Annotated in this window: 50 protein-coding genes (2 of these 50 running past the window's edge); 21 read left to right on the forward strand and 29 right to left on the reverse strand. The window is 32.8% G+C overall.

Features of this window, described 5'->3' with window-relative positions:
* Together C1X07_RS13015 and C1X07_RS13020 are read right to left on the reverse strand one after the other, a co-directional pair.
* Positions 1-658, reverse strand: partial view of a SusC/RagA family TonB-linked outer membrane protein gene (locus C1X07_RS13015; protein WP_164914160.1) — the 5' portion only. It extends 3,041 nt beyond the left edge of the window; only the first 658 of its 3,699 coding nucleotides appear in the window; it begins with the start codon at positions 656-658; its stop codon lies off the left edge, out of view.
* A gap of 123 nt (positions 659-781) precedes the next feature.
* A complete protein-coding gene (locus C1X07_RS13020) occupies positions 782-1,951 on the reverse strand; it encodes a FecR family protein (protein WP_103070465.1) in 1,170 nt (389 codons plus the stop codon).
* 161 nt (positions 1,952-2,112) lie between these two features.
* On the opposite strand from C1X07_RS13020, the gene C1X07_RS13025 reads away from it, so the two are divergent.
* Positions 2,113-2,619: an RNA polymerase sigma factor gene (locus tag C1X07_RS13025; protein ID WP_394335670.1), complete on the forward strand. Its 507-nt coding sequence runs from the start codon at positions 2,113-2,115 to the stop codon at positions 2,617-2,619.
* A gap of 39 nt (positions 2,620-2,658) precedes the next feature.
* Here C1X07_RS13025 and C1X07_RS13030 read toward each other — a convergent pair whose 3' ends face one another.
* Together C1X07_RS13030 and C1X07_RS13035 are read right to left on the reverse strand one after the other, a co-directional pair.
* Entirely contained in the window at positions 2,659-3,813 is a 1,155-nt protein-coding gene (locus C1X07_RS13030; RefSeq protein WP_103070467.1) for an MFS transporter, read from the reverse strand.
* Positions 3,814-3,817: 4 nt separating this feature from the next.
* The gene (locus tag C1X07_RS13035) at positions 3,818-4,600 is read right to left on the reverse strand and encodes a sugar-binding protein (RefSeq protein ID WP_103070468.1); all 783 of its coding nucleotides are present in this window, start codon (positions 4,598-4,600) and stop codon (positions 3,818-3,820) included.
* 325 nt (positions 4,601-4,925) lie between these two features.
* On the opposite strand from C1X07_RS13035, the gene C1X07_RS13040 reads away from it, so the two are divergent.
* The 4 genes from C1X07_RS13040 (at position 4,926) to C1X07_RS13055 (ending at position 7,326) form a co-directional block, all read left to right on the forward strand.
* Complete coding sequence (locus C1X07_RS13040) at positions 4,926-5,390, forward strand: OsmC family protein (RefSeq protein ID WP_103070469.1); 465 nt, start codon at positions 4,926-4,928, stop codon at positions 5,388-5,390.
* 12 nt (positions 5,391-5,402) lie between these two features.
* Positions 5,403-5,798 carry an amino acid-binding ACT domain-containing protein gene (locus C1X07_RS13045; protein WP_103070470.1) on the forward strand — a complete coding sequence of 132 codons (396 nt, stop codon included), beginning with the start codon at positions 5,403-5,405 and terminating at the stop codon, positions 5,796-5,798.
* Between the two features lie 8 nt (positions 5,799-5,806).
* Complete coding sequence (locus C1X07_RS13050; protein ID WP_103070471.1) at positions 5,807-6,277, forward strand: DinB family protein; 471 nt, start codon at positions 5,807-5,809, stop codon at positions 6,275-6,277.
* A 359-nt stretch (positions 6,278-6,636) separates the two neighbouring features.
* Positions 6,637-7,326: an ArsR/SmtB family transcription factor gene (locus tag C1X07_RS13055; protein ID WP_103070472.1), complete on the forward strand. Its 690-nt coding sequence runs from the start codon at positions 6,637-6,639 to the stop codon at positions 7,324-7,326.
* A 185-nt stretch (positions 7,327-7,511) separates the two neighbouring features.
* Here C1X07_RS13055 and C1X07_RS13060 read toward each other — a convergent pair whose 3' ends face one another.
* The 13 genes from C1X07_RS13060 to C1X07_RS13120 all read right to left on the reverse strand — a co-directional run bounded on the left by C1X07_RS13060 (position 7,512) and on the right by C1X07_RS13120 (position 24,280).
* The gene (locus tag C1X07_RS13060) at positions 7,512-9,323 is read right to left on the reverse strand and encodes an acyl-CoA dehydrogenase family protein (RefSeq protein WP_103070473.1); all 1,812 of its coding nucleotides are present in this window, start codon (positions 9,321-9,323) and stop codon (positions 7,512-7,514) included.
* Positions 9,324-9,394: 71 nt separating this feature from the next.
* Positions 9,395-10,585: an acetyl-CoA C-acyltransferase gene (locus tag C1X07_RS13065; protein WP_103070474.1), complete on the reverse strand. Its 1,191-nt coding sequence runs from the start codon at positions 10,583-10,585 to the stop codon at positions 9,395-9,397.
* Between the two features lie 151 nt (positions 10,586-10,736).
* Positions 10,737-10,973 (reverse strand): four helix bundle protein, encoded by a 237-nt coding sequence (locus C1X07_RS13070; RefSeq protein WP_317046083.1) that lies wholly within the window; start codon positions 10,971-10,973, stop codon positions 10,737-10,739.
* Positions 10,974-11,008: 35 nt separating this feature from the next.
* Positions 11,009-13,414: a 3-hydroxyacyl-CoA dehydrogenase/enoyl-CoA hydratase family protein gene (locus C1X07_RS13075; RefSeq protein ID WP_103070475.1), complete on the reverse strand. Its 2,406-nt coding sequence runs from the start codon at positions 13,412-13,414 to the stop codon at positions 11,009-11,011.
* 17 nt (positions 13,415-13,431) lie between these two features.
* Positions 13,432-13,887 (reverse strand): MarR family winged helix-turn-helix transcriptional regulator, encoded by a 456-nt coding sequence (locus C1X07_RS13080; RefSeq protein ID WP_103070476.1) that lies wholly within the window; start codon positions 13,885-13,887, stop codon positions 13,432-13,434.
* Positions 13,888-14,080: 193 nt separating this feature from the next.
* Positions 14,081-15,853 (reverse strand): AMP-dependent synthetase/ligase, encoded by a 1,773-nt coding sequence (locus tag C1X07_RS13085; protein WP_103070477.1) that lies wholly within the window; start codon positions 15,851-15,853, stop codon positions 14,081-14,083.
* A gap of 380 nt (positions 15,854-16,233) precedes the next feature.
* Positions 16,234-16,791 (reverse strand): isochorismatase family protein, encoded by a 558-nt coding sequence (locus tag C1X07_RS13090; protein ID WP_103070478.1) that lies wholly within the window; start codon positions 16,789-16,791, stop codon positions 16,234-16,236.
* Positions 16,792-20,463, reverse strand: a complete 3,672-nt coding sequence (gene purL, locus C1X07_RS13095; protein ID WP_103070479.1) for a phosphoribosylformylglycinamidine synthase — start codon at positions 20,461-20,463, stop codon at positions 16,792-16,794.
* Between the two features lie 228 nt (positions 20,464-20,691).
* Complete coding sequence (locus tag C1X07_RS13100; protein ID WP_103070480.1) at positions 20,692-21,141, reverse strand: hypothetical protein; 450 nt, start codon at positions 21,139-21,141, stop codon at positions 20,692-20,694.
* 2 nt (positions 21,142-21,143) lie between these two features.
* Positions 21,144-21,494, reverse strand: a complete 351-nt coding sequence (locus C1X07_RS13105) for a hypothetical protein (protein ID WP_103070481.1) — start codon at positions 21,492-21,494, stop codon at positions 21,144-21,146.
* A gap of 162 nt (positions 21,495-21,656) precedes the next feature.
* On the reverse strand, positions 21,657-22,124 hold the full coding sequence (locus tag C1X07_RS13110) for a DUF805 domain-containing protein (protein WP_103070482.1): 468 nt from the start codon (positions 22,122-22,124) through the stop codon (positions 21,657-21,659).
* A gap of 76 nt (positions 22,125-22,200) precedes the next feature.
* Positions 22,201-22,644, reverse strand: coding sequence for a hypothetical protein (locus tag C1X07_RS13115; RefSeq protein ID WP_103070483.1), 444 nt, complete (start codon positions 22,642-22,644; stop codon positions 22,201-22,203).
* Positions 22,645-23,065: 421 nt separating this feature from the next.
* Positions 23,066-24,280, reverse strand: coding sequence for an RsmB/NOP family class I SAM-dependent RNA methyltransferase (locus C1X07_RS13120; RefSeq protein WP_103070484.1), 1,215 nt, complete (start codon positions 24,278-24,280; stop codon positions 23,066-23,068).
* 76 nt (positions 24,281-24,356) lie between these two features.
* Here C1X07_RS13120 and C1X07_RS13125 point away from each other — a divergent pair, with 76 nt between their 5' ends.
* Positions 24,357-25,421 carry a WD40/YVTN/BNR-like repeat-containing protein gene (locus C1X07_RS13125; protein ID WP_103070485.1) on the forward strand — a complete coding sequence of 355 codons (1,065 nt, stop codon included), beginning with the start codon at positions 24,357-24,359 and terminating at the stop codon, positions 25,419-25,421.
* A 43-nt stretch (positions 25,422-25,464) separates the two neighbouring features.
* Here C1X07_RS13125 and C1X07_RS13130 read toward each other — a convergent pair whose 3' ends face one another.
* The 7 genes from C1X07_RS13130 to C1X07_RS13160 form a co-directional block, all read right to left on the reverse strand.
* Positions 25,465-25,911, reverse strand: coding sequence for a hypothetical protein (locus C1X07_RS13130; protein WP_128755277.1), 447 nt, complete (start codon positions 25,909-25,911; stop codon positions 25,465-25,467).
* Positions 25,912-25,920: 9 nt separating this feature from the next.
* A complete protein-coding gene (locus tag C1X07_RS13135; protein ID WP_103070487.1) occupies positions 25,921-26,454 on the reverse strand; it encodes a hypothetical protein in 534 nt (177 codons plus the stop codon).
* A gap of 31 nt (positions 26,455-26,485) precedes the next feature.
* The gene (locus C1X07_RS13140; protein ID WP_103070488.1) at positions 26,486-27,034 is read right to left on the reverse strand and encodes an RNA polymerase sigma factor; all 549 of its coding nucleotides are present in this window, start codon (positions 27,032-27,034) and stop codon (positions 26,486-26,488) included.
* Between the two features lie 1,209 nt (positions 27,035-28,243).
* Positions 28,244-30,070, reverse strand: coding sequence for an ABC transporter ATP-binding protein (locus C1X07_RS13145; RefSeq protein ID WP_103070489.1), 1,827 nt, complete (start codon positions 30,068-30,070; stop codon positions 28,244-28,246).
* A gap of 31 nt (positions 30,071-30,101) precedes the next feature.
* Positions 30,102-31,832 carry a phospho-sugar mutase gene (locus C1X07_RS13150; RefSeq protein ID WP_103070490.1) on the reverse strand — a complete coding sequence of 577 codons (1,731 nt, stop codon included), beginning with the start codon at positions 31,830-31,832 and terminating at the stop codon, positions 30,102-30,104.
* A gap of 102 nt (positions 31,833-31,934) precedes the next feature.
* Positions 31,935-32,882 carry a glycosyltransferase family 2 protein gene (locus tag C1X07_RS13155; protein WP_103070491.1) on the reverse strand — a complete coding sequence of 316 codons (948 nt, stop codon included), beginning with the start codon at positions 32,880-32,882 and terminating at the stop codon, positions 31,935-31,937.
* A gap of 3 nt (positions 32,883-32,885) precedes the next feature.
* A complete protein-coding gene (locus tag C1X07_RS13160; protein WP_103070492.1) occupies positions 32,886-33,410 on the reverse strand; it encodes a DUF4199 domain-containing protein in 525 nt (174 codons plus the stop codon).
* A 176-nt stretch (positions 33,411-33,586) separates the two neighbouring features.
* Here C1X07_RS13160 and C1X07_RS13165 point away from each other — a divergent pair, with 176 nt between their 5' ends.
* On the forward strand, positions 33,587-33,838 hold the full coding sequence (locus tag C1X07_RS13165) for a type B 50S ribosomal protein L31 (RefSeq protein WP_025741669.1): 252 nt from the start codon (positions 33,587-33,589) through the stop codon (positions 33,836-33,838).
* A gap of 183 nt (positions 33,839-34,021) precedes the next feature.
* A complete protein-coding gene (locus tag C1X07_RS13170) occupies positions 34,022-35,203 on the forward strand; it encodes a GlmU family protein (protein ID WP_103070493.1) in 1,182 nt (393 codons plus the stop codon).
* 85 nt (positions 35,204-35,288) lie between these two features.
* On the opposite strand, the gene C1X07_RS13175 is transcribed toward C1X07_RS13170, so the two are convergent.
* Entirely contained in the window at positions 35,289-36,875 is a 1,587-nt protein-coding gene (locus tag C1X07_RS13175) for an ABC transporter substrate-binding protein (RefSeq protein ID WP_317046084.1), read from the reverse strand.
* Positions 36,876-37,049: 174 nt separating this feature from the next.
* On the opposite strand from C1X07_RS13175, the gene mtaB reads away from it, so the two are divergent.
* Positions 37,050-38,378 (forward strand): tRNA (N(6)-L-threonylcarbamoyladenosine(37)-C(2))-methylthiotransferase MtaB, encoded by a 1,329-nt coding sequence (gene mtaB, locus C1X07_RS13180; protein WP_103070494.1) that lies wholly within the window; start codon positions 37,050-37,052, stop codon positions 38,376-38,378.
* A 69-nt stretch (positions 38,379-38,447) separates the two neighbouring features.
* Here mtaB and C1X07_RS13185 read toward each other — a convergent pair whose 3' ends face one another.
* Entirely contained in the window at positions 38,448-38,759 is a 312-nt protein-coding gene (locus C1X07_RS13185) for an N-acetyltransferase (protein ID WP_103070495.1), read from the reverse strand.
* A gap of 187 nt (positions 38,760-38,946) precedes the next feature.
* Here C1X07_RS13185 and C1X07_RS13190 point away from each other — a divergent pair, with 187 nt between their 5' ends.
* The 3 genes from C1X07_RS13190 (at position 38,947) to C1X07_RS13200 (ending at position 41,196) form a co-directional block, all read left to right on the forward strand.
* Positions 38,947-39,708: an alpha/beta fold hydrolase gene (locus C1X07_RS13190; protein WP_317046085.1), complete on the forward strand. Its 762-nt coding sequence runs from the start codon at positions 38,947-38,949 to the stop codon at positions 39,706-39,708.
* A gap of 73 nt (positions 39,709-39,781) precedes the next feature.
* Entirely contained in the window at positions 39,782-40,729 is a 948-nt protein-coding gene (locus C1X07_RS13195; protein ID WP_103070496.1) for a lytic transglycosylase domain-containing protein, read from the forward strand.
* Between the two features lie 98 nt (positions 40,730-40,827).
* Positions 40,828-41,196 (forward strand): sulfite exporter TauE/SafE family protein, encoded by a 369-nt coding sequence (locus tag C1X07_RS13200; RefSeq protein WP_103070497.1) that lies wholly within the window; start codon positions 40,828-40,830, stop codon positions 41,194-41,196.
* A 9-nt stretch (positions 41,197-41,205) separates the two neighbouring features.
* Here C1X07_RS13200 and C1X07_RS13205 read toward each other — a convergent pair whose 3' ends face one another.
* The 3 genes from C1X07_RS13205 to C1X07_RS13215 form a co-directional block, all read right to left on the reverse strand.
* The gene (locus tag C1X07_RS13205) at positions 41,206-42,015 is read right to left on the reverse strand and encodes a TlpA family protein disulfide reductase (RefSeq protein ID WP_103070498.1); all 810 of its coding nucleotides are present in this window, start codon (positions 42,013-42,015) and stop codon (positions 41,206-41,208) included.
* Positions 42,016-42,152: 137 nt separating this feature from the next.
* Complete coding sequence (locus tag C1X07_RS13210; protein WP_103070499.1) at positions 42,153-42,668, reverse strand: hypothetical protein; 516 nt, start codon at positions 42,666-42,668, stop codon at positions 42,153-42,155.
* An 8-nt stretch (positions 42,669-42,676) separates the two neighbouring features.
* Positions 42,677-43,561, reverse strand: coding sequence for a DUF6263 family protein (locus C1X07_RS13215; RefSeq protein WP_103070500.1), 885 nt, complete (start codon positions 43,559-43,561; stop codon positions 42,677-42,679).
* A gap of 176 nt (positions 43,562-43,737) precedes the next feature.
* On the opposite strand from C1X07_RS13215, the gene rpmH reads away from it, so the two are divergent.
* From rpmH to C1X07_RS13260, 9 genes are all read left to right on the forward strand, one after another.
* Positions 43,738-43,896 (forward strand): 50S ribosomal protein L34, encoded by a 159-nt coding sequence (rpmH, locus tag C1X07_RS13220; RefSeq protein ID WP_081414554.1) that lies wholly within the window; start codon positions 43,738-43,740, stop codon positions 43,894-43,896.
* A gap of 97 nt (positions 43,897-43,993) precedes the next feature.
* Positions 43,994-46,846, forward strand: a complete 2,853-nt coding sequence (carB, locus tag C1X07_RS13225; protein ID WP_103070501.1) for a carbamoyl-phosphate synthase large subunit — start codon at positions 43,994-43,996, stop codon at positions 46,844-46,846.
* Between the two features lie 408 nt (positions 46,847-47,254).
* Positions 47,255-47,578, forward strand: a complete 324-nt coding sequence (locus C1X07_RS13230; protein WP_103070502.1) for a hypothetical protein — start codon at positions 47,255-47,257, stop codon at positions 47,576-47,578.
* A gap of 306 nt (positions 47,579-47,884) precedes the next feature.
* Positions 47,885-48,442, forward strand: coding sequence for an RNA polymerase sigma factor (locus C1X07_RS13235; RefSeq protein WP_103070503.1), 558 nt, complete (start codon positions 47,885-47,887; stop codon positions 48,440-48,442).
* Positions 48,443-48,613: 171 nt separating this feature from the next.
* A complete protein-coding gene (locus C1X07_RS13240) occupies positions 48,614-49,621 on the forward strand; it encodes a FecR family protein (protein WP_103070504.1) in 1,008 nt (335 codons plus the stop codon).
* A gap of 136 nt (positions 49,622-49,757) precedes the next feature.
* Complete coding sequence (locus C1X07_RS13245) at positions 49,758-53,240, forward strand: SusC/RagA family TonB-linked outer membrane protein (protein WP_103070505.1); 3,483 nt, start codon at positions 49,758-49,760, stop codon at positions 53,238-53,240.
* 16 nt (positions 53,241-53,256) lie between these two features.
* Entirely contained in the window at positions 53,257-54,681 is a 1,425-nt protein-coding gene (locus C1X07_RS13250) for a SusD/RagB family nutrient-binding outer membrane lipoprotein (protein ID WP_103070506.1), read from the forward strand.
* A gap of 11 nt (positions 54,682-54,692) precedes the next feature.
* On the forward strand, positions 54,693-55,226 hold the full coding sequence (locus tag C1X07_RS13255; protein WP_128755278.1) for a hypothetical protein: 534 nt from the start codon (positions 54,693-54,695) through the stop codon (positions 55,224-55,226).
* Positions 55,227-55,795: 569 nt separating this feature from the next.
* Positions 55,796-57,671, forward strand: partial view of a VCBS repeat-containing protein gene (locus C1X07_RS13260; protein WP_103070508.1) — the 5' portion only. The gene runs 1,463 nt beyond the window's last position; the window shows 1,876 of its 3,339 coding nt (coding positions 1-1,876); it begins with the start codon at positions 55,796-55,798; its stop codon lies beyond the right edge, outside the window.

The following is a 57,671-nucleotide window of genomic DNA, read 5'->3' on the forward strand; positions in this document are numbered from 1 at the left end:
GGGATTCTACAGATTCTATAAGTGTAAATGTGTAATTCTTTTTATTCTTGTCTGTAACGGTGACAGTTTGAGTTTGGAAACCTAGGTTTTCAATTTTTAGGACGTCTGAGACAGAAACGCGCATACTAAAGTTTCCATCAAAATCAGTAACTACACCTGTTGTAGTACCTTGAATAGAAACGGTTGCTCCAGGAATCGGAAGACCATTTTTATCAACTACCTGTCCGCTTATTTCAAAGCCTTTTTGTGGCATTATTAGCGCTTGCGGTTTGATTTTTACCGGTCCCTTAGAATCAATAGACCTTTTAATCAATACAATTTGCTTATCAACTATTTTATAAGAAATATTTGTATTCTTAAAAATTCTATCTAATATATATTCTACCCTCTTGTTAGAAACTTTAAGAGAAACTTTTCTTTTAGTGTTAACCTCAGATCCCTTAAAAAATACTTTAAATTCTGTTTTTTGTTGTATTAAATCAAATACCCTCTCGATTGAATTATTTTTTACATCCAAAGAAATTTTGGTGTTTTGAGAATAGGTATTTGCATTTATTCTAAATAGAGACAATATAATAAGTAGTATTGTTAGCCTCATTTTCAAATTAAATATTAATTTTGCCACACCATTTGTGTGGTTCTGTTTAATTTTTTTCATACTTTTAATATGATTTAATGATTGAACCATTGTTAAATTACGCTTAATCTAAATCGGGAGATGTTGCAGCATTTCTCGATTTTTGTTTTTTATAGTTATTATGTAACCATATTTGATGACTATTTAGGGGTTAATAATTATTTCATTTTCTTTGATATTGAAATTAAAGAATGTGTTACTCTTAAAGGTTTTTAACACATCTTCGATATCTTCAATATCAAATCGACCAGTAAATTTTTCTTTTTTGATTTTTTGATAGTTAACAGTTATCTTTTTATCATAAGCTCTTTCAAGTTTTTTTATGATGTTTTCAAAACTCTCATTCTTAAATAATAAGACTCCATCAACCCATGCGATATAATTTTCTGTTTTAACATCAGAGATACTTAAGCTTCGATCAGATCTAGATAGACTGGCTTTTTGATTCGGAACAAGTATTTGATCGGTATCCTTATTAAAACGTTCCTTTGCTTTAGAAACACCTACACTACCTTCTACAAGAACAACTTCAGAAAAACTATCATTGCCATAAGAAGAAACGTTAAATTTTGTTCCTAAAACTTCGGTTCTAATGCCATTTGTAGATACTATAAAAGGATCTTTTTCGTTTCGAGCTACTTCAAAATATGCCTCACCAGATAATTCTACCTCACGAAGACGACCAGGAATAAATTGAGCAGGAAACTTTAGAGTAGAACCTGCATTGACATGAACAGTTGTTCCATCAGATAGAACTAGTTGAAATTTTTTGCCATAAGGAACTTTTAAAGTATTAATACTTAACTTAGCTTGAGAAGCATTGCTTTCATCATTTTTGTAAACTATTTTACTTTTTTCCTGAAAACCTAATACAATTCCGTCTTCATTTTTAATCTCTTTGAATAACTCATTATCTTTTATAGTTTCAAAACTTCCATTATCCTGCTGTAGAGTTATTTCATTAATGGGTTGATCAGTTTCAAAAATATCCCTGTTGTAATATAGTGTAGCACTAATTAATAGACCAACAAAGATAGCTGCATATTTTAGATAATTATTGATTCTATTTTTGCGGGTTTTACTAAGAGATTTTGTATTTTGTATTTTCTTATGAAGTAATGATAATGCTTTTTGAGAATCAAAATCATTTTTGTTCAATTGGATGTAATGATCAGCAACAATATATTTCTTGAATTCGTTTAGATTTTTTTCATCTTTTAACGATTCTTTGAACTCGTTGAGTTCATGCTCGGACATCTCGTTATTCAAGTATTTATGTATTTGATTTATATCCAAACCGTTGTTTTTTTTCATGCGAATTATTGGCTTATTTATAGGTAAGACTTAAAAAAAATGGAAAACCCTTACTTTGGGTACTGTTTTTTTTATTATTTATGTAAAGTTTTTGTTAATTATCTTATGATAGGGTTTAAAAATGAGTTAAAAAAAGGATTGCTATAAAGAACGAAACCCAAATAGAGGAACTAAAAAAAGGGAATGAATTTGTATATAGGCATTTATATGAAATGCACTATAACGAGCTGTGTTCGTATATCTTTAGCTTATCCAGAAATAAACAACAAGCAGAAGATATTGTTCAGAATGTAATGCTTAAAATCTGGAAGAATAGAGAGCGATTAAAAATCAATACTTCTATTAAAAGTTATTTGTATAAATCTTGCTATTATGAGCTTGTTGATACTTATAAAAAGAATAAAAAAGAGTTAAATTATATAGAACAGATACAAAAAGAGGCATTAGATATCTTTATGGAAGAAGATAACGATTTTATAAAAAAACAAATAAAACGTATTCAGATAGAAATTGATAAGCTTCCTCCCAAATGCAAAGAAGTTTTTATCTTAAATAAGATTCAAGGGTTAAAATATAGAGAAGTTGCAGAACAATTGGATATCTCTGTTAAAACGGTCGAAGCTCAGATGTCAAAAGCTATGGTAAGAATTAAAGATGCACTTGATTAACTTGCTTCTTAAAGGATCTAGTAAAAGCATTCTTCAAATTTATTTTCTTAATGCATATAATCCCAGAATAGGACCTATTGATAGAAACACGTATAATAAAGTGTTGTCTAATACTTCTGATAAGAAAGATAATAACTGAATACTAATAATTGTTATCGAAAATCCAACACAATTAATAATAGTGAGCCCCGTACCTCTAAGTTCTGGAGGAGCAGCCGCGGCAGCCATTGTCGAAAATTGGGGAGAATCTGAAATTACTAACATACCCCAAATACCCAAGGCTATTAAAAACCACTCTGGTGGTAATTGAAAAAGAAAAGGCGAGATAATACAAAACACTCCTGAGATTAACAACGAGTTATATGCTACTTTTCTACTACCTGTTTTTAATGATATCAGTCCTCCAAGAATACAAGAAATAGCACCAACACCAATAATAATAAAAGACCAGAAGGATATCTGAAGCTGAACAAAATGCTGATTTGCATATGTTTTGAGAATAACAGGGACAAAACCCCAAAAAGCATATAACTCCCACATATGACCAAAGTAACCAAAAGCAGCTTTCTTAAAACCCGGAATATTAAATAATTGAGTGACAATCCCAAGCTGAAGTTTATCTACTAATTTTCTATAAGGACCATCTGGTACCAAGAACCACATGGCTAACCCACCAATAAAAGCAAAAATAGAAGTGCTTATAATTACCGCTTTATAGTCACTGCTCCATGAAAATTCATTGATTAAATGTGGAAAAGCTGTTCCAAGAACCAAAGCGCCAACCAAAAAACCCAGTGCGCTTCCTAAACCGTCTTTATAATAATCCGAAGCTATTTTCATTCCAATAGGATAGATCCCCGCTAGAAAAAAACCGGTACCAAATCGTGCGGTAAGTAAATTAAATACAGTTATGTCTGGAATCAATAATGACATATTACATAGACTTCCTAAAAATGCACAAATCATAAATATACGAGAGGGAGAAAAACGATCAGCAATTGTAAGCAACGCAAATGTAAGTGTCCCTATAATAAAACCAAACTGTACAAAGGAAAGGAGATATCCCAAAATATTAAAAGAAACGTCAAACTGAGTAGCAAGATCATCTATAACAGCGTTACCAGCAAACCACAATGAAGTACAAAAAAATTGTGAAATAATAATTACCGGAAGAATGTAGAATTTTGATCTCAATAGGCTATTCTTTTAAAACTATTGTACCAAAAACATCAGCGGTAATCCATCCTAGATTTTTTTCTTCTCCAGGAATAAAAACCGAACCAATAAGATTTTCTCTCTCTTTACTACTATCATTATCATGATAAGCGATAGCAAAACCCAGTTTCTGATCTTTTTGTAATACTACAGGGTCATTCACTTTTCCTTCTTTATAAGTATCATCATAAACCGTAATTTCAAACTCCCATACAGATACATCTCCTTGAGTGACTCGTTTTGATTTTACATGACTATTAAGTAGAATAGGAGTTTTGGATTCGTCTAGATCAACTACATTCCCATCTAATGCCACATGGTAAGCGAATGCATTATTTGAATATTGATGATTTCCTCCAGAATTATCAGCATCAATAAAAATGTCTATACAGTCATCATCCCACCATAACTTTAGTGGGTCTTTGTGTTGATCGTACAAAACATTATCCTTTATTTCTACCAAGATATATATAGCTTCTGGAGACCATACCATTTTATATCTGCCAAAAAAATCATTAAATGTATATGATTTACCTAACCACTTTTGATCAAAAGCATACCATATAGATTCTTTCCAAATTGGGTCATTCATATCTCCATCCAGTTTAGGAACAATAATGGCCTTATTCACTTCTCTAATTTGATGGTCAATTTTACCTATTTCATGTTGATCTATAACCGCTAATGTACCTTCTAGATTGCTTGTTGTGTCTTTTTTGCAACCAATTAAAAGTAATAAAATGTGTAATAAGGCTATTTTTTTCATAGTAGGATTTGGTAGTATAATTATGATAAAAGTAATGAAGATAATTTAAAAACTCAGTATAGTATATAAATAAGTAATAATCAGTTAGTGTTCTGATCGCTTATTTGTTTTGCAAGTAAAGGATGCCGAGACAAGATTAATATTGCCCTAGGATATAACTATAATTGTCTAACAAAATTCTACACTTCATTCTACAATGAAATAATAAAGGACAGCTCAATATACATTTGTGCTGTAAATATAAAAGAAGTGTCAGCAGAATTTGAAACACAAATTTAATTTCTGTTTACCCAATTTTAACAATTCAAAAATAGAGAAGTAAAGAATGAAACATTCGGCAAGAATTTTTTGGAAAAAGGAACCACAAGAGTTATTTGTGGATGGTGAGTATAGCAGAACACATATGTGGTCATTTGATGGAGGAGCAAAACTTATAGCATCCTCATCACCTCAAGTAGTTCCTATTCCTATGTCAGATCCATCAGTTATTGATCCTGAAGAAGCTTTTTTAGCATCTCTTTCAAGTTGTCATATGTTGTTTTTTCTATCTATTGCGATGAGCCAAAAATATAGTGTTAAGACATATGAAGATAATGTTTGTGGGACTCTTGGCAAAAATAAAAAAGGAAAAACAGCAATAGAGCAAATTAAACTAAACCCTAAGGTGATTTTTTGTGGTTCAAAACAACCATCTATGGCTCAAGTAGTAAAAATGCACGATATGGCACACGCAAGATGCTTTATTGCAAACACGATACAGTCAGAAATAAGTATACATCCATTAATATAATTTAATTTAGAAATGAAAGATTTAGCAATACGTTTAGGAAATCACCCTGGAGCTTTAGCCGAAATGGGAGAAATATTGGAAAAGGCAGGAGTAAGTGTAGAAGGAGGAGGAGCTTGGGTAATAGGTGACTCTGGAGAAGCCCATTTTTTGTTTAAAGAAGCGGATAAGGCAAAAGAAGCATTAACAAAAGCAGGTATCCAGGTTGTAAAAGAAAATAGAATTCTTGTACAACGATTAAAACAAGATCAACCCGGACAATTAGGGAAAATAACAAGATTAATGCAACAAGCAGGAGTAAATATACAGGCGCTTTATAGTGATCATGATAATCAATTGATACTGGTAGTAGATGATTATGAAAAAGGAAAGGTTGTTTCAGACAATTGGAGTAAAGGGGTATATGAGTAATTAGAATTATGGATTCGATTGAGATTGTTTTATTAAATGCAGAAGAGACCCGAAGACGAAGTAAAAAACTATGGCAGGGGATACCAAAAAAATATTGGGATTGGAAACCCGATAAAGATGCTTTTACTATTATTGAAATGATAAGACATGTGTTAGAGAGTGAACATTTATTTCATGTTATAATAGATAATAGGGGCAATCTGGGAGATTATCAATCTCCATGGGAAGGAGTGAAATTTTCTAGTTTGGAGTTTGAGTTAGAAATGGCAATACAGTATAGGGAAAGCTTTCTTGATATGATAAAAGGTTGCACACCTTATGATCTAGAACATGTAAGAATCGAAAGAACCGAAGTAGCTCAAAGTAAAAAGTTAGGGGATTACCTTAATAGAATTATATTTCATGAAGCTGTACATATGGGGCAAATGCTAAATTATTTAAGAACATTAAGAATAGAATGTCCTAATATATGGGATTAAAGATATACAGAAGAGTTTATATGAAACATAATTAAAAAAGTACTGTGATAATAATAAAACTACTGCTATATAAGAAAAGTTGCTGTAGATGTTAACAAAATTGCTGTAGCGTATAAAAAGTTATTGAAGCCCATAAAAAGTTACTGTTATTGATAAAAAGTTCCTGTAACTCAAAAAAAGTTACTGTAGCAGATAATGAAGTTGCTGTAGTCTATAAAAACCTACTGTAGTTTGTAAAAAGTTACTGTAATTCATAAAGGCTCTGATAAATATTTAATTACTATTTTGATGATGTGGCAAGAAAAAACTATTAGACTAATTTAGCATATTAGAGTAAAATCAATATTTATTTACTGTTTATGGAAGAATTTGAAAACAAATTTTCTGAAGTAGCCGCTCTTTTAGGAGATAAATCTCGTGCTATAATGCTATGGTGTTTATTAGATGGAAGAGCCTATACTGCTATGGAGTTATCTGTATGTGCAGATATCTCTGCACAATCAGCCAGTAATCATTTAAAAAAATTATTAGAGGCTAATATATTATATGTAGAAAAGCAAGGGCGACATAGGTATTATAGATTTACAAGTTCTGAGGTAGCACAGGTTATAGAATCTATGGCAGGTTTAGTATCACTAAATAATGATTATAAAAGAGTAAAAGGACCAAAGCAAAGTGATATTACTTATGCAAGGACATGTTATGATCATTTGGCAGGAGAAATAGGTGTTAAAATCACAGATGCATTACTTGATATTGGAGTAGTAGAGGTTATAGAGAAATCATACATTGTAACTCCTGTAGGGAAAGATTGGTTTAAAGACATTGGAGTAAACGTTAATGAAGTAATGTTGCAAAAACGCTCTTTTGCACATCCATGCCTTGATTGGAGTGAACGTAGACATCATCTTGCCGGTGCTCTTGGAGCTTCTTTTCTTACCAGTTTATTACAAAATGATTGGATAAGAAGAAAGAAAGATTCGAGAGAAGTGACTGTAACTTCTAGGGGAAAATCAGAATTTAAAAAAAGGCTAAATATAGATATATAAAAACCGCCTTTTACACAATAAAAAAAGGCGGTTTTATAAATTAAAATTAAACAACTTCCCGGTTTAATGCCTCGGGACAGGCGATTTAATCAGCATTATGTATTAGAAAATCTATTATGGGGTATCTAATGCATAATACAGGTCAACTACAGAAAAGATCAAAAACTTAGTTTTCCTGTTTGTTATTAACCAATAAAGTAGCCGTTTTCCTTGGCAATTTTATCAGCAATTTTAGTTCGTAATGCTACAACATTTGGTTGGTTTGCATATTTAGTGAAACGCTTTAATCCCATAAGCATCATTCTTTGTTCATCACCTTCTGCAAAAGAAACTATTCCTTCTTTTCCTTTTTTGATAATGATATCTACCGCATTGTACAAATATAGTTGAGACATTGCGATTTGTGTTTCCTGTGCTTCTTCACCAAAACGTTTTGCATTTTTCTCAGTTCTTAAAATGGTGGATTCTGCCATATAGATCTCGATCAAAATATCAGAAGCTGCCAATAATAGTTGTTGGTGTTCTTCTAATTGAGGACCATACTTTTGTACGGCAGCACCTGCAACCATTAAGAAAACTTTCTTAAGTTTTGCAATAATCTCTTTTTCTTCAGAAAACAATACAGAGTAATCCGGAGTGTCAAAAGATGGTATACCTGTAAGCTCATCTGCCACTTTCATTGCAGGTCCTAAAAGATCTACATGACCCTTCATTGCTTTCTTAACTAGCATTCCTACAGCAAGCATACGATTGATTTCATTCGTACCCTCATAGATACGAGAAATACGAGCATCTCTCCAAGCAGATTCCATAGGAGTGTCTGCCGAGAATCCCATACCTCCAAAAATCTGTACCCCTTCATCAGTACAGTTTTGTACATCTTCAGAAACAGCAACTTTAAGAATAGAGCACTCAATAGCATATTCTTCTACACCTTTTAGTTCTGCTTCCTGGTGTGTGTTTCCTTCTGCCTGGCGAATAGCAATTCTATCTTCGATGTTTTTTGCAGCTCTGTAACTAGCAGATTCATCGGCATATGTATTGGTAGCCATTTCAGCAATTTTGGCTTTAATAGCTCCAAAATTCATAATCGGAGTTTTAAATTGAATACGCTCATTAGCATATTTAGTCGCTTCTCCAATTACTCGACGCTGAGCATCAAGACATGCGGCTGCAAGTTTAATACGGCCAACATTCAATGCATTCATGGCGATCTTAAATCCATTACCTCTTTCTGATAACATATTTTCTACTGGTACTTTTGTATCACTAAAAAATACCTGACGAGTAGAGGAGGAATGAATTCCTAATTTTTTTTCTTCTTCTCCTAATGTAATACCATTAGATGGGTCATTTTCTACAATAAAACCAGTGATGTTCTTATCGTCTTCGATACGAGCAAAAACAATAAAAAGACTACAGAAACCGGCATTAGAGATCCACATTTTTTGCCCAGAAATCGAATAATGTTTCCCGTCTTCGGATAGTACAGCCTTCGTTTTACCAGAATTGGCATCTGATCCTGCTCCTGGTTCTGTAAGGCAATAAGCACCAAACCATTCTCCTGTAGCAAGTTTAGGGACATACTTTTTCTTTTGCTCTTCATTACCATATAAAGTGATAGGCATAGTACCGATACCAGTATGAGCTCCAAAGGCAGTACTGAAAGATCCGGTAGCTCCAGAAATATAGTCACAAACCAACATTGTGGATACGAACCCCATCCCTAAACCGTCGTAGGCTTCGGGAACAGAAACTCCTAATAATCCAAGTTCGCCTGCTTTGCGCATACATTCTTCAGTAAAAGCATAGTCTTTACTTTCAAAACGCTCCCAATTTGCCCATAACTCACGATCTACAAATTCTTTTGCGCTATCACGCATCATTCTTTGTTCTTCAGAAAAATCTTCTGGAGTAAATACATCTTCACAGTTGGTTTCCTTAACAAGAAACTGACCTCCTCTTAGAATATCTTTATTTATACTTTTTTCACTCATTTTTTTCTTTATTTAAAGCCTAGACGACTAATATCTAGAGTCTAGAGTTTATTGATTTATAATTTTATTTTCTAGCTTAGGAATTCAAAAATACCTGCGGCTCCTTGCCCTGTACCAACACACATGGTTACCATACCATATTTGCCTTTCATATCGCGTTTACGCATCTCATCAAATAACTGAACCGAAAGTTTTGCTCCTGTACAACCTAATGGATGTCCTAATGCAATGGCGCCCCCGTTTACATTTACAATATCTTGATTGAGATTCAATTCTCTCATAACAGCAAGTGATTGCGAAGCAAAGGCTTCGTTTAGTTCTATGAGTTCGATATCATCTTGTTTTAATCCAGCTTGTTTTAAAGCTTTAGGGATTGCTTTTACAGGACCGATACCCATAATTCTTGGCTCTACACCTGCAGCAGCATAGTTCACAAGCCTTGCAATAGGTTCAAGGTTTAATTCTTTTACCATATCTTCACTCATAACCATTACAAAAGCAGCTCCATCACTCATCTGAGAAGAGTTACCAGCTGTTACACTTCCTCCTGCTTCGAATACTGGTCTTAGTTTAGCAAGTACTTCTTTACTAGTGCCTGCACGTGGTCCTTCATCTTTGGATACGATATAAGATTTGTTGGCTTTTTTTCCATTTTCATCTACATAGGTTTGTTCTACATTAATGGGAACAATTTGATCTTGAAAACGACCTTCGGCTTGCGCTTTTAGGGCTTTCATGTGGGAGTTGTAAGCAAACTCGTCCTGATCTTCACGAGATACATTAAACTGATGTGCTACTGCTTCTGCGGTATTACCCATTCCCCAATAATAATCTTCGTGCCCTGATTTGGCTAAGTCATAATTAAGTTCTGTTTTATACCCTGTCATTGGTACAGAACTCATACTTTCTGCTCCTCCGGCAATAATACAATCTGCCATTCCTGATTGTATTTTGGCTGTTGCAATACCTATAGTTTCAATTCCTGAAGAGCAAAACCTGTTTACAGTTACACCTGGTACGTCAATAGAATTTAATCCCATAAGTGAGATAAGACGTGCCATGTTTAATCCTTGAGATCCTTCGGGCATTGCATTACCAACAATAACATCGTCAATACGTGTTTTGTCTAACTGAGGCAGTTCTTTCATCATGTGTTCTATGGTTTCTGCTGCCAATTCATCTGTTCTTTTGAACCTGAACACCCCGCGAGGAGCTTTTCCTACGGCTGTTCTATATGCTTTTACTATATATGCTGTTTTCATAGTTTTATAGTATTGAGTATTGAGGTATTAGTATTGAAGGTTATAATTTTTTCTGAAATGAATAATTCATTTTCTGGATTTCAATACATGATTCAATAACTTGTTCTACTTTTTCTTTACTTATTATATTTAATTCTATTACTAACATTAATTATGTATGAAGTTCATAACATGAGCCATTAGCAATACTTAAAAAATGTTTAAATTCTTTACCTGAATTTCTTCCTGCACCTTCTGCAATATTGGAAGAAATAGAGATTGCACTTCGTTTAGTTTGAGAAATTAAGCCATATTTTTCATTAGACGGGAGTTGGCTAGCAAGTTGGTATACTGATTTGGCTAAATCAATTGATTTCTTCCATATTTTCAAATCTTCAACCTTCTGCATTATTAATCTAATTACTCAATACTAAATTCTCAATACTAGTTACGTAACGGTTTTCCTTTTTTAAGCATATGTTCTATACGCTCCAGAGTTTTACGTTCTGTACATAAAGACAAGAAGGCTTCTCTTTCTAGGTCTAATAAATATTGTTCTGTTACCAATGTTGGCTCGGATAGATCTCCTCCGGCCATTACATAACCTAATTTATTTGCTATTTTCTTATCATGCTCAGAAATATACTTACTAGCTTCCATAGAATCTGTTCCTACCAAGAACATTCCCAAAGCTTGTTTACCTAATACTTTTATGTCCTTACGGCGTGGTGATTGGGTGTAGCCTTGTTCTGCCATTAATTTGGCATAAGCTTTTGCGGTAGCAATTTGTCGGTCTTTATTTACAACGACAATATCTTTTCCTTTCTGAAGTATATTGGTATCAAATGCTTCATAAGCAGAGGTTGATACTTTTGCCATACCAATAGTTAAGAAATGCTCTTGAAGCACATTAAGCTCAACATCGTTTTTCTTAAAAGTATCAGATGCTCTAAGTGCCATTTCTTTGGATCCACCCCCACCAGGGATTACTCCAACACCAAATTCTACTAATCCTATATATGTTTCGGCAGCAGCAACTACTTTGTCTGCGTGCATAGAAAGCTCACAACCACCGCCAAGTGCCATCCCATGAGGAGCTGCAATTGTAGGGATCGAAGAATAACGCATACGCATCATAGAGTCCTGGAAGTATTTGATAGCCATATTAAGCTCATCATACTCCTGTTCTACAGCCATCATAAAAATCATTCCTATGTTGGCTCCAACAGAGAAGTTTGCAGCTTGATTACCAACAACCAGTCCTTGAAAATCTTTTTCAGCAATATCAATAGCTTTGTTTAGACCTGCTAGTACATCACCACCAATAGTGTTCATCTTACTCTGAAACTCGAGATTTAGTATTCCATCTCCAAGATCTTCTACAACTACACCGCTATTTTTAAATACCTCGGAAGATTTACGGATATTATCAAGAATAATAAATGCATCTTGTCCTGGTACTTTTGTTTGTTCCTTTTTTGGGATATCATAAAAGAAAGTCGCTCCATCTTTTATGGTATAGAAAGAGGTGTTTCCTGAAGCAATCATATCATTTACCCATGCAGCTGGTTCTAGACCTTCTGCTTTCATGATTTCGATTCCTTTTTCTACTCCGATAGCATCCCATATTTGGAAAGGACCATGTTCCCATCCAAAACCTGCTTTCATAGCATCATCTATCTTGTATAGCTCATCGGTTATTTCAGGGATTCTATTTGATACATATGCGAATAAGGCTGATAGCGTTTTACGATAAAATTCACCAGCTTTATCTTTACCAGCTACTAAAACTTTAAAACGATCAACTACTTTGTCAATTGTTTTTGTCATTTCTAGAGTAGGGAAGGAAGCCCTTTTCTTTCCTCTGTATTCTAAGGAGTCCAAATCAAGAGAGAGAATTTCCTTTTTTCCATCAGCTCCAACATTCTTCTTATAAAACCCTTGTTTAGTTTTGCTTCCAAGCCATTTGTTCTCTACCATAGTGTTAATAAACTCTGGCAATTTAAACAACTCTAGGCGTTCATCATTAGGGCAATTGTCTGCAATACCATTTGCCACATGAACCAGAGTGTCTAAACCAACAACATCTACAGTACGAAATGTAGCAGATTTTGGTCGACCAATTACCGGTCCTGTTAACTTGTCTACTTCTTCTATGGTAAGCCCCATATCTTTTACCATATGGAATAGACTCATTATACTAAAAATACCAATTCTATTACCTATAAAAGCAGGGGTGTCTTTTGCAACTACTGATGTTTTTCCTAGAAACTGCTCTCCATATCCATTAAGGAATTCCAAAACTTCTTGAGATGTATTTGGACCAGGAATGATTTCAAATAATTTCAGATATCGAGCGGGGTTAAAGAAGTGGGTTCCACAGAAATGTTTCTGGAAATCATCGCTTCTACCTTCGCTCATAAATTTGATAGGTATTCCTGATGTATTAGAAGTGATTAATGTGCCTGGAGTTCTATGTTTTTCAAGATTTTCAAAGACTAATTTTTTAATATCTAATCGTTCTACAACAACCTCAATAATCCAATCTACATCAGCAACTTTTGCAATATCATCTTCCAGATTTCCTGTGGTAATACGATTTGCAAATTTTTGATGATAAATGGGAGAGGGTTTAGATTTAAGAGCGGTAGTAAGTGAGTCGTTTACTAATCGGTTACGAACTACTTTGTTTTCAAGGGTAAGACCTTTTGCTTTTTCCTTGTCATTAAGTTCTCTTGGAACTATGTCTAATAATAGTACTTCGATACCAATATTAGCGAAATGGCATGCAATACCGGATCCCATTATTCCTGAGCCGACAACTGCAACTTTTTTAATGATTCTTTTCATTTTTTAACTTAGAGTTGTTAAGGTTTTATAGATTCTTGTTTTGAGTAAATTTTTTTTGAGGATATAAGGTCATTTATGGTTTGAAAAACCTCTAAGAAAATATCTAACTTTTCTTGAGGTACATGTTTTCGTACCATATTATCAAAAGTAAAAACTACTTCTTTCGAGAAATTTCTCATTTCTATACCAAAAGGGGTGAGGTAGATTAGGACACCACGACCGTCCTGAGGGTTTTTCTTTCTGAAAATTAACCCTTTTTCTTCCATGGTTTTTAATGTCCGTGATAAACTTGTGGCTTCCATCCCCATTTTGGGACCCAAGGAAGTAGAAGGGGTTCCACTTTCCGGATCTATACTTAGCAAAGCAAATCCAGTAGCCATTGTACTTCCCTTTTTGCCTGCTTCTTCATTATACATCTTAGCAACGGCCATCCAAGTGGCTCTAAGTGCATAATCGATTGTCTTTTCTCTCATTCAAAAAAATTATTGTGATGTAAAGGTAAGAAAATTTATTATGCACGCATAATAAATATGATAAAAAATCGAGAAAAGATGGAGTAATATACATTTTTTTATTAATTCAACAAAAAAACTCCCCATTAAATGAGGAGTTTACTGATTAAAAGTTAACCTTATGCGTTTTACGCATTGTAATCAGTTAATTGAATTAGCCATAAATTTTAGAATATAAATCTTTGTATTTTTCTTTTATTACTTTTCTTTTTAGTTTCATAGTAGGGGTAAGGTGCCCGGCATCAATACTCCATTCATCCGGTGTAAGCTCGAATCGTTTAACACGTTCCCATTTTCCGAATTTTTCATTATGTTGATCAACTTCGGTTTGGTAACGATCTATTACTGCTTGATCATTTAGTATTTCATGAATTTCCCCTTCTATTTTGATACCTTTTCGTTCTGCCCATTCTTTTAAAAACTCGAAATTGGGCTGTATAAAGGCGGCTGGCATTTTTTGTCCTTCTCCAATAACCATAATTTGTTCGATAAAACGTGATTGTTTCATTGCGTTCTCGATCAGTTGCGGAGCTACATATTTACCACCAGAGGTTTTAAACATCTCTTTTTTACGGTCTGTGATTTTTAAAAAGCCATTACTGTCAACTTCTCCGATATCTCCAGTATGGAAATATCCATTTTTTAAGACTTCATTGGTTTTTTCTTCATCTTTATAATAACCTTGCATTACTTGCGGACCTTTTACTAGGATCTCACCATCTTCGGCTATTTTTACTTCAGTATCAGGAATCATTCTTCCTACAGTTCCTATTTTGAAACCCTTATTAGCCAACTCGTTTACAGAGATTACAGGAGATGTTTCGGTGAGCCCATATCCTTCCATCACTCCAATTCCTGCAGCATTAAATACTCTTGCTAATCTTGGTTGAAGAGCAGCGCTTCCTGATGCAATTAGCTTTAAATTACCGCCTAGAGCTTCTTGCCATTTACTAAAAATAAGTTTTCTGGCAAGTCCAAGTTTTTTTTCATACCACCATCCATTGGCTTCGTATGGCTCGTATTTTAAACCAAGTTCTACAGCCCAAAAGAACAATTTCTTTTTAACGCCTGTTAAGTCAGCGCCCTTTGCTATGATTTTGTCATAAACTTTTTCTAATAACCTTGGTACAGCAGTCATTACTTCGGGTTTAACCTCTTTTAAGTTATCACTGATGGTTTCAAGGGATTCGGCAAAATAGATACTTACGCCTCTGTATTGATATAGGTACATTAGCATTCTTTCGTAAATGTGACACACAGGTAAAAAACTTAAGGCACTTGTTTCGCCATCTACTATAGGAAATCTTGTAGAACTATTTATAGAGTTACTTACTACATTTTTATGACTTAACATTACTCCCTTAGGTCTTCCCGTGGTTCCTGAGGTATATATTAAAGTAGCCAAATCATCTTCTTTTACAGAAGCCATGATTTTCTCAACCTCTTCTTGATTACTGTCATCTTTACCCAACTCCAGAACTTTTTCCCAGCTTTTACACCCATCAATAGTATTAAAAGAAAAAACTTCTTTTAATGACGGGACATTTGCCTTGATGTTTTCAACTTTTTGAAATACTTCATCATCAGATACAAAACAGTACTTTGCTTCAGAATGATTTAAAACATATTCATAATCTTCCTGAGAGATTGTTGGGTAAATAGGAACGTCTTGTGCTCCAATTTGAAGAACACCTATGTCGGTTATATTCCACTCAGTTCTATTATTAGAAGATATGATAGCAATTTTGTCATTAGGTTGTACTCCTAGTCTAAGTAAACCTCGGCTAATTTGGTTTGCTTTTTCTACATATTCTTTGGTAGAAGTCGCCACCCATTTACCGTTATATTTAGTTACTAAAGCTTTTTCCAAATTAAATTTTTCCAGTTGATAATGTGGGAAATCAAAGAGTCTTGTAATTGTCGTCATAAGTTGTTTTAAAATAATTTTTGTAGCTTTTAAAGTTCCTAATATGATGGTTGTTTAAATAAAACTAGCTAAATGAAATAATCCATAATAAGCTAAAAAAGTATCATTATTTAAGAATACATAAAAACTATTATGCGTGCATAGTTTCGCAAATTATAAAAAATCTTATAATACACAACTCTAATATATAAAAAAAGGAACTGTAATTTGTTAACTCCTTAATATTTTATCGTTTTTGATGAGAAATTCATCTTTTATACATTTGAAAAATGTTTTAACGATTTCATAATAGCTTAAAAGCTTCACAGGATAAAATATGCCCATTGAGGCACGTTTATATCTTATAATATAAATATAGAAATTTTACTCGACATGAGGATTCAATACGCTATAATTTCTTTCTTTATTTGTTCAAAGTTTTTAACGTCAATTCTTCCTTGAGTAGGAATCATGTTTTGCCATATCCAATTATAATGTTCAATTACTTTTTCTGCTTTTAGGTGTGGTCTGTTTCCAGTGGTATGAGCATCCGCCACTACAGTTATGTTGTAATCTTTTGTTATTCCTGATTGAATGGTTGATTCTACACAAAAATCTGTTGCACAACCAGTAATAAATAATTCATTAACGCCCAAGGCTGTTAGTTCTGATTGAAGTGAAGAATTGTAAAATACATCATTAGCATATTTGTTTATCAAAATATCTGTTGGATGTGTTTTTAGATCATCCAATAACTCCCATTCAGTTGTGTTTGGTATAAATTCATTGGATTTTGTACCGTCGTGTTGAATAAAAATTACAGGAAAATCTAATGCTCTAAATATTTGTGAAAGGCTATTAATTCTATTTACAACACCCCGAGTATCATGCCGGGGTGTTTTTGCTGTAAAAGAGCCTTTTTGCATATCAATTATGAAGAGGGCTTTTTTGTTTTTCATTTAGATATTCTTATCTAACCATTTTCTGGCATTCACAAAGGCTTCAATCCATGGTGATACTTCATCATCTTGCCTTCCTTGTGGATAGTTAGCCCAATTCCACTGAAAGATTGAACGCTCAATATGCGGCATCATAACTAAATGTCGACCTGTTTTATCAGTCATCATAGCAGTGTTATAATTTGATCCATTAGGGTTGGCAGGATATCCTTCATATCCATATTTTGCTACAATGTTATACTGATCTTCGGATAGCGGTAGGTTAAATTTTCCTTCTCCATGAGATATCCATACTCCAAGGGTACTTCCTGCTAAAGAAGATAACATAACAGAATTGTTTTCCTGAATTTTTACAGAAGTAAATCCACTCTCATGCTTATGAGAGTCATTATGAACTAATTTACCATGTTGTTCGTGTTCTGGATTAATTACTTCTAATTCCATAAATAGTTGGCAACCATTACAGATACCTACGGATAAGGTGTTTTCTCTTTTAAAGAAGTTTTTTAGCGCAGTATTTGCTTTTTCGTTATATAAAAAGGCACCAGCCCATCCTTTGGCAGAACCTAGTACATCACTGTTTGAAAAACCTCCAACGGCTCCAATAAACTGTATGTCTTCTAATGTTTCACGACCAGATATTAAATCAGTCATGTGTACATCCTTAACATCAAAACCTGCTAAATACATAGCATTGGCCATCTCTCGCTCAGAGTTACTTCCTTTTTCACGAATTATAGCTGCTTTTGGTCTTACTTTAATAGTATCAATTACAGGTTTTTTTCCTGTAAAATGAGAAGGAAAAGAATATTGTAATGGTTGATTGGCATAATTCTGGAATCGATCTTTTGCCAAATCATTAGCAGTTTGCTTTTGATCTAGCAGAGAAGAGGTTTTATACCATGTATTTCTTAATTCTTCGATATTGAAGTCAAAAGAATCATTTTGATTTTTGATCGTTAATAATGATTGTTCTTTTGCCTTACCGATCTTAAAGAATTCTATATCATTATTGGATAAAATGGTTTCGATATCTGCGTCTGAAGCACTTTGAAATACAATTCCAGAGTTTTCTGAAAACAACAATTTGATAGTGTCTGATTCTCCTATTTGAGTAAGATCAAGTTCTGCTCCGAGATTAGTATCTGCAAAGCAAAGTTCTAGTAATGTTGTAATCAAACCTCCTGAAGCGATATCGTGACCTGCAAGAATTTTATCTTCTCTAATCAAATCCTGAATCACATTAAATGTTTTCTTAAAAGTAGTTGCATCCTTAATATTAGGAGCTTGAGAACCAATTTTATTTAAGACTTGTGCAAATGATGACCCTCCTAGTTGGTGTTTATCATTAGAAAGATTAATGTAATAAATGCTGCCTCCGTTTTTCTGTAAAACTGGCTCAACAACTTTAGTGATATCGTTACAATGGGCTGCAGCCGATATTACAACCGTTCCAGGTGCAATAACTTCTTCATTAGGATATTTTTGTTTCATAGATAATGAATCCTTACCCGTTGGAACATTAATACCAAGATCAATAGAGAAGTCAGAAATAGCTTTTACAGCTTTATATAATCTTGCATCTTCTCCTTCATTTTTACAGGGCCACATCCAATTAGCTGATAGCGAAACAGATGTTAATCCGTCTTTTAGAGGTGCCCAAATAATATTAGTTAGAGATTCGGCAATCGAATTTTTACTTCCCGCTTCTGGGTCGATTAAACCTGAGATAGGAGAGTGACCAATACTGGTTGCAATACCTTCTTTGCCATTATAATCCAAAGCCATTACACCACAATTGTTTAGTGGTAATTGTAAAGGACCCGTACATTGTTGTTTTGCAACTTTTCCTCCTACACAACGATCTACTTTGTTGGTTAGCCAATCTTTACAGGCAACAGCTTCTAATTGTAATACTTGTTTCAGGTAATCCGTGAGTTTTGCGGAATCATAGGTGACCCCATTGTAGTCTCTATCAATTGTCTTATCTGTCATTATTGTTTTAGGAGAACTACCAAACATATCTTCAAGTGCTAAATCCATTGGGGTATCTCCTTTGGTTTTGGATTGAAAAGTAAAACGGTGATCTCCTGTAACATCTCCTACCTGATAGATTGGTGAGCGCTCGCGTTCTGCGATACGTAGTAGAGTGTCAATATCCTTTTGACCAATAACTAATCCCATTCGTTCTTGGGATTCGTTACCTATGAGTTCTTTTGCAGATAGTGTTGGATCTCCTACAGGCAAATTATCGAGGTTAATTTCCCCTCCTGTTTCTTCTACAAGCTCAGAGAGGCAATTAAGGTGTCCTCCTGCACCGTGATCATGTATAGAGACAATGGTGTTTTCTTCACTTTCTACCATCCCTCGTATTGCATTGGCTGCACGCTTTTGCATTTCAGGATTAGAACGTTGTATTGCATTTAATTCGATACCGCTACTAAATTCTCCTGTGTCTGCCGATGATACAGCAGCTCCACCCATACCGATTCTGTAATTTTCTCCTCCAAGGATTACAATTTTATCTCCTTTTTCTGGAGTTGCTTTAATTGCTTGCTCGGCTTTACCATATCCTATCCCACCTGCTTGCATTATTACTTTGTCAAAACCAAGTTTGCGAGCATCTTCTTCATGTTCGAATGTAAGAACAGATCCGGTGATTAGAGGTTGACCAAATTTGTTTCCAAAATCTGATGCTCCATTAGAGGCTTTTATCAAAATATCCATAGGAGTTTGATATAGCCAATCTCGCTCGGTCATCCCTTGTTCCCAAGGACGATTATTTTCTAACCTAGAATATGAAGTCATATATACAGCAGTACCAGCAAGAGGTAAAGAACCTTTTCCTCCGGCAAGTCTGTCTCTGATTTCTCCTCCTGATCCAGTGGCAGCACCATTAAAAGGCTCTACTGTGGTAGGGAAATTATGTGTTTCTGCTTTAAGTGAAATTACGCTGTTAAATTCAGTTTCCTGATAGAAATCAGGCTTATCAGCCGTTTTTGGCGCAAACTGGGTGGCTTTTGGTCCTTTGATAAAAGCGACATTATCTTTATATGCTGAAACAATATCATTTGGATTTGTTTCAGATGTTTTTCTTATTAACTTAAAAAGAGATGTAGGTTGCTCTTCTCCATCGATAACAAATGTACCATTGAATATTTTATGGCGACAATGCTCAGAGTTTACTTGCGAAAACCCAAACACTTCAGAGTCAGTAAGTTTTCTTCCGATTTTTTTGCTAACACCTTCAAGGTATTCAATCTCTTCAGCATTAAGTGCAAGACCTTCGCTAGCATTATAAGCTGCAATATCATCAATTTCTAAGATAGGTTCTGGCTCGATATTAATGGTGTAAATATCTTGATTTAACCCGTTATACTTTTGGGAAAGCATAGGGTCAAAATCAGAATAGTCTTTTGAAACGGCTAAGAATTCTTCTATTCTAATAATTCCCTCTATACCCATATTTTGGGTTATTTCTACTGCATTGGTACTCCAGGGAGTAATCATTGCGGCACGTGGACCAACAAAAAAAGCGTCAATAGACGCCGCAGAAATTTGAGATTGGTTGCCAAATAACCAGATCAATTTTTTTATGTTTTCAGGAGAGATTTCATTGTTTGTTTGAACTGCAAATACTTTCTCGTTTCGGTTTCCGAAGAAGTGGATCATACTTCGATTATTAGTGTTGTTTTATTAAGCCGCAAATTTACTGTTTTATAACTAAAAATTAGCATAAAATTAGGATTGAATACTATAGTTATTCACTGAATTTTAAACAATAATAAACAATATTAAGGATAAGAGGAGGATCCAAAACCAATTTGGTCGTATTGCAAAGACATTTTTTGGTCTTGGAAACTCAATGTTTTTATTGTTTGTTATTACAAAAAAGGAAGACTAATGTTGTATACTTACATCTGCCTGAACAATGGTATTAGAAGCGTCTAAATCTGTTTTATCTTGTAGTATTTTATCTAATTCTAAAAGATCTTCTTTTTCTAGTGCTTTAATAAGAAACTTAACTTTTTTAGACTCGTTTTTCTCAGTTTTGTACTGTATGAGTATAGCTTTTTTATCGATAGAAAAACTTGTGATTTGATCATATTTCATAAGTTTTTTTGAGGCTATAATACCTAATTTGATCTCTAGATATTGAGAGTAGATTTTTACTATTTTTAGGTTTCTATTCAACATTCCCATAGTTGTAAATAGAGTTCCTAGTCCTAATAATGTTCCGTTTCCTATTGAAACTAGAGCAAGTAGACCTAATACTAGAGCTGCGACTCCCATATATAGATATTGATTAGCCATCTTTTTACTTAAATACAATTCTTTTAGTGGTTCCATGTTTACAGTGTTTCTAAAAATTTATCTTCCTTTATTTTATTTAATATTTTTCTAGCTCCCATTGCTCCAATCAGACCGATTGGTACAAAAACAACACTTCCGATCATAAATAAAATACTTCCGGTTTTGGGTTTACCAGATAGAATAATCATCACACCGATACAATTGAGTATCAGACATGGTAGTGCCATCCAGAAGAGAATTAAACCTTCATTGTCACTAGAGTTCATTGTAAATAGTACGATTAATAGCTGAATGATCAACCAGACAATCATTAGAGGGTTAATTAATTTTGTTGTTGTCATTAAAAAGTTGGTGTTTTGAGGATTGTTGTTTTCGGATTCAAAATTCATACATTAATGTAAATTGAAAAACCCTGTTTTCAGTGAAACTAAATACTGGTTGTAGTGAAATTTTTACTTATTTATTTTTGTTGGATAAAAGAAGCAAAGATGAAGACATAAAATTTGAAAGTAATACTATCGTGATAGTAATTTTTACCGGCTTATTGTCAGCTAGAAGAAGTGAGTGGTTAGGTCGAGAATTGCATAAATTCCACATGCCAAAAATAAAAAGATTAGTAATACACTTGTTATTTCGTAAGATTTGTGATCAATTTCTTTTTCATATTTAGAGTGAATACCATATTGGTTATCTTCTGGATCGCTTGCTATTGTTAATAAGTAGAGAAGATAAAATACTCCAAATATAGGGACTAGAGAAATAAGAAACCACCATCCACTTTTACCTATGTCGTGCAATCTGCGAACCAAAACGGCAAGGCTTGGAATGAAAATAAAAAGTGAATAAAGACAAGAAAGTAATCCATTTCCATCTGATATGTATGTGTTAAGACGATGATCGAGTATCATTATTATTATTGTAAATAGAGTATTAAAAAGACTAAATAACCAATATTCTTTTCGTCTAGCTCTACCTGTGAAATTTGCATATTTTCTTAACACTTCTATATACCAATCCATGTACTTTTGTTTTTAATTTTTGTAGGAATATGATATTCCCTATTAGCTTAATATTATTTGAATTATAGAGGAAGGGTTATAAAATTTGACTCGTAGCATTGAGTGTGTTGATATCTCCTAATTTGGTTTTTTCTTGTAGTACTTTGTTTAATTTCAAAAGATCTTCTTTTTCTAAAGCCTTAATACGGATTTTAATAGCTTTAGGTTCGTTACTATCCGTTTTGTAGAGTATTATTATATTTTTGCTTACTATTGAAAAGCTTGTAATCTGTTCGTACTTGATAAGGTTTTTTGGACGTACCACACTTAATTGTACTTGTAAATATTGAGGATAAAGCTTTAGTATTTTTAAGTTTTTGTTTAATAATCCGCCTACCAATGAAAAAATTCCAATTCCGATATACATACCATTATCACGTAATGTGATTGAAATTAACCCGATAATGATAAAAACCCCTCCAGCAATGATAGGTAAACTTGTAGTTTTTTTACTTTGTTTAATTTCTGTTATGGTTTCCATTCTTAAGTGTTTTTGATAAATTATTTTCTTTGATTTTGTTTTAACAAATTCTCAATTTTAATATATTGGAGTTCAGTGATTACTTCTTGTTATCTTATGTTTAGTTATCAAACAACATATGATATGGGGTAAATCAAAAGGCTTATTTACCTTAAAAATAATTTTGCAAGGGCGAAACTAATATTCCCATCTAGTGTTTCTAAATTAATATGGTATGGTAAACTATTTACTTGGTGAATGGACTATAAAATGGGGGTAAAGCTAAAGTGTTTGATTTTCTTGATGGTGACTTTATACGTTTCTTATCAATAAAGGGATCAACTAGTAAAGAAAAAACCACTGTTAAGAACAGTGGTCAATGTTTGATAATTTGGTTTTTTTCTAATCCAGAAAAATATGTGGTACAAATTAAACAACTCGGTTAATCAGCTTTCATTTCTAATAGAGCCATATAAAACCCATCGTATCCAGATTGATGTGAGAGTATTTTTTTATCTTTTATTAATGTAAAATTGCTTCCAATCTCTTTGGAAAGAAAGTTTTTTACCTGATCTTGATTTTCTGACGGTAAAATAGAGCAGGTTGCGTATACTAGTTTTCCTCCTGGTTTAACTATTTTGGAGTAGCTTTCAAGTATTTCTGATTGAGTTTTTTTGATTTTATCTAGAAATTCGGGTTGCAATTTCCATTTGGCATCAGGATTTCTTCGTAGTACACCTAGTCCACTGCATGGAGCATCTATCAATACTCGGTCAGCTTTATGATGTAGCTTTTTTATGTCTTTGGTACTCTCTATGACTCTGGTTTCGATATTATGAGCACCATCTCTACGGGCTCTTCTTTTTAGTTCTTTGAGTTTATTACCATAAATATCCATAGCAATCACTTGTCCTTTATTTTGCATCAAAGCTGCCAGATGGAGGCTTTTTCCCCCTGCACCAGCGCATGTATCCACCACACGTTGTCCTGGTTGCACATCAAGAAAATTAGCGACTAACTGTGAAGAGGCATCTTGTACTTCGAATAACCCTTTTTTAAAGGCTTCTGTACTAAATACATTGGTTCTTTCTATAAGTTTAAGAGCATCTGGATATCCTTTTATAAATTCGGTATCTATGTTCTCATCTTCAAGTAAACTTCTTAATTTATCTCTTGTTACTTTTAGAGTATTGGCTCGAAGAACTACAGGAGCTTGCTCATTTAGAGTACTAATTTCTTTGGTCCATAGTTTTCCTAATTCCTGTTCCCCTAACTCATCCATCCAGTCAGGAATAGATTCTTTAAACTTTCTTATTTTACTTAACTCATCAAAACGTCCTTTGATACGTCGGGTAGGAGTAGGGGCAATCTGTTTCCAGTCTGGTAGTGATATACCTCTTAGTGTAGCCCATACAGCAAATATTCGCCATAAGTTTTCTCTGGAGAAGGGTTCTTTTACTTCTGCGATTTCTGCATACAAACGTTTCCAACGTACAATCTCATATACGGTTTCTGCCACAAAACTTCGATCACGAGAACCCCATCTCTTATCGCGTTTTAATAGTTTTTGTACTACTTTATCAGCATATGCTCCTTCATTGAATATTTCGTGTAGTCCATCTATAACTGCAAAAACAAGATTTCTATGTAAACGCATTGTATTATTTTTTTAAGGTGTGCAAAGGTAGACCTTTGTAACGAAATACTATTATATTTGACTATAATTATTGATAATGAGAATAATCGTTGTACTATTAGTGAGTTTGATTTTTATCTTTTCTAATATTAAAGATAAGATGGTTACACATAATTTTTCTAAGGTCGAAATTGAAACTTTGATTAAAGATTCTATAAGTATAAGAGCTTTGGATATATATAATGATTCTTTGATAGGCTTTGGTTTCAATAAAGGGTATGGATTTATAAACCTTAATACAAGAGCTATTGATCTTACAAAGTTTAATTCTCTAAAGTCTGATAAAGAAAAAAAGAATTGGGTAGCCGAACAACGTGCTGTTTGTTTTACTGATTCATCATTCTATAGTCTAGGAATAGGATCCCCAGCGCGACTAAGAAAGGTTAATCTTAGTAATAGGGAAGAGAGAATCGTATATAAAGAGGAGCACCCTAAAATATTCTATGACGCAATTTCTTTTTGGAATGATTCTGAAGGGATAGCTATTGGAGATCCAACTGATAATTGTTTATCAATCATTATTACAAGAGATGGAGGGGAAACATGGAAAAAGGTTTCTTGTAATAATCTCCCTGAAGCTTTTGCGGGAGAAGCTGCATTTGCTGCTAGTAATGGAAATATTGCAATAGTAGGGGATAAGACCTGGATAATATCGGGGGGGATGAAATCGAGAGTGTATTATTCACCAAACAAAGGAAAAACATGGAACGTATATGACACTCCTATTATACATGGAAAAGAAACTACAGGAGCATATTCAATTGATTTTTATGACGAGAATAAAGGAGTGATTTTTGGAGGAGATTATACTTCGCCAGAAAGTAATGTAGCTAATAAGGCTGTGACCACTGATGGTGGTAAGACATGGCAATTAGTATCAGACGGTAATGGAGCGGGATATAAGAGTTGTGTCAGATATTTTCCTAATGGAGGAGGTAAAGAAATGATTGCCGTTGGATTTACAGGGATTTCAATCTCGAATGATTTTGGAAAGGACTGGAGAGAGATTAGTAAAGAAGGATTCTATACACTAAGGTTCATTAGCGATAGTGTAGCCATAGCAGCCGGAAAAGGACGAGTTGCTAAATTATCTTTTAAATAAAAAATGAGAGTATAATAACCCTCATTTTTTATTTAAAAGATAATTAATGTCTTTTTTTCCTTTCTTTAATTCGATCAAGCATACGTTTATGAAAATCTGCTTCAGCTTTTATTAACCTTAATATTTTTTTATTTGATAATACCTTTTTCAAATCGGTAACCAATTTTTTTCGAGAAATAGATTTTTGTTCTTCAGCTTTTAGATATTCGTCTAAAAAATTTCCGGCACGTTTATCGGTTAAACCATCAGGACCATTATTTTCTTCTCTTAGTGCCTTCATTAATTTCCGTTCACGTTTTCTAAGTGTTTCTATAGTTTCTTCATGAGCATTATAGATTGGCCAAAATTGTTGCGCTTCACTACTTGAAAGGTTTAATTTTTCAGTAATATATGCGACTTTAAATGCTTTTATCCTTTCTCTTGGTCCATTTTGAGCAAAAGTTGCCATGGACATAAAAACAAAGCATATCAGTGTCAGTATTTTTTTCATGTCTTTATTTTATTCTACAAATATAATTTCATCTTCTAAATCTTCTTCAGATAAATAATCTAATAGCGCATCATCGTCAATTAATTCATCTTCATATGTTTCTATATAATTGGTGTCTTCTAATAACATTGCTATTTCGGTATTACTTAACTCAAGATTTCCTTCGCTAATATATGTATGAATATCCGCAACTTCAATATCGTTAAAATTTAATTCAGATTCTTTACTAATGGATATCGAGAGTATAATTGCTATCATTGCAGCAATACCTGAAAGATATAGAATGTTTTTTCTAGTTATTAAAGAAATCAGTACCCCTTTTTCTTTGGATTCATCTTCTTTAATTTTTTGTAGTAGTTCATTCTCGAAGGTCTCAAAATAGTCTATAGGGGGTTTAAAACCAGATTCTATTTTATTAGATAACAGTTCGGTGTTTTTAGAGTCAGAAAGGATTTTTTTTGAAAGTTCACTTTCTAAACTTTCAAAATAATTCTCTGGTACTTTAAAACCTCCGTTGTTTTTATGTAAATTATCTTTTTTCACTATTTATATGACTATTTATAAGTAAAAAGGTTTAATCACTTTTTAAAAAAGCTTCAATTTTTTTGGAAGCTAAGTGATAAGAAGCTTTTAAAGCCCCTTCGCTGGTTTCAAGAATTTCTGACATTTCTCTATATTTAAGTTCTTGAAAATATTTCATATTAAAAACTTGTTGTTGTTTTTGAGGTAATGTGGCAATCGCTTTTTGTAATTTTAATTGTATTTGATCTCCTTCATAATAAATATCCGCTTCAAGGTTTTGTATTAGTTGTTGACTTAACTCTTCATTACTAATTTTAAATTTTTTAGCTTTTTGGTTAAGGAATGTAATTGATTCATTAGTCGCTATGCGATATAACCAGGAATATAATTTACTATCTCCTTTAAATTTTTTTATATTTCTATATACCTTAATAAAGACATTTTGTAACACATCATCTGTATCATCATGATTCTTTACCATATTTCGGATATGCCAATAAAGTCTTTGTTGATATAAAGCAACAAGCTTACCAAAGGCTATATTAATATCCTTTCCCGATTGTAACTTGACGAGTAAATCTTGCTCTTCTTGTGTATTCAAAGATAAATTTATTTTATTGATGAAAATAATGCCCTATATCCATGATGTATGACTAATGTACACAAAAAAGGTTTAATTCGGATGCGAAATTAATTAAATACTTTTTGTAGGAAAATGTAGGAATAAATGTTAAATAATAGGATATTTTGCTTAAATTTTGGATAAAATGCATTTTTTGTTTGGTTAACTCAAAATAAGTAGTATCTTTACAGTGTAATAATGATTGAGTCTTTCATTCCCCCCAAGATGAAAGTTTTTATAAAAGTGAGTTTTAATTTTAGAGTAAGCCCCTAAATTAAGATGATTTGTGTGAAGAGAAAGAGTGCGAAAGCACTCTTTTTTATGTTTAAAGGTTTTTTAAATACATTTAAATAAGTAGGGTAATTCTTACTTAAAACATGTTTATTACAAGTATTTGATAGTTAAAAACAATAAAATACGATAAAAAGCATTATTTTGCTTGTGTAATACAAAATTAGTTGTATCTTTACAGTGTAATAATGATTGAGTACTTTCATTCCCCCCAAGATGAAAGTTTTTATAAAAGTGAGTTTTAATTTTAGAGTAAGCCCCTAAATTAAGATGATTTGTGTGAAGAGAAAGAGTGCAACTGCACTCTTTTTTCTTTTTAATAGTACTTGTCAAAAAAAATCTATATTTGTAGTATAAATCCTACTTAATTATTGATTTGATTTCTATTTGATACTGTAAAAAACAATGAAATACGATAAAAGGCATTTTTTTATTTGTGTATTACAAAATTAGTTGTATCTTTACAGTGTAATAATGATTGAGTACTTTCATTCCCCCCAAGATGAAAGTTTTTATAAAAGTGAGTTTTAATTTTAGAATAAGCCCCTAAATTAAGATGATTTGTGTGAAGAGAAAGAGTGCAATAGCACTCTTTTTTATTATTCAATTTTAAAAAATGTAGGATTAGTACTACGGATTGGAGTCATATTTGTTAAATAAAAGGATTAAATGCTTTAATTTTAGATAAAATTCATATTTTTTTTTGGAGTCTCGAATATTTAACTTATATTTACAATGTAATAATGATTGAGTACTTTCATTTCCCCCAAGATGAAAGATATTATAAAAGTGAGTTTTAATTTTAGAGTAAGCCCCTAAATTAAGATGATTTGTGTGAAGAAAAAAGAGTGCATTTGCACTCTTTTTTTTGTTTGTAATAACTTGTAAATCACATATTTAACTCTCCAGAGATTGCATGTTAACTAATTTTTGGTATGTTCCTTCTCTAGAAATAAGCTCATCGTGCGTTCCTTGTTCAACTATATTTCCTTTTTGCATTACAACGATTAAATCTGAGTTTTGTATTGTAGACAATCTATGGGCAATAACTATACTTGTTCTGTTTTTCATCATGTTCTCTAAAGCAGATTGTACAAGTTGCTCACTTTCAGTATCAAGAGCAGAGGTTGCTTCATCAAGAATCATAATCGGCGGATTTTTTAATACAGCACGTGCTATAGATAAACGTTGCTTTTGTCCACCACTAAGTTTATTTCCGCTATCACCTATATTTGTTTCGATTCCATTGGATAAATCTTTTACAAATTCCCAAGCATTTGCTACTTTCAGGGCTTTTATTATATCTTCATCTGATGCTTCTTGATCGCCTACTAGTAGATTGTTTTTTATAGAATCATTAAACAAAATAGAATCTTGCGTTACCAAACCCATTAATCCTCTTAATGAATGTTTGGTTATATTTCTTATATCAATATCATCTATTTTAATACTTCCTTTATTTATATCATAGAATCTGGTTACCAAATTGGCAATCGTAGATTTACCACTACCTGACTGTCCAACTAATGCTACGGTACTACCTTTAGGAACTTTTAAAGAAAAATTGTTTAGTACATATTCATCTTCATATTTAAAAGATATATTTTCAATAGTAATATCCGAATTAAAACCTTCTTTTTTACCAGCCCCAGGAGCGTCTTCTAAAGGTGAAGTTGTATTGAGTATTTCTAGTACACGTTCGGCTGCTGCATTACCTCTTTTTACTCCGTAACTAGCTTTTGATATAGCCTTGGCAGGGGTCAAAATATTATAGGCAAGTCCCATATAGACAATAAAAAGACCTGGATCCAAAGATTTTTCTACAAGTACCATTTGTCCACCATACCATAACAGAATTGAAATAGTAGTTATCCCAAGAAATTCACTCGTTGGTGATGCAAGATTCTGCCTATTGAGTAGTGAATTAGAGAAGTTATAGAAACGAGAAGTAGATTGTTTAAATTTACTTCCGAACAATTTTTCAGCATTAAATCCTTTTATTACTTTGAGTCCTCCTAAAGTTTCTTCAACAATAGAAAGGAAGAAACCTTGTTCTTTTTGAACTTTGTCAGAATGTTTTTTTAATTTTTTTCCTATTAATGATATTAAAAACCCTGATACGGGTATAAAAATGAAAACAAATATGGTTAGTTTTAAGCTTATCAAAAGCATGGTGGATATTGTAAATAAAATCATTAAAGGTTCTCTTACAATAAGTTCTAAAATGGATAAAAAAGAATGCTGTATTTCTAAAACATCTGTCGAAATCCTTGCAATAGTATCTCCTTTTCTTTTTTCAGAAAAATAGGAGAGAGGCAATTCTACAGTCTTTTGATATAATTCATTACGGATATCTTTTAGAACACCATTCCTTAAAAAGGTAATAAAATACATTGCTAAGTAACCAAAAATATTTTTAAGGAAGAACATGCTGACCACTAGGATAACCATAAAGATTAACACGTCATCATTACCTTGATCAGCTTTTTGAGTAACAAAATAATTAAGATAATTCTCCCCATACTCTTTTGCTTTTAGGATACCTTCCCATTTAGGTTCAATTCTAACCTTTTCTGTTTTTCCAAACAAAACATTGAGCATAGGAAACAAAGATACCATGGCAAAAGTTCCAAAAAGAGCGTAAAAAACATTGGAGATTATATTTAATATAGCATATAGCTTGTAGGGTTTCGCAAAGCGAAGAACTTGTTTAAAATAATTCATTTAAAATATGTTGATCCGTAATCACTACTGTTTAAGTTAGTTCTAAATCTTTTTTTATAGCTTTAATTTTATCGTCTAATATCTGTTGTACAGTATAAAAATCAGTACTTGCAGAAAGGGGTTCTTGTACACTGATGTAGAATTTTATTTTGGGCTCAGTTCCACTTGGTCTGGCAGCTATTTTGCTTCCCGCTTCGGTATAAAATATCAATACATTTGATTTTGGGATATCAATTGTATTTTCGGTGTTGTCCAAAATATTTTTGGTAATACTAGTTTGATAATCCTCAATAAGAACTACTTTTTCATTATTAATATGTTTTGGTGGATTATCTCTTAGGTCTATCATAGTTTGTTTGATCTCTGCTGCACCGTCAATTCCTTTTTTTACTAGTGAGACCAAGTTTTCTTTATAAAACCCATGTTTAGCATATAAGTCTAATAATGTGTTATAGAAAGAACCACCGTTTGACTTTGTAAATGCAACTATTTCACAAGCGAGTAGAGTAGAGGTAACCGCATCTTTATCTCTTACAAAATCACCAACCATAAAACCAAAACTTTCTTCGCCACCACCTACAAATTCGTTTTCAGGAAAATCTTTGATTAATTTGGCAATCCATTTAAATCCTGTTAATACTTCTTTATACTCTATACCATATGCTTGAGCTAAACTTTGCATCATAGGAGTTGAAACAATAGTCGAAGCTATAAACTCATTACCACTAAAGCCTTTTTGTTTTTTGTAATTCTCCAAAAGAAACCAAGTCATAACAATCATTGTTTGGTTTCCATTTAATAACTGTAATTCTCCTTTTTCATTACGAACAGCAATTCCTAGTCGATCACAATCAGGATCTGTACCGATTACGATATCTGCATTAACTTCTCCTGCAAGTTTCATTGCCATTTCAAGCGCTTCAGGTTCCTCTGGATTAGGGGATTTTACTGTTGGAAAATTACCGTCTGGTTTTGCTTGTTCTTTTACAATATGCACATTTTTGTAACCAGCTTTCTCAAGGGTTTCAGGTACTGCAGTAATAGAAGTACCATGCAAAGAAGTAAAAACAATTGTTGTGTTATCTTTCGCTTCTTGCGTAGCGACAAAACTTCCGTTTTTAACACTTTGCTCGATAAAAATATTGTCAATTTCTTGATCTATTTTTTGTATGAAATCAGGGTTGGCATTAAATCTAATATCAGAATATTTTAGCGCATTTATTTCAGAAATAATATCACCATCTTGTGGTGGAACTAATTGCCCTCCATCTTGCCAGTACACTTTATAACCATTATACTCTGGAGGGTTGTGGCTTGCTGTTAATACAATGCCACAATGACAACCTAGTTCTTTTACGGCAAAAGATAACTCTGGAGTTGGTCTTAGGCTAGAGAAAAGATATACTTTTATGCCATTTGCAGAAAAAACATCGGCTACCAATTGAGCTAGTGTATCACTGTTATTTCTACAATCATAGGCGATTACAGCTTTAGGCTGCTCTTTGGGAAATTCCTTAATAAGGTAGTTGCTTAACCCCTGAGTACTTTTTCCTAATGTATATTTATTAATTCTATTAGTCCCGGCACCCATAATACCTCGCATACCACCAGTACCAAATTCTAAATCCTTATAAAAACTTTCCTTTAACTCTTCGGGATTGTTATTTTGTAAATTTTTAATTTCTTTTTGAGTGGTTGTGTCAAAAAAAGGGGTTAGCCATTCTTTAACCCTCGTATCTATAACAGAATCTGTGATTTGCATGTTGGTTATTTTTGTTGCAAAAATACTATATTTTGCATATTGTCTAAGTGTATTGTCTATTATTTATTGGGGTGCTGAGTTTTGTATAAAAACATCGTTATTTTAAAGATGAATTTTTTCGGCTATACTATAGCGTTCTTTGTTTCGCTTGCTAGTTAAGATAATTTCTCCAAGAAATCCTGCCAGAAAAAATTGTGTACCCAGAATCATAGAGGTCAATGCAACATAAAATTCGGGTCGTTGAGCAATTAGTCTTCCTTTGGTTTCTATAAAAAGTTTATCAATCCCTAAGTATAGTGAAAAACTAAACCCGACAATGAATAGCAATGTGCCGATAAGACCAAAAAAGTGCATAGGTCTTTTCCCAAATCGAGACATAAACCATATGGTAATTAGATCCAAAAATCCATTGATAAATCGGCTCATTCCAAATTTGGTCTTACCATATTTCCTAGCTTGGTGGAGTACTACTTTTTCACCAATTTTTCCAAAACCTGCATTCTTTGCAAGCACAGGGATATAACGATGCATTTCGCCATGTACATCAATGTTTTTTACGACAATATTTTTATATGCCTTTAATCCACAATTGAAATCGTGTAGTTTAACTCCAGATGTTTTTCGGGCAGCGGCATTAAACAGTTTAGAAGGTAAGTTTTTGGCAATTACGGAGTCATACCTTTTCTTTTTCCAGCCCGATATCAAGTCAAACCCTTCCTTTATAATCAGGTCGTACAATTCTGGGATTTCTTCTGGATTATCTTGTAAATCGGCATCCATAGTAATAACTACATCACCAGTTGCAGTACCAAACCCAGCATGTAAAGCTTGTGATTTTCCAAAATTTTTTAAAAAACGAATACCTTTTACCTGTTTGTCTTTTTGGGATAATTCTGAAATTGTACTCCATGAATCATCGGTACTACCATCATCAATAAAGATGATTTCATAAGAAAAAGAATTGGATTGCATAACTTTTGCAATCCAATCATATAATTCATTAAGAGACTCCTGCTCATTGAGCAGTGGTATGACTACAGATATATCCATATGTTAATATAAGTCTTGTTTCTTTTGCATAATTAAACCAGCTATAAGAGAAATAATAAAACCAAGGAAAAGGCTACCAATTATCGAGACAGCTATACTAATAAAAGGAGAGCTGAATTTTTCTGCAATAGCCATACTTTGTTCTACTAATTCCTCTGTCATATCAGGGTTTTGTAACATTTTTTCTCTTTGAGCTTCAAGGACTTGTTGTGTGTAGTCCGGCTCTATTACTGTAGTTAAAGTTAAGGACCAGATTACTCCGATAACACCTCCAATAAGAGCAATCCCAATACCTACTTTGATAGCATCCATTAATGCCAGATATCCATTATTAGCAGTTTTGTATGCTTTTATCCCATAGCTAATGATACCTATAAGAATTGAAAATGAAATAACAGAGTATATCCAATGTGGATCTGTGTAAGCATTGGTTACATACATTATAACACCAAGTAAAACCGAAACGATACCTAATAATATTCCGTAGTTTATAATGATCTTTTTTGAAGATGCTTTTTCATTTTCCATAATATAATATTGTTTTTGGTTATTTATAAACCATAAGTACACAAAAGTACTAAATTGTTACATCAAGACGATAAAAAAAGAAATTTTATAGAAAATGAATAAAAAAGAAAATTTATTATTGCGAGTTCAAAGATTATGATTAAATTTGCACCTCGAAAAAAGAAAAGAATAATATAATGAGAAAAGATATTCACCCAGAAAATTATAGATTAGTAGCTTTTAAAGATATGTCTAACGATGAAGTTTTTTTAACTAAATCTACAGCAAATACTAAAGAAACTCTCGAAGTTGATGGTGTAGAGTATCCGTTAGTGAAATTAGAAATTTCTAGAACTTCTCATCCTTTCTATACTGGAAAATCAAAACTTATCGATACTGCAGGACGTATTGACAAGTTCAAAAACAAATATGCCAAATTCAAAAAATAATTCGGTACAACAATCTATTGTAAAGCCTTTCTAAACAGAAAGGCTTTTTTTTTGTTGAAGACTGTTATGTTGGTAATTTATTTTACAAATAAATTCGTCAAACAACGTTATTTTTATCATCAACGTCATTATTTTTGCACCGATTCATTTTAACAATAATTATTAATCTTTTTGATATAGTATATGAATTATATTCTTTTTGATGGTACTTCGCGTAATGCATTATTGCCATTTACATATACAAGACCGGTTGCAGAGATCCGGATTGGAATATTAACAATTAGAGAGAAGTGGGAAAAGTATTTGGGATCTACTATTTCTTCGGTAACCGAAGATTACCTGAGCCACAAATATCCAATGGTCGAATTAGAGGAAAATGTAATGATTAACGCATCTTATTTGCCATCCGACCCTCTTGTTAATGTTATTAAAGACTTGAAGCCAAAGCAAGCTGTTTTTTATAAAGATGAAGCTGTTGCGTTTTATGTTAAAGAAGATCAAGAAGTAGATTTTGAGGAGTATGAAATTATAGAATATGATTCTGAAGTCCTTAGTGTACAAAATACTTGGGATATCTTTTCAAAAAATCATCAGGCGATCGAAAATGATTTTAAACTTCTTACTCATGATAGAGTAAGCCAACCTATACCAGAAAGTAATAATGTGATTGCACCTGAGAATATTTTTATTGAAAAAGGAGCTAAGCTAGAGTTTACAATGCTTAATGCAAGTAAAGGACCAATTTATATAGGGAAAGATGCTGAGATCATGGAAGGTAGTATGATTAGAGGTCCTTTTGTACTTGGTGATAAGGCTGTTGTAAAGATGGGTGCAAAAATCTATGGAGGGACAACTATTGGACCTTACTCCAAGGTTGGAGGAGAAATAAATAACTCTGTTTTGTTTGCAAATTCGAATAAAGGGCATGATGGATATATGGGAAACTCTGTTATAGGAGAGTGGTGTAATCTTGGAGCTGATACTAATACATCTAATCTTAAAAACAACTATGCTCCAGTAAGGTTGTGGAGTTATGAAACTGAGAGCTTTGCTAAAACAGGATTAAGGTTTTGTGGTTTAATGATGGGGGATCATTCTAAATGCGGTATTAATACTATGTTTAATACAGGAACATTGGTTGGGGTGAATGCTAATATTTTTGGGACAGGGTTTCCACGCAATTTTGTACCTAGCTATAGTTGGGGTGGGAATGGAGGTTTTACGACTTACCTAACCAAAAAAGCTTTTGAGGTAGCAAATGTTGTAATGTCTAGAAGAAAAGTTGAATTTACAGAAGAAGATAAAAAGATTCTAGAACATGTTTTTGATGAAACAAAACGATGGAGAAAGAATTACGATTCTTAAATTCCAATTTTGAAAACTGGTTATAAAATGCTTTATGAGGTTTAAAAAGTTTTAATATTTTCGATGGCTATCGCTGTCGGAAAGTTTATTTTTTTTCTTTCCAAACTCGTTTTAGTACTAAGAAATTTTGAGGGTTATTAGTGAGTCCTTTTACGTTTTTTTGAGTAAACCTAACTACCTGATCATAATATAAAGGAACGATAGGGGCGTTAGCGATAATGATAGAGTCCATTTTTGCATAATGCTGTTCTCTTACTTTGGTGTCCATGATAAGGAAGCTCTCTTCGTATAGCTGGTCAAAAGTTTCATTCTTGAAATGAGTGTAGTTAGGACCATTGGGTGTAAAGTTTTTGCTATAATATGGAGAGAGGAAATTTTCGGCATCTGGGTAATCAGCAATCCAGCTTGCGCGAAAAGAGTCGAGTTTTCCGGTCCATTTTTTTTGACGTATTGTAGAAGAGGGCATAACATCAACAATAACATTTAGTCCGGCTTTTTCAAGTTCTCGTTGTATAAATTCACAAATACTCTGATAGTTGGAATCGGTAGCTAGCCGTATTGTTGGTTTGTTGTTACCAGTTTGTTTTTTGAACTGATCTACTAATTGACGCGCTTTTTCTGGGTTATATTCATATCCAGGAATATTGTTAAACCCAGGCATACCTTTTGGTATAAAACCATTAATGGCTGGAGTGCCTATGCCATTTTTTAGATACGTTATCATTTTTTTTCTGTCGAACCCATAATTAATAGCTTTTCTTAATAACTCAGATTGAATCTCTTTTTTATCTGTATCTAAATAAAAACCTAGATACTCAGAATTTAGATACGAACCTTTGCTAATGTTTACGCGATTTTTGTATTTATCTCTTAGTTTTCCGCTAGGGGTTAATAATTCATCTTTATAAGAAGCATCTAGACTGTTTAATAAATCGATTTTTCCTTGAGCAAATTGTAAGAATTCACTTTGTTTATCAGGTAAAAATGTAATAGCAACAGCTTCTAGATATGGGAGTTGCTTTCCTTTTTCGTCTTTTTCAAAATACAACTCATTTCTGCGAAGTACAAGTTTTACGTTTTCTTCCCACATCTTAAATTTGAAAGGACCTGTTCCGATAGGGTTTGATCTAAATTGTTGCCCATAGTGTTCTACGATTTCCTTTGGAACAACAGAGCAATATCGCATGCCTAACAATCCTAAAAACGCGGGAAAAGGTTTTTTTAATTTGATTTTAAATATCGTATCGCTAATGGCTTCGTATTTTTCAACATTTTTTAACACCCAGTTTCCTGGTGATGCCACATTGGGGTTAATAATTCTATCAAAACTATATACAAAATCTTTTGCTGTTACCAATCGGGAACTATCTTTTGTCTTAAATTGTTTATGCTTGTGAAACCTCACATCATTTCTTAAGATAAAAGTGTATTCTAAAGCATTTTCAGAAATTTCCCATTTTTTTGCTATATCTGGTTTGATGTGCAAAGAATCATCCAATTGGATTAAACCATTAAATAATTGATTTGTAGACCATATATTAGCTACATCTCTGGCGAATGCGGGATCCAAGGAGCTAATGTTCTCATATTGATTATAGCGAAATACTAAGTGATCTCTATTTTCTTTAGAATAATCTTTACAAGAAATCAAAGAGAGTAATGTGTAAATCACTGTTAAGTAGCGAGTTGTGTTAAATTTATGAATAAACCTCAATTTTAGTAAATGAATTATTGTTGGTATATTTGCACCCTAAAAATTTATTCTAAAGCGACTCAATATTTTTGAGTTTTGTTACGGGTAAATATAAAGAGATTTCTGCCGTTGCGGAAATGACACTTATGTTTTATGAGAAAAAAAGTTGCTTTTTATACGCTTGGTTGTAAGCTAAATTTTTCGGAAACTTCTACTATCGCAAGAGATTTTACAGATGAAGGCTTCGATCGTGTAGATTTTTCTGAAAATGCAGATATTTATGTGATAAATACATGTTCTGTTACTGAAAATGCAGATAAAAGATTTAAAACTATAGTAAAACAGGCTCAAAAAACAAACCCAGATGCTTTTGTTGCTGCCGTAGGCTGTTATGCTCAGTTAAAACCTGAAGAATTAGCTTCTGTTGATGGGGTTGATTTGGTTTTGGGAGCTACAGAAAAATTTAAGATTACCGATTATATTAATGATCTTTCCAAAAATGAATTTGGAGAAGTGCATTCTTGTGAGATTGAAGAAGCTGATTTTTATGTAGGAAGTTATTCTATAGGGGATCGTACCAGGGCATTTTTAAAAGTGCAGGATGGATGTGATTATAAATGTACCTATTGTACTATTCCTTTGGCTAGAGGGATTTCACGAAGTGATACACTGCAAAATGTATTAAAAAATGCTAAAGAAATTTCTGAAAAAGGGATAAAAGAAATTGTGCTTACAGGTGTTAATATTGGGGATTATGGCAAGGGTGAATTTGGGAATAAAAAACATGAGCATACCTTTTTTGAACTAGTACAAGCGTTAGATGTTGTTGATGGGATAGAGCGATTAAGGATTTCGTCTATCGAACCAAATTTGCTTAAAAATGAAACCATAGATTTTGTTGCTAGATCTAGAACTTTTGTGCCGCATTTTCATATACCCTTACAGTCTGGAAATGATGAGATCTTAAAATTAATGCGCCGTAGGTATTTAAGTAACCTATATGTGGATCGAGTACATAAAATTAAAGAAGTAATGCCTCATGCATGTATTGGGGTTGATGTTATTGTTGGTTTCCCTGGAGAAACAGATGATCATTTTTTGGATACATATAATTTTTTGTCTCAATTAGATATATCATATTTACATGTGTTTACGTATTCTGAAAGAGATAATACTGTTGCAACTAGTTTAGACGGTACTGTTTCTCATGATGTAAGAAAGAAAAGGAGTAAAATGCTTCGAGGGTTATCGGTCAAAAAGAGAAGAGCGTTCTATGAAAGTCAATTAGGAACTGAGAGGATAGTGTTGTTTGAATCAGAAAATAAAGAAGGGTATATCAACGGATTTACAGAAAATTATGTGAAGGTAAAAATGCCATGGAATCCTTCATATGTCAATACCTTGCACAAAGTAAAACTAACTAATATAGATGACGATGGTTCAGTTCGGTTTGATTTTATAGGAGAGGAAGTAAAAGTATAAGTATAAGGTCTATGTGATGTTCTAATAAAAAAAATCTGCAAGTGCAGATTTTTTTTTATTAGAAGTAGACTATATGTTTATTCCTACTGGAAGTAAATCTTTATATTTCCGTCTATTTTTTCGCATAAACTTTGCGATAATAGGACTAGTAGGAACTAATCTGATATTGCGCTCTTCAATTAAATTAAAAACTGCAATAATAAAATCTTGTTCGTACCCTTTTTCAAGATGCTCTTCACTCATGATAAGTTTAGTTAGGAAAATTTTTCTTTCCTGTAGCGCGTATTCAATCTTCGCTTTTTGATCGTAAATTGTAGTTTCGAATTGTCTTAGAAATTCATTGTCTATAATTTCTAATTCAATAGCACTCATGTTCTCCATATTTTTTAAAATTATGAGGTATTTAATCAAATATATAAGGGGTTAGCCTTACTAATCATAACTGTTGTGTGGCGGTAAAACATTCAAAATAAGACCTAAAAAAAGTTGCCAATAGTTTTAAATTTTTTACCTTACCTAACAAAGATTTGTTAGTTCTAAAATTCCCTTTTGCAAAAAAATAAACTCTATGTTTCCTTTTATCTATGAAAGGAAAATAATAGCTTTGAATTGCAAAGATAAGGAAATTAGAGCTTTAAATTTTAAACCCACTGTTAAAATACCTATGTCGCAGGAAGTTAGCTATGTTTATTTTGTACCAGGAATGGCTGCAGATGTTTCTATTTTCGAATTTATAAGGCTTTCTAAAGATAAGTTTGTAAGTCAAACCTTACCTTGGAAAATCCCTGAAAAGAACGAATCTATCGAAGATTATGCCAAACGAATGTGTGAAGAAATTAAACACGAAAATTGCATTTTGGTAGGTGTTTCTTTTGGAGGAATAATGGTACAGGAAATGAGTAAATTCTTGAAGGTAAAAAGACTTATTATCATATCAAGTGTTAAAAATAAGTATGAATTGCCAAAACGGATAAAATTTGCTCGAAAAACAAAAGCATATAAGTTACTGCCCACCTCGATAGTATCGAGAATTGAAAACTGGGAAAAACTTGCTTTTGGCGAGTTTGCAAAGAAACGTGCAGCAATGTATCAAAAGTACTTATCCGTAAATGATAAACGGTATTTGGACTGGGCCATTGAAGAAATGGTTTGTTGGGATCAAGAAAAAACACTAGAGGGGATTATACATATTCATGGAAATAAAGATATTGTTTTTCCTATTGAAAATATTAAAAACTGCATTGTAGTGGATCAAGGAACACATGTTATGGTTATAAATAGAGCTAGATGGTTTAACAAGAATTTACCCGAAATAATTAATGATAACTAGCGTTAGTCTAGTTTTTTTGCATTATATTGTACAATAAAATTTTATTCCCCAATAAAATCAAAATCTACTTACAATGAAAATGATAAAGAAAGCCTTAGTCTTTTTGGGTGTGTTGTTTACCTTTGGAATTCTTGTTAATGCTACTCAGGAAGAACCTCAAAAACCTGTTGCTCAAGAAGCTTTAGAAGAAAAGTTAATAAATGACTATAATGTCTATGCTATAGCGATGCCAGATAATCTTAATTTTTCTGGTGAGTTGGTTCCTGTTGAAAACCCTGATATACGAGAAAGAATGGATAGAGAATTGCTAGTTAATACGTACTGGCAGTCAAATGGGTTGTTGCTTTTTAAAAGGGCAAACAAATATTTTCCAATTATAGAACCTATTCTTAAAGAACACGGAGTTCCTGAGGATTTTAAATACTTGGCTGTTATAGAAAGTAGTTTAACTCAAGCAGTATCGCCTGCAAGAGCTACTGGTTTTTGGCAAATATTAAAAGGCACAGCAAAAGAGTATGGATTAGAAGTGAATCAAAATGTTGATGAGCGCTATCATATTGAAAAATCTACTGAAGTGGCATGTAGATATCTTAAAAGCGCTAAAGAAAAATTTGGTTCATGGACTCTTGCAGCGGCGGCATATAATGCTGGTAGAGCAGGGATAAACCGACGATTAGAAAAACAGCAGGCTACTACATATTATGATCTTTTATTAGGAGAAGAGACTGGACGATATGTGTTTAGGATTGTTGCCTTAAAAGAGATTTTAAGCAACCCCAAAAGGTATGGATTTAACTTTAGTGATGAGGACTTGTATCACCATATTCCTACTTTTAATGTGTTAGTGGATGAGCCTATTACTGATTTTAATAAATTTGCTCAGCAGTACAATATAAACTATAAAATCTTAAAACTTCATAATCCTTGGTTAAGAGAGGCGCACTTAAATAATACATCTGGTAAAGAATATCTTATAAAAATACCAAGAGAAGGTTATTACAAAACTGGTGTAGGGCAATAATAGTATTTTATTTTTTTAAGTTTTTTTGCTTGGATTTTCTACTTGTTTAAAGTTGGATGTTATATTTTTGACTGTAAAGAATCGATAATTTTAGGCAAATGAATACTTCTATACTTATTTCACTCATCCTAATAGGGTTGTTAGCAGGATTTTTTAGCGGAACTCTAGGGATAGGAGGGAGTGTTATAATGATTCCGCTGTTAATATTATGGGTTAATTTTTCTCAGCACGAAGCTCAAGGTACAAGTTTGGCAGTACTAGCTGTTCCTGTAACATTATTGGCAGCTTACAACTATTATCAAGAAGGTTTTGTAAACTGGAAGTACGCAGTTATAATAGCAATTACTTTTATTATAGGAGGATATTTGGGAAGTAAACTAGCGATATCTATAAATCAAGCACTGTTAAAAAAAATCTTTGGAGGCGTATTAATTTTGGTAGCCATAAAGATGATTTTTGGAAAATAAAGCAGCTTTCTAATTGTTGTCCTTGTTGTTTATAGAGTCACGTTCCCTTTTGTAACGTTCATATTCTTCATCAATATTACGCTCTTCATCAGTACGTTTGTCGATATTCTCTTCTGGGCTAGTTATATTATTAGTGCTAAGTTCGGTATCTAGATCTAGATTAGCAATAAGAAGAGAAACTCCTTTGGACAATGAGTTAAAATGAATATTATACGAATTGGTTAAAGTTTCGCTAGAGTGATGGGTGACTACTTTTCTTATGTCTAAGATTTTTTTATCACCATCCATAAAATACATCATAGGGAAACCTAATGCATGCTTTAGTTTGTTGATTATATATGAATCCTTATTTGTTTTTTCGTCAATATGAACCAGTTGAATATTTTGATTATATTCTTTTGCTTTCTCCTTGAGACTTTCCTTATTATCCCAGAAAAGAACTACAAAGTCAATCTGGTCATGAAATCGATCTGCCAAATCATTTAAAGCTGGGATTTCACCAATACCAGGAACACACCAAGATGCATACGAGATAAGAAACATGGGTTTTTCGTAATCTTCTAATAAGATAGGTTCTCCTTTTATCGGGTAAACACTAAAGTTGTCCATATAGGTTCCACTTAGGTGATTAGTCACCAAAGAATCAAACAAAAATTCTGCTCGCTCCAAGTCTTGATCTTGATATGCAGCATCAATTTTTTGATTGTATTTTACAATATGGGCAGAAATAGCAACCGAAAATGGTATTTTCCTTTCTTCTTGCGCATAGGAATGATTAAAACATAAAAAGAGTATTCCCAGTACTAATAATTTCTTCATTATAAATAGATTACGGTAGCTAATGTAGTATAAAGCTGTCAAAAAAACATTTTTTAGATGTAAATTTTAAGTATTATCCCAATAATAAAACCTTCTAACGATTATATTAAACGTAAGTTTTAATACAATTAGTATGCCTAAATTTTCTTCATTTGCTGTTTCATCATTGTTATTTGATCTTTTAGCATATTGTGCTTATCTAATTTCTTAGCTTCAGTAAGCAACATTTGAGCTTCTCTCTTACGACGTTTGGTCATAGCAATACCTGCAAGGTTTAACTTGGCGACAGCGAGATCTTGATTCATAGATAATCCTAGTTTAATGGCCTTTTTTAGATACTTTTCGGCTTGCGTTATATTAGTTTGGGATAGCATAATACCAAGAAGGTAGTTATAGTATCCCTGTTGCTTTAAGGTAAGCGCGCTTTCTGGGTTTTTAATTTTGTCCAACCATTTTCGGGCTCCATCAAAATCCTGTTTGCGTAATCTTAAGAAAGCAAGGAGGATTAATTCGTTTTTAAAATATAGAAAAACAAAAATAGCAGCTAGTAAAATAAGCATGATTCCATTACCTATATACCCCTCTATTATTTGCCATACTGCTACACCGATAATGATTGCTGCGATTACTAGTTTTATATTCTTATTGTACATTATAAAGTTTATTTTATTGTTTTGTAGTTGTTTTTGAATTCTATTGATGTGGGTATTTTGGTATCTCCCATTGCTGGAATTAAGGTGTGTCCTTTACAAATACCCTCTGTAATTCCTTCTTTTAGTACCCCCGTTTTATTATTAACTATAATTTCCGATTTTTGAGAACCCGTAACAATGATAGTTACATTATCATCTGTATTGCTCATTTCTACATCAGCGATTCCCGTAACTGTGGTAGATTCATTATTGATAGTAGTAATTTCCCATTTGTTTTTGCTTTTCATTTTTCCGATATATTCATTTTCCCAGATGTCACCTATGATTCCTTTATTAGCATCGTAGATAAAAGTCATCTGTTCAAAACTAGCTATTAATTCTTTATTTCCCCATTGTTTGTTTAAAGTAGCTCGAATCTTTTTTATAGTAGCCGGGTCTGTAATGTTAGCACTTTTAATCATGCTATCAAAAAGGGAGTCTGCGCCTTCTAAAGCATTAATTTTTCCATTTTTTTGCATTACAATAGTAATAGGAGAATTAATCAGACCTTGAAAAATTAACCCTTGTATATCATTAGGTTTAGGGTTTATAGAAGTATCAATATTCATAAGATCACCAAGAGTTGGTGAGTTAATTTTCATTTTGAATGTTTTATATTTCAACTCTATATAAAGCAAATCACTTTCTTCTTTTGTGACAAGAAAGGATATATCTGCGCTAATTTTATTTATTATAATCTGTTTATTACCTGAGATGTCTTGAGTAATTATTTGTTCAGCATCCTGATGCAATGAAAAAGAATCACCAGTAGTCAAATTATATTGTAACTTAGTCTGAGAAAACCCAGTAAAGAATAGTAATAATAGGAATATAAAAATGGCTTGTTTTTTCATTAAAAGTGGCTTGTTACTTTCTTCTGCAAAGAAACTAATTTTTTTGGATAAAAAATATTTGATATTTACGTTTGTGAAAGTAAAAACTCTTCGTATATTTGCCCGCAGTTTTGAGGAGAGATACCTTAAAAGATTAAATTTAGATATATCACGAAGATTTATAAAGATAGATAGCAATGAAAAGAACGTTTCAACCATCGAAGAGAAAGAGAAAAAACAAACACGGTTTCAGAGAGCGTATGGCTTCTGCAAATGGTAGAAAAGTGTTAGCTCGTAGAAGAGCAAAAGGAAGAAAGAAGCTATCTGTTTCGTCTGAATTAAGACATAAGCACTAATGGTAATGTGCATTAAAAATATTGAAGGTGTTACTTTAAAGGTAACGCCTTTTTTTATATCTAATACATAATTAAGTAAAAGTCAATACTGTAATACATGCCTAAAAACGAACAACTAAAGAGTATACTTATTATAGGATCTGGACCAATAGTAATTGGCCAAGCATGCGAATTTGATTATTCCGGAACACAAGCACTACGGTCTCTGCGCGAGGATGGGATAGAAACTATTTTAATTAATTCGAATCCAGCTACTATCATGACCGACCCTTCTATGGCGGATCATGTATATTTAAAACCATTGACAACAAAATCAATCATTGAAATCCTTAAGGAACACCCTCAGATTGATGCAGTATTACCAACAATGGGAGGTCAAACAGCATTAAATCTATGTATTGAAGCTGATGAAAAAGGAATATGGAAGGATTTTGATGTTGAAATTATTGGTGTAGATATTGACGCTATAAATATTACTGAGGATAGAGAGCAATTTAGAGAGTTAATGCTCAAGATTGGAATTCCTATGGCACCTCAAGCAACAGCGAATTCTTATTTAAAAGGGAAAGAAATAGCCCAAGAGTTTGGTTTCCCTCTAGTAATTAGAGCGTCATATACACTTGGAGGAGCAGGAGCTTCAATTGTATATAAAGAAGAAGACTTCGATGAATTACTTACTCGAGGTCTAGAGATATCTCCGATTCATGAGGTTATGATCGACAAAGCGATGATGGGATGGAAAGAGTATGAATTGGAGTTGTTAAGAGATAATAATGATAATGTGGTTATTATCTGTACTATAGAGAATATGGACCCTATGGGAATCCATACAGGGGACTCTATTACCGTTGCTCCGGCGATGACATTAAGTGATAAGACTTTCCAACGTATGCGTGATATGGCCATACATATGATGCGCAGTATTGGAGATTTTGCTGGAGGATGTAATGTACAGTTTGCAGTAAGCCCTGATGAAAAGGAAGAAATTATTGCTATAGAGATTAATCCTAGAGTTTCTCGTTCCTCGGCATTAGCATCAAAAGCAACAGGATACCCTATTGCCAAAGTAGCAGCAAAACTTGCAATAGGTTATAATCTTGATGAGTTAGATAACCAGATTACTAAATCTACATCTGCTTTATTTGAACCTACATTAGATTATGTTATTGTAAAGATACCTCGATGGAATTTTGATAAATTCGAAGGGTCGGATCGTACATTAGGACTTCAGATGAAATCTGTTGGAGAAGTAATGGCAATTGGTAGATCATTTCAGGAAGCCTTGCATAAAGCTACTCAATCTTTAGAAATAAAAAGAAATGGATTGGGAGCCGATGGGAAAGGGTATAAAAACTATGATCAGATTATAGAAAAACTCACCTATGCCAGCTGGGATCGTGTATTTGTAATTTATGATGCTATTCAGATGGGGATCCCATTGAGTAGAATACATGAGATCACAAAAATCGATATGTGGTTTTTAAAGCAATATGAAGAACTATATAATCTTGAAAAAGAAATTTCTACCTATACAATAGAATCACTTACCAAAGAACTGATACTAGAAGCAAAGCAAAAAGGTTTTGCAGATAGACAGATTGCTCATATGGTTGGGTGTTATGAAAGTGAAGTGCATAATAAAAGAGATGGACTAGGGATCAAAAGAGTGTATAAGCTTGTAGATACTTGTGCTGCAGAATTTAAAGCAGAAACCCCGTATTTTTATTCCACTTTTGAAGCAGAAATTGAAACCCCTTCTGGAGAACGATATGTCTCTAACGAAAGTGTTGTCACCGATAAAAAGAAAATCATTGTCTTAGGCTCTGGTCCCAATAGAATAGGACAAGGGATTGAGTTTGATTACTGCTGTGTACATGGGGTTTTAGCCTCGGCAGAATGTGGGTACGAAACAATAATGATCAATTGTAATCCCGAAACAGTGTCTACTGATTTTGATACAGCCGATAAATTATATTTTGAACCTGTATTTTGGGAACATATTTATGATATAATCAGACATGAGAACCCAGAAGGAGTAATAGTACAGTTAGGAGGCCAGACAGCATTAAAACTGGCAGAGAAATTAGACCGTTACGGGATTAAAATTATAGGTACAAGCTATCAATCGTTAGATTTGGCTGAGGATAGAGGTCATTTTTCTAAGCTTTTACAAGAAAATAACATTCCGTACCCAGAATTTGATACTGCAGAAACAGCTGATGAAGCATTAGAAGTTGCAGATCGTTTAGATTTTCCAATATTAGTAAGACCATCTTATGTATTAGGAGGTCAAGGAATGAAGATTGTGATTAATAAGCAAGAATTAGAAGAGCATGTTGTAGACTTACTAAGTAAGATGCCTAATAATAAATTGTTATTAGATCACTATTTGGATGGTGCTATAGAAGCTGAGGCAGATGCAATATGTGACGGCGAAAATGTGCATATTATTGGGATTATGGAGCATATAGAACCTTGTGGGATTCATTCAGGAGACTCTAATGCTACTTTACCTCCTTTTAATTTGGGTGAGTTTGTAATGCAACAAATTAAGGATCATACACATAAAATTGCTCTGGCTCTCAATACAGTTGGGTTGATAAATATTCAGTTTGCTATCAAGGATGATATGGTATATATTATCGAAGCAAATCCAAGAGCTTCGAGAACTGTACCTTTTATTGCTAAAGCCTATGGAGAACCATATGTAAATTATGCTACAAAGGTAATGCTAGGAGAGAAGAAAGTGACAGATTTTGATTTTAAACCGTACTTAGATGGTTATGCTATTAAGCAACCAGTATTCTCATTCAATAAATTTCCTAATGTGAATAAAAAGCTTGGACCAGAAATGAAAAGTACGGGAGAAAGTATTCTATTTATTGAAGACCTAAAAGACGATCAGTTTTATGATTTGTATTCAAGACGTAAAATGTACCTAAGTAAGTAAAAACCTTACTGTTAATAGAAGTAAAAAGCCGAATAACTCGTTAGTTATTCGGCTTTTTTGTTTGTCAAAATGTTAGTTATTTAACTGTTTTGTTAAATTTTGTAGAAAAAAAACAAAAAATATTGTCTATGTTTCTTAAAGTTGATTCTCTTTATTAGAGTATTTAGGAATTAATAATGTTTTGACTGTATAAGAATTAATACAATCTTTATAAAACTAATAAACCTAATTTTATTAATATTTTGCTTCTTTTTAGGAGAAAGAGATTAAAATAGTTGATACTATAGGAAGTAAAGCTTTTAAACCGTTCGTAGGTACGACTTTAGAATAGAAAATAAGGCAAAGGACTCAAATAACAACTGAAGAATTTGAGAAGGTAAAAGACGAAGAGTATTAGATAAAAATAAATTGAAAAAGGCAATACAGAAATATAAAATAGGAAAACAAAGTAATATAGATGCGCCTGGTGTTTCTAATTTAAAGGGATCTGTTGAGTTAGCCAAAAAATCAGATTATATTACTTTATGTTTGAGGGAACATAATTATACAGAAGCATCAGGTGATATTGGATATCGACTGAATACAAAGCTTCGAATTAGATTGACAAAAATATCGGTAAAGCTGGATAAAATTACTTTACTTATTTTTAGTAAACTGAGGTCAATAATTGGAGGTGGTTTTGAAGAAAAAAGGGCACAATGGCTCATAGATGTCCCTTTAGAAATAAATTAGTAAGGGTAATTGTATCTATTACTCATAGATGCATGCATTCTATTGAAGACATATTACATAATTACTCTAGATGTGTGGTCTGTACAAAAATACAAAGAGATGAAGTGTAATTTGTTAATTATAAAGTGATTAAAGGGACGGGGTTGAGGCGTTGATGATGTTTTTTTTTAAAAACTTAAATTATTAAAAAAAAGTTAATTTTTTTTAAATTATATTTATATATTGCTGTATGTCAGATAAGTACGTAATTGGAATATACCGTATTATCTTTTTTTTGTTAATATTTGAATAGGTAAACTATATTAGATGCAATCCGTTAAAACTATAGACTCAATTTTGTGGACAAAAGTTAAATTAGGAGATTTAAATGCTTTTAATCAATTATACGATGAATATGTAGATATACTTTATGAATTTGGAATTCAGTATACAAATGACAAAGATTATGTTCAAGATTGTATCCATGACCTATTTTTGGACATCTATAAGTACCGAAGAAAACTCTCAGATATTGATAATGTAAAATATTATCTTCTTAGATCTCTTAAGAGAAAAATTAACAGGAAATTTAAATCCAAACACAAAATATTTTCTACAGAGGATAAGAATAATGAAATTAAGTCTGAGTCTATGTCGGTAGAAGAATCTATAATTCAATCAGAATACTCTTCTGAAATAAGTGCTAAACTTTCTATTGCTTTAACCTCTCTTTCTAAAAAACAGCGAAAAGGACTATCCCTAAAATTTGATGAAAAAAAATCTTATGAAGAAATTTCAGCAATTTTAGGAATCTCCATAGAGTCTGTAAGGACCCTAATATATAGAGCCGTAAAAAAATTACGAAACGAAATAGAAGTTGAATAAATTAAAATAAACTATATTTTTTGTCTATGTTTTTTAGGTTTGATGCTTTTGTTAATGTCAAGGATGTGATTTCAAGTACTTTATTTGAAATTTTTATCAATTACTATAGTATAAAGGTATGTAAATGATGAAAATGGATAATAGTATAAACGATATTAAAACCTCCAAAAAATGTTAAGCGAAGAAGAAAAAAAACATCTCAAATCTAGAATAAGCTCTTCTATTTGGGACTATCGAAATAAGAGAAAAAAAAAGAAACTCAAGTACTTAATAAGTATTGCAGCCACTATTACTATAATATTTCTTTGTACAACCAATATAGATGGTTATTCAGGATCTACAGAGATAAAAAACTATGTCGATTTAACAAAAATTGATATTGATAAAGAAGAAGATGTAAAGTTGGTTCTAAATGATCACGATGAAATAAAAATTACTGAAAAAACTTCTAGTATTACATACTCTGGTTCTGGAAATAAAGTCAGTATTAATAATTCAAAAAAGGTAAATCAATCCACAGAAAATAAGTTTAATACAATTATTGTTCCTTATGGTAAAAGAACAAGGATAACACTTTCTGAAGGAACAAAAGTTTGGCTTAACTCTGGGTCAAAACTAACGTATCCAGTAACTTTTAATGGAGATAAAAGAGAGGTTCATCTTGTTGGAGAGGCAATCTTTGATGTAACCCATAATAAAAAGCAACCGTTTTATGTGGTTACTAATGATTATGACATTAAAGTTTTAGGAACAGTTTTTAATGTAAGTAGTTATGAAGATGATTCACATACAAGTACTGCATTAGAAAGAGGGAGTGTAGAAATAAAATATCATGGAAATTCTATTTTCGGAAAATCAAAAATCAAAATAACCCCAGGTACTCTAGCTATATACAATAATAAGACTAAAAACATGGCAAGTGGCAAGGCAGATATTACTAAATACATGTCTTGGCGTGATGGGAAATTTATTTTCAAAAAACAAAGAATGGATATAATTATCAAAAAGCTTTCGAGATATTATAATGCTAATATTTTGATTCAGAGGGAAGAGCTTAAAAAAGAAACATTCTCGGGGCATTTAGATTTAAAAGATAATATTCAAAAAGTAATAGAAGTACTTAAACAGTCTTCTGATCTAAAATACAAAGAGGAAAACGGAAAATTTATAATTAACTAAAAACAGATATATGAATTAATATGTAACAACAAATACCTAATAAACCATAAAAAAAGTCAGAAAATGCGGCAACATTTTCTGACCTGAATCAAAATATTGCAATAATGCAATACTTAAAAATGTAAAAAGCAAAATTATGAATAAAAAAGTTAACGATGTTTCTTTTTTGTCTAAAAAAAGGGGACTCAGTTTTTTATTAACCATTATGAGAGTTTTTATTTTATTCCTGTTTTTTGGGCTTACGAGTGTTTATGCAAATAACTCATATGCACAAATCAAATTAGATATTGACCTCAAAAATGGAACTTTTGAGGAATTGTTTGATCAAATCCATTCTCAAAGCAAGTTTATCTTTTTTTACAAAGATGATATTGTAAAAACAAAGAAAAAAATAACACTTTCTTTAAAAGAGTCTACTATACACGAGATATTACAAAGAGCATTTATAAAAACTAACCTGACTTATAAGATAATAGACAGACAGGTAGTAATATCAAAAATCAAAAAACAGGTAAACACAAAAGTACTTCCAGAAATAAGTAATCCTGATCAAGTTTTGATAGAGGGTATAGTTACTGGATCAGATGGAGTTCCGCTACCTGGAGTAAATGTTATTGTTAAAGGTACTAACAAAGGAGTTCAAACAAATTTTGATGGTCGATATTCAATAGAGGTGAACCCAGGAGAGATACTTGTCTATAGTTATGTGGGTATGAGCTCTCAAGAAAAAATGGTTGATCTTGATAATAATATTGATGTAGTACTATTTCCTACGGATAATGCCCTTGAAGAGGTAGTCGTGACTGCCTTAGGTATTAAAAGACAAGTACGTAGTCTTGGGTATGCTACAGATGTTGTAAAAGGAGAAGACTTGGTGAAAGCAAGAGAAACAAATATTGTAAATGCTCTACAAGGTAAAGTTACTGGTGTTCAGATTACAAGATCTAGTGGAAACTTAGATGGATCCTCCAAAATTATTATAAGAGGAGTTTCTTCTTTATCTGGTAGAAATAGTCCAATTTGGGTCGTTGATGGAGTTATTATTAATGATTCTCAGACACCAGGAAATGATTTAATTTCAGGTAATAGAGATTTCTCTAATGGTGCAGCGGTTATTAACCCGGATGATGTAGAATCTATGAATGTGTTAAAAGGTGCTGCTGCAACTGCTCTTTACGGTTCTAGAGCTTCAGCTGGAGCAATTGTTGTAACAACAAAAAAAGGTAAAGCTAGTCCAGATGGAAATGCGAGAGTTACCATAAATTCTACTATTAGAACAGATAATCTATTTAGAATTCCAGATTACCAACAAGAATATGCAGGAGGAACAAATGGTACATATAGTGCAGCTGGTACTGGTTATGATTGGGGACCACGTATTATTGGTCAAACCGTTCCAAATGCACCAGTTACTAATGAACCGGGTGTGTTAAGAGGTATTAAGGATAATGGTATTAAAGATTTTTTCAACACAGGGTATACTTTGATTAACAATTTTGCTGTTGCTGATGCTACAGAAAAGATGGATTATAGACTAAGTTTAACATCTCTAAATCAAACAGGTATTTTACCAGGCTCTAGTTTAAAAAGATATACTGCGAGTTTAAATGCTGGTGTGAGACATAATGATAAATTAGAAACTAGATTTGGTGTAACTTATGTTAAATCAAAATCAGAGGGAACGGGGGCAACAGGTGCCAATGACCCAAATATTATTGGACTAAGTTCTTTTAGTAGTACCCTGGATCAAAACTTATTCAAACCTTGGAAAGATGAAAACGGTAATCAAATAAATCATCGTGTGGATGATGCCGGTAATTTATCCAATAATCCATTATGGTTAAGACATGAAAATCAAAATGATAGGAATGATGACCGTGTTATTGCCAATGCTTCAGTTACCTACAAACCTTTTGAAGGGTTTGCTCTGACTGGTAAAATTGGTGTTGATTTTGATGATGATAAAAGATTTATCGAAAATTCTAAGGGAACAATACTACGTCTTACCGGAGATTTTGATGCTGATGATTTATATAGACAAGAGATTACAGCAGATGTTATAGCTTCTTATTTTAGGGATTTAACTGAGGATATCTCTTTAAATATATTAGGTGGATTTCAATACAACTCAAGACTGTTTAGAAGACAACAGATTCAAGGAGTTGATTTAGTAATAGCTGAATTGTTTAGTCCTGCAAATGCAGCTCAAGTAGTTGCAACCAGGCAATTTACAGAGTCTAGATTGGCAGGTTTGTATGGATCGGCTGAGTTGGGTTATAAAAACTGGGCTACCTTAACATTAACTGCCAGAAATGATTGGTCATCTACGTTACCTAAAAATAATAATTCGTATTTCTACCCTTCAGCTAGTTTAGCTTTTGTATTTACAGACGCATTTGGGATAGATAGCGACTGGATTAATTATGGTAAGTTAAGAGCAAGTTGGGCACAGGTGGGTAACGATACTGATCCATATTTGTTAGATTTTAATTATCTACCTGTGTCATCTGCACTTGGTCAATATGGTTTGGATCTTACATTTCCTTTTAATGGTTCATTAGCTTATGCTGCCAACCCAACAATTCCATCAAACAATTTGGTTCCAGAAGAACAAAATTCATATGAGTTTGGATTAGATACTAGATTATTTGGAGGAAGATTTGGGGTGGATTTTGCATACTTCAAAAATGAGAATAAAAATCAAATTTTGGATGTTGCTATTCCTCAATCTACGGGATTTGCAAATAAAGTATTGAATGTGGGGCAAGTTGATCAGGAAGGATTTGAAATAGCTATTGATGCAACACCAATAAAAACGAAGAATTTTACATGGAATACAGCAATAAATTTTTCACAAGTAGAATCAACGGTAGTAGAGCTTACCCCAGAATTGAGTCAGTTTCAAATTAGCTCGGCGTTTAGTAGTGTAGAAGTAGTCGCTGTTCCTGGTAAAGAATTTCAATTGTATGGTTTTGATTTTTTAAGAGAACCCACAACAGGTAGACCTATTATCGATCCAAATACAGGTAGAAGAATACAAAATGAAGAAGCCGAAACACTAGGTTCTGTATTACCAGATTGGACTGGTGGTTGGGTAAATAACTTTTCTTATAAAGGATTTAATCTTACGGCTACTGTAGATGTAAAATGGGGAGGTGTAATGAAATCTTCAACTGTTGAGGAGTTACAAACCGATGGGTTAGTGACTGAAACTTTATTGGGTAGAGAAGGAGCTTTTATTGATACTGAAGGGGTATTAGTTGATGATAATGGTAATGTGTCCGAAAACAATGTTCCATTATTAAATGCTGAAGATTATTGGAACAATTCATTAAGTGTAGGTAGTGTAGCTACTCCATGGGTATATGATGCTTCTTTTGTTAAGTTAAGAGAAGTTGGATTATCATATACACTATCATCAAAGGCATTACAAAAAACGTTTATTAAAGGATTGACTTTAGGTATAGAAGGAAGAAACCTAGCATTGCTATATTCTAAAGTACCACACATAGATCCAGAAGCTAGTTTATTTGGTTCTGGAGCAGATGGTTTTGGTATAGAAAGAGCTAATGTGCCTTCTACCAGAAGTATAGGTTTTAATGTAAGACTAACGTTTTAAATTTAAAAATTAAGAAATGATGAAAAAATTAAAATTTACAATTTTAATGTTTGTTTTGGTAGTTGGGGCATTACAATCTTGTGATAATACCTTAGACATTAATACAAATCCATTAGCAGCTTCTTCAGCTGATCCAAACTCACAGTTACCATATGTTTTTGTACAATATTCAGCTAGAAAAGTAACCGAATTAGGGACTAGAATTTGTGATGTGTCACAATATATATCCAGTACATTTAATAGTCCAAAAAATGGTACAGTAAGTATTTTCTTAACAGGTAATACATGGACTACATATTATGTAGAGGCGATGGGGAATTTAATTCTCATAAAAAATGAGGCAACTGAAGCTGGCGAATCTCATAATAATATTAATGCCCTTGCCACGATTATGATGGCTAATATTTTCTATGAGTTAACGAGTATATGGGAAGATGTTCCTTTTACAGAGGCTTTAGATGGTAGCGAATTTCCAAATCCAAAGTTTGACAGTCAAGAAGATGTTCTAAATGGCGTAGTAGCAATGTATGATGAAGCTATGACCTTAATCGACGCTATACCTGCTGAAGGTAATTTTACTATTTCTCCAGCAAGCGATATGTTTTATGGAGGTGATATGCAAAGTTGGAGGATATTAGCTAATTCATTAAAATTAAGAGCTCTAATGATGCTTAAAAGTGGAGGGGCTAGTGGTGTAGATGCCAAAATAAATGAAACTTTGGCTCAACCATTAATGACAAGTAATGACCAATCTGCTTTTATAAATTACTCAGGAGAGTCTGGTGCAGAAAATGGTATGCACAGGATTATAACTCGTTTTTTTGGACCTGATAATGAAAGTCAAGATGTATTTGGTCCTGGAGACCCGTTAGATGCATTGTTGAATGGTTCTGGAGACCCGCGTTGGGACCTTTGGGTGGCAAGAAATGATCTAGATGCTCCTGGTAATGATCAATTTCCAAATCCAGAAACTTCTGTCTTAAGTAATAATATTATTAGAGGTACATTACCAGATATGCTAATAATGCCGGCAGAAATTGATTTGTATAAAGCGCAATTAGCCTTAGAAGGTTTTGCTATTGCAGGAGATGCAGAGACCAATTATAAAAATGGTATAAGAAATGCTATTACATGGTGGGGGCAAGATATACCCGGTATAATTGAAGTTATTCCTACAGCAGATATTGATAACTATGTAAACAGTTTGGGAACACCAACGCTAAATGATGTGTATAATCAGCAGTATTTAGCTGCATTTTTACAACCGGTTATGGCTTGGAATGTATGGAGAATTAATAAAGTACCTACTTTAAGCCCTCCACCAAATTCATCAATAGGAACTGTATTAAAAAGGTTTATATATCCTCCAGATGAAATAGCTGCCAATACAAATACTCCAGCTAATAAGCCAACTAATGTACCTATGTGGTTTGAAAAATAAAAACGTACTTAATGATGAAAAAAATAATATATATGGTCTTTACATCAGTTATATTTTTAACTGGATGTACAGAAGATTTTGAATTGAATGATAACGATAATGGTCTTAATGTTCAAATATTAGAAGGTGATTATGTGGCATATACTGCCGATGGAGCAAATACAAATATTGACCCTGTAGAGGTGTCTGAAGACGAAGGAAGTGTTCCGTTAAACATTGAGATTCCAACGGGTACCGAATCTGATGTAAAAGTCAACTTTACTTTTGGTGGTACTGCTATTTATGGCACAGACTTTACCGTGCCTGATGGATCCAGTGAAGGAGGTAGTGTTGTAATTGAACCAGATGATGGTAGTGGCGCAACAAACCTAATAGATAATGTTGATATAAATATCAATATTTTAACAGATGGTGTTGTAGATGGTACCAAAACACTGGAAGTGATACTTTCTAGTGCGTCAAATGCAGATGGTCCTGTTAATGTTGGTCGTGGGGGGACCGATATACTTAGAACCGCAATCATCACTATTGATGATATAGATTAAACGCAATTAATAGTAGTATAAGTTCTTCTCAAATAATTACGCCAACTAGTTATGGAATAGGTGATTTTACAGAGCTTCGTGGCATATTAGAGGTGAACTATCTGCAATTTAATTAACACTAATTAATTGGAATGCAAAAAACCACCTTGAAAAAGGTGGTTTTTAATTTAGGAGTAGATATTGTCTAAAGCAAAAACAAATAGTAATACTTGTGTTTCAGAAGAAGAAAACAGTGCGTCGATATATCCTTTTTAAAAGAAGGTTAGGAAAAGAAGCTAGGTTAAAGAAGTAGCAGTAAATGAACGTGAAGTTATTTATACCTAAAAAATATAAAAAAAATGATTATCAGGTTTTTGCGATATCGAACAAGGTGTATATGGTGAAAAATGAGCGCATACAATCTATGGAAATAAATAAAAAAATAGACTCTTGATTGTATATCAAGGGGAGTGATTATTAATTGAGTTTGTGTTTTTTGATTTTTTTGAAAACAGCATGTATCATACATGCTGTTTTTTTTATATCAAATAATTTCAATTTGTAAAGTATTATATATATTTTAGAATTATATGTTACACAAATTTTTAAACTTTTTTATTTGTCTGATTGTATTGGTTAGTTGTTCACAACATAAAATAGCAACAGATGATAAAATATTTACCGGCTTAGCACCTGCTTCTACAGGAATTCAATTCAGTAATAACCTTACAGAAAATGATTCTTTAAATTATTTTACCTACTCCTATATTTATATGGGAGGAGGTATTGCAACTGGAGACATTAATAATGATGGACTAATTGATATCTATTTTACAGGAAATCAGGTGCCAAACAAACTTTATCTTAATAAAGGTGACCTCAAATTCGAGGATATTACGTTAAAAGCTGATGTTTATGGAGATAATAGATGGTATACTGGTGTTACTATGGTAGATATTAATTCAGATGGTTTTTTGGATATCTATTGCTCGGTAAGTGGAAAATTTGGACCAACAACAAATCAACTTTTTCTAAATAATGGCGACAATACTTTTTCTGAAAAAGCTGCAGAATATGGAATTGATGATACAGGAAACAGTGTGCAATCCACGTTTTTTGATTATGATAATGATGGAGATTTGGATTTGTATGTTGCTAATTATCCACCAACCAAATTTGATGCACCTAATTTCTTCTATAAATTCAAAATGCTCAATGTAAATGATAAAGAGACGGATCATTTGTATAGAAATGATGGAAGTACGTTTACAGATGTTACGGATGAAGCAGGTGTGAAAAGCTTTGGACTTACACTAAGTGCAACAATAGGAGATCTCAATAATGATGGGTGGTCTGATATATATGTGTCTAATGATTTTAGCACTCCAGACTATTTATATATCAATAATCAAGACGGAACCTTTAAAGAAGTTGTTAAAGAAGCAACCGCACACACCTCTTTTTTTGGAATGGGAGTCGATATAGCAGATTATAACAACGATGGATATTTGGATATTTTTCAGGTAGATATGGATGCACAAATGAATCGGCGTAAAAAAGCAAATATGGCTAGTATGAATCCTAAATTGTTTTGGAGTACGGTCAATTCAGGGTTTCATTATCAATATATGCATAATTGCTTGCAACTTAATAGTGGTGTGAATAATAATGGAATTCCATATTTCTCTAATGTTTCCAGAATAACAGGAACTTCTTCAACAGACTGGAGCTGGGGACCTCTTTTTGCCGATTTTGATAACGATGGGCGTAAAGATTTATTTATTACCAATGGTACCAGAAGAGAAATCAATAACAATGATTATTTTAAAAAAATAAGTAAGCAAAAAAATAAAAATGATAGCCTGCTTCAAAAAAGTCTCATGATCCCTTCTGAGAAAATTGACAATTTTATGTTCCGTAATGTGGGTAATTATGAATTTGAAAATGTAAATGAAGCCTGGGGGATTCAGTACAAAGGTTTTTCAAATGGTGTTGCTTATGCAGATTTAGATAATGATGGAGATCTAGAAATAATCACGAATAATATTGATGATTATGCATCGGTTTTTGAAAATAAAAGCGCACAAAAAAATAATTATATCACTGTACAGTTTCAAAGTAACTCAGCGAATTCATTTGGACTTGGTAATCGAGTTTATGTAAAAACAGATAACGAAACCCAGATGCAAGAACTAACACTGTCTAGAGGATTTCAATCTTCTGTAGCACCAGAATTGCATTTTGGGGTACATCAATCCAAAATAATTAAAAAACTAGAAGTAGTCTGGACAGATGGGAGATCACAGGTGTTTCATAACCTTGATGTAAATCAAAAATTGGTGGTACAGCATAGTAATGCAACTACAAGAGAGGAATTAGAAAAAAGAAAACCAGCTCTGTTTACTTCAGAAAAGAATGGGGCTTTGATAGATCATAAACATGAAGAAAACAGTTTTGATGATTTTT

Source organism: Aquimarina sediminis, assembly GCF_002895435.1.
Classification (GTDB): Bacteria; Bacteroidota; Bacteroidia; order Flavobacteriales; family Flavobacteriaceae; genus Aquimarina; species Aquimarina sediminis.

Coding starts and splice junctions, on each gene's coding strand:
- C1X07_RS13160 (WP_103070492.1), bottom strand. CDS start 33,410: ATGGAAAATGAAAAAGCATCTTCAAAAAAGATCATTATAAACTACGGA.
- C1X07_RS13165 (WP_025741669.1), top strand. CDS start 33,587: ATGAGAAAAGATATTCACCCAGAAAATTATAGATTAGTAGCTTTTAAA.
- C1X07_RS13055 (WP_103070472.1), top strand. CDS start 6,637: ATGGAAGAATTTGAAAACAAATTTTCTGAAGTAGCCGCTCTTTTAGGA.
- C1X07_RS13155 (WP_103070491.1), bottom strand. CDS start 32,882: ATGGATATATCTGTAGTCATACCACTGCTCAATGAGCAGGAGTCTCTT.
- C1X07_RS13110 (WP_103070482.1), bottom strand. CDS start 22,124: ATGGATTGGTATATAGAAGTGTTAAGAAAATATGCAAATTTCACAGGT.
- C1X07_RS13150 (WP_103070490.1), bottom strand. CDS start 31,832: ATGCAAATCACAGATTCTGTTATAGATACGAGGGTTAAAGAATGGCTA.
- C1X07_RS13045 (WP_103070470.1), top strand. CDS start 5,403: ATGAAAGATTTAGCAATACGTTTAGGAAATCACCCTGGAGCTTTAGCC.
- C1X07_RS13085 (WP_103070477.1), bottom strand. CDS start 15,853: ATGACGACAATTACAAGACTCTTTGATTTCCCACATTATCAACTGGAA.
- C1X07_RS13245 (WP_103070505.1), top strand. CDS start 49,758: ATGAATAAAAAAGTTAACGATGTTTCTTTTTTGTCTAAAAAAAGGGGA.
- C1X07_RS13100 (WP_103070480.1), bottom strand. CDS start 21,141: ATGGAACCACTAAAAGAATTGTATTTAAGTAAAAAGATGGCTAATCAA.
- C1X07_RS13125 (WP_103070485.1), top strand. CDS start 24,357: ATGAGAATAATCGTTGTACTATTAGTGAGTTTGATTTTTATCTTTTCT.
- mtaB (WP_103070494.1), top strand. CDS start 37,050: ATGAGAAAAAAAGTTGCTTTTTATACGCTTGGTTGTAAGCTAAATTTT.
- C1X07_RS13070 (WP_317046083.1), bottom strand. CDS start 10,973: ATGCAGAAGGTTGAAGATTTGAAAATATGGAAGAAATCAATTGATTTA.
- C1X07_RS13065 (WP_103070474.1), bottom strand. CDS start 10,585: ATGAAAACAGCATATATAGTAAAAGCATATAGAACAGCCGTAGGAAAA.
- C1X07_RS13130 (WP_128755277.1), bottom strand. CDS start 25,911: ATGAAAAAAATACTGACACTGATATGCTTTGTTTTTATGTCCATGGCA.
- carB (WP_103070501.1), top strand. CDS start 43,994: ATGCCTAAAAACGAACAACTAAAGAGTATACTTATTATAGGATCTGGA.
- C1X07_RS13035 (WP_103070468.1), bottom strand. CDS start 4,600: ATGAAAAAAATAGCCTTATTACACATTTTATTACTTTTAATTGGTTGC.
- C1X07_RS13255 (WP_128755278.1), top strand. CDS start 54,693: ATGATGAAAAAAATAATATATATGGTCTTTACATCAGTTATATTTTTA.
- C1X07_RS13210 (WP_103070499.1), bottom strand. CDS start 42,668: ATGTACAATAAGAATATAAAACTAGTAATCGCAGCAATCATTATCGGT.
- C1X07_RS13090 (WP_103070478.1), bottom strand. CDS start 16,791: ATGAAAAACAAAAAAGCCCTCTTCATAATTGATATGCAAAAAGGCTCT.
- C1X07_RS13240 (WP_103070504.1), top strand. CDS start 48,614: ATGTTAAGCGAAGAAGAAAAAAAACATCTCAAATCTAGAATAAGCTCT.
- C1X07_RS13080 (WP_103070476.1), bottom strand. CDS start 13,887: ATGAGAGAAAAGACAATCGATTATGCACTTAGAGCCACTTGGATGGCC.
- C1X07_RS13115 (WP_103070483.1), bottom strand. CDS start 22,644: ATGGAAACCATAACAGAAATTAAACAAAGTAAAAAAACTACAAGTTTA.
- C1X07_RS13105 (WP_103070481.1), bottom strand. CDS start 21,494: ATGAATTTTGAATCCGAAAACAACAATCCTCAAAACACCAACTTTTTA.
- C1X07_RS13050 (WP_103070471.1), top strand. CDS start 5,807: ATGGATTCGATTGAGATTGTTTTATTAAATGCAGAAGAGACCCGAAGA.
- C1X07_RS13200 (WP_103070497.1), top strand. CDS start 40,828: ATGAATACTTCTATACTTATTTCACTCATCCTAATAGGGTTGTTAGCA.
- C1X07_RS13120 (WP_103070484.1), bottom strand. CDS start 24,280: ATGCGTTTACATAGAAATCTTGTTTTTGCAGTTATAGATGGACTACAC.
- C1X07_RS13060 (WP_103070473.1), bottom strand. CDS start 9,323: ATGAGTGAAAAAAGTATAAATAAAGATATTCTAAGAGGAGGTCAGTTT.
- C1X07_RS13075 (WP_103070475.1), bottom strand. CDS start 13,414: ATGAAAAGAATCATTAAAAAAGTTGCAGTTGTCGGCTCAGGAATAATG.
- C1X07_RS13170 (WP_103070493.1), top strand. CDS start 34,022: ATGAATTATATTCTTTTTGATGGTACTTCGCGTAATGCATTATTGCCA.
- C1X07_RS13235 (WP_103070503.1), top strand. CDS start 47,885: ATGCAATCCGTTAAAACTATAGACTCAATTTTGTGGACAAAAGTTAAA.
- C1X07_RS13190 (WP_317046085.1), top strand. CDS start 38,947: ATGTTTCCTTTTATCTATGAAAGGAAAATAATAGCTTTGAATTGCAAA.
- C1X07_RS13205 (WP_103070498.1), bottom strand. CDS start 42,015: ATGAAGAAATTATTAGTACTGGGAATACTCTTTTTATGTTTTAATCAT.
- C1X07_RS13185 (WP_103070495.1), bottom strand. CDS start 38,759: ATGGAGAACATGAGTGCTATTGAATTAGAAATTATAGACAATGAATTT.
- C1X07_RS13195 (WP_103070496.1), top strand. CDS start 39,782: ATGAAAATGATAAAGAAAGCCTTAGTCTTTTTGGGTGTGTTGTTTACC.
- C1X07_RS13040 (WP_103070469.1), top strand. CDS start 4,926: ATGAAACATTCGGCAAGAATTTTTTGGAAAAAGGAACCACAAGAGTTA.
- C1X07_RS13250 (WP_103070506.1), top strand. CDS start 53,257: ATGATGAAAAAATTAAAATTTACAATTTTAATGTTTGTTTTGGTAGTT.
- C1X07_RS13020 (WP_103070465.1), bottom strand. CDS start 1,951: ATGAAAAAAAACAACGGTTTGGATATAAATCAAATACATAAATACTTG.
- rpmH (WP_081414554.1), top strand. CDS start 43,738: ATGAAAAGAACGTTTCAACCATCGAAGAGAAAGAGAAAAAACAAACAC.
- purL (WP_103070479.1), bottom strand. CDS start 20,463: ATGATCCACTTCTTCGGAAACCGAAACGAGAAAGTATTTGCAGTTCAA.
- C1X07_RS13145 (WP_103070489.1), bottom strand. CDS start 30,070: ATGAATTATTTTAAACAAGTTCTTCGCTTTGCGAAACCCTACAAGCTA.
- C1X07_RS13215 (WP_103070500.1), bottom strand. CDS start 43,561: ATGAAAAAACAAGCCATTTTTATATTCCTATTATTACTATTCTTTACT.